At 68.0% G+C, this 56,951-nt stretch carries 52 protein-coding genes and 1 tRNA gene (1 of these 53 only partly in view); 29 read left to right on the top strand and 24 right to left on the bottom strand.

Features of this window, described 5'->3' with window-relative positions:
* Window positions 1-210, bottom strand: the 5' portion of a protein-coding gene (locus AB7V09_RS09015; protein ID WP_314919763.1) for a hypothetical protein. Its footprint begins 111 nt before the window's first position; 210 of the gene's 321 nt are visible here — the first part of the coding sequence; its start codon is at window positions 208-210; the stop codon falls past the left edge of the window.
* Window positions 211-1,979: 1,769 nt separating this feature from the next.
* Complete coding sequence (locus AB7V09_RS09010; protein WP_075414949.1) at window positions 1,980-2,279, bottom strand: hypothetical protein; 300 nt, start codon at window positions 2,277-2,279, stop codon at window positions 1,980-1,982.
* Window positions 2,280-2,520: 241 nt separating this feature from the next.
* On the opposite strand from AB7V09_RS09010, the gene AB7V09_RS09005 reads away from it, so the two are divergent.
* From AB7V09_RS09005 to AB7V09_RS08945, 13 genes are all read left to right on the top strand, one after another.
* Window positions 2,521-3,228, top strand: a complete 708-nt coding sequence (locus AB7V09_RS09005; RefSeq protein WP_419143550.1) for an SAF domain-containing protein — start codon at window positions 2,521-2,523, stop codon at window positions 3,226-3,228.
* A complete protein-coding gene (locus AB7V09_RS09000) occupies window positions 3,228-3,986 on the top strand; it encodes a hypothetical protein (protein ID WP_075414947.1) in 759 nt (252 codons plus the stop codon). Before AB7V09_RS09005 ends, AB7V09_RS09000 begins: the two co-directional genes overlap by 1 nt.
* Window positions 3,983-5,299: a CpaF family protein gene (locus AB7V09_RS08995; protein WP_009747685.1), complete on the top strand. Its 1,317-nt coding sequence runs from the start codon at window positions 3,983-3,985 to the stop codon at window positions 5,297-5,299. Before AB7V09_RS09000 ends, AB7V09_RS08995 begins: the two co-directional genes overlap by 4 nt.
* Entirely contained in the window at window positions 5,296-6,171 is an 876-nt protein-coding gene (locus AB7V09_RS08990) for a type II secretion system F family protein (RefSeq protein ID WP_009406614.1), read from the top strand. Before AB7V09_RS08995 ends, AB7V09_RS08990 begins: the two co-directional genes overlap by 4 nt.
* Entirely contained in the window at window positions 6,168-7,091 is a 924-nt protein-coding gene (locus AB7V09_RS08985; protein WP_419143549.1) for a type II secretion system F family protein, read from the top strand. The genes AB7V09_RS08990 and AB7V09_RS08985 overlap by 4 nt, the downstream gene beginning before the upstream one ends.
* Before the next feature lie 147 nt (window positions 7,092-7,238).
* Entirely contained in the window at window positions 7,239-7,478 is a 240-nt protein-coding gene (locus AB7V09_RS08980) for a hypothetical protein (protein ID WP_314156931.1), read from the top strand.
* A gap of 37 nt (window positions 7,479-7,515) precedes the next feature.
* A complete protein-coding gene (locus tag AB7V09_RS08975; RefSeq protein WP_419143548.1) occupies window positions 7,516-7,911 on the top strand; it encodes a TadE/TadG family type IV pilus assembly protein in 396 nt (131 codons plus the stop codon).
* A complete protein-coding gene (locus AB7V09_RS08970) occupies window positions 7,908-8,405 on the top strand; it encodes a TadE/TadG family type IV pilus assembly protein (protein WP_419143547.1) in 498 nt (165 codons plus the stop codon). Before AB7V09_RS08975 ends, AB7V09_RS08970 begins: the two co-directional genes overlap by 4 nt.
* Window positions 8,402-8,857, top strand: a complete 456-nt coding sequence (locus tag AB7V09_RS08965) for a TadE/TadG family type IV pilus assembly protein (RefSeq protein ID WP_009406620.1) — start codon at window positions 8,402-8,404, stop codon at window positions 8,855-8,857. Before AB7V09_RS08970 ends, AB7V09_RS08965 begins: the two co-directional genes overlap by 4 nt.
* Entirely contained in the window at window positions 8,854-11,535 is a 2,682-nt protein-coding gene (locus AB7V09_RS08960; protein WP_419143546.1) for a hypothetical protein, read from the top strand. Before AB7V09_RS08965 ends, AB7V09_RS08960 begins: the two co-directional genes overlap by 4 nt.
* A 12-nt stretch (window positions 11,536-11,547) precedes the next feature.
* Window positions 11,548-16,218 (top strand): FtsK/SpoIIIE domain-containing protein, encoded by a 4,671-nt coding sequence (locus tag AB7V09_RS08955; protein WP_419143545.1) that lies wholly within the window; start codon window positions 11,548-11,550, stop codon window positions 16,216-16,218.
* Between the two features lie 354 nt (window positions 16,219-16,572).
* Window positions 16,573-16,992 (top strand): hypothetical protein, encoded by a 420-nt coding sequence (locus tag AB7V09_RS08950; RefSeq protein WP_315533635.1) that lies wholly within the window; start codon window positions 16,573-16,575, stop codon window positions 16,990-16,992.
* A gap of 9 nt (window positions 16,993-17,001) precedes the next feature.
* Window positions 17,002-19,086, top strand: a complete 2,085-nt coding sequence (locus AB7V09_RS08945; RefSeq protein ID WP_315533637.1) for a DUF6571 family protein — start codon at window positions 17,002-17,004, stop codon at window positions 19,084-19,086.
* Between the two features lie 971 nt (window positions 19,087-20,057).
* Here the strand turns inward: AB7V09_RS08945 and AB7V09_RS08940 are convergent.
* From AB7V09_RS08940 to AB7V09_RS08930, 3 genes are all read right to left on the bottom strand, one after another.
* Window positions 20,058-20,525 carry a transposase gene (locus tag AB7V09_RS08940; protein ID WP_419143562.1) on the bottom strand — a complete coding sequence of 156 codons (468 nt, stop codon included), beginning with the start codon at window positions 20,523-20,525 and terminating at the stop codon, window positions 20,058-20,060.
* 501 nt (window positions 20,526-21,026) lie between these two features.
* On the bottom strand, window positions 21,027-21,320 hold the full coding sequence (locus tag AB7V09_RS08935; protein WP_419143561.1) for a DDE-type integrase/transposase/recombinase: 294 nt from the start codon (window positions 21,318-21,320) through the stop codon (window positions 21,027-21,029).
* Window positions 21,321-21,758: 438 nt separating this feature from the next.
* Window positions 21,759-22,022 (bottom strand): transposase, encoded by a 264-nt coding sequence (locus AB7V09_RS08930; RefSeq protein ID WP_419143544.1) that lies wholly within the window; start codon window positions 22,020-22,022, stop codon window positions 21,759-21,761.
* 199 nt (window positions 22,023-22,221) lie between these two features.
* Here AB7V09_RS08930 and AB7V09_RS08925 point away from each other — a divergent pair, with 199 nt between their 5' ends.
* From AB7V09_RS08925 to AB7V09_RS08900, 6 genes are all read left to right on the top strand, one after another.
* Complete coding sequence (locus AB7V09_RS08925; protein ID WP_419143543.1) at window positions 22,222-22,935, top strand: hypothetical protein; 714 nt, start codon at window positions 22,222-22,224, stop codon at window positions 22,933-22,935.
* Between the two features lie 608 nt (window positions 22,936-23,543).
* Window positions 23,544-24,005: a hypothetical protein gene (locus AB7V09_RS08920; RefSeq protein WP_419143542.1), complete on the top strand. Its 462-nt coding sequence runs from the start codon at window positions 23,544-23,546 to the stop codon at window positions 24,003-24,005.
* 207 nt (window positions 24,006-24,212) lie between these two features.
* Window positions 24,213-24,434: a type II toxin-antitoxin system Phd/YefM family antitoxin gene (locus AB7V09_RS08915; RefSeq protein WP_070512051.1), complete on the top strand. Its 222-nt coding sequence runs from the start codon at window positions 24,213-24,215 to the stop codon at window positions 24,432-24,434.
* Window positions 24,431-24,823, top strand: coding sequence for a type II toxin-antitoxin system VapC family toxin (locus AB7V09_RS08910; RefSeq protein ID WP_419143541.1), 393 nt, complete (start codon window positions 24,431-24,433; stop codon window positions 24,821-24,823). Before AB7V09_RS08915 ends, AB7V09_RS08910 begins: the two co-directional genes overlap by 4 nt.
* 547 nt (window positions 24,824-25,370) lie before the next feature.
* Window positions 25,371-26,075 (top strand): hypothetical protein, encoded by a 705-nt coding sequence (locus tag AB7V09_RS08905; RefSeq protein WP_419143540.1) that lies wholly within the window; start codon window positions 25,371-25,373, stop codon window positions 26,073-26,075.
* Between the two features lie 117 nt (window positions 26,076-26,192).
* Complete coding sequence (locus tag AB7V09_RS08900) at window positions 26,193-26,690, top strand: Dps family protein (RefSeq protein ID WP_175284704.1); 498 nt, start codon at window positions 26,193-26,195, stop codon at window positions 26,688-26,690.
* Window positions 26,691-26,821: 131 nt separating this feature from the next.
* On the opposite strand, the gene AB7V09_RS08895 is transcribed toward AB7V09_RS08900, so the two are convergent.
* Window positions 26,822-27,439 carry a TetR/AcrR family transcriptional regulator gene (locus AB7V09_RS08895; protein WP_419143539.1) on the bottom strand — a complete coding sequence of 206 codons (618 nt, stop codon included), beginning with the start codon at window positions 27,437-27,439 and terminating at the stop codon, window positions 26,822-26,824.
* Window positions 27,440-27,477: 38 nt separating this feature from the next.
* On the opposite strand from AB7V09_RS08895, the gene AB7V09_RS08890 reads away from it, so the two are divergent.
* Window positions 27,478-28,800, top strand: coding sequence for an alpha-amylase family protein (locus tag AB7V09_RS08890; protein ID WP_419143538.1), 1,323 nt, complete (start codon window positions 27,478-27,480; stop codon window positions 28,798-28,800).
* A gap of 257 nt (window positions 28,801-29,057) precedes the next feature.
* On the opposite strand, the gene AB7V09_RS08885 is transcribed toward AB7V09_RS08890, so the two are convergent.
* Complete coding sequence (locus tag AB7V09_RS08885) at window positions 29,058-29,459, bottom strand: PIN domain-containing protein (protein WP_043537897.1); 402 nt, start codon at window positions 29,457-29,459, stop codon at window positions 29,058-29,060.
* Window positions 29,456-29,683: a toxin-antitoxin system antitoxin subunit gene (locus AB7V09_RS08880; protein WP_009406615.1), complete on the bottom strand. Its 228-nt coding sequence runs from the start codon at window positions 29,681-29,683 to the stop codon at window positions 29,456-29,458. Before AB7V09_RS08880 ends, AB7V09_RS08885 begins: the two co-directional genes overlap by 4 nt.
* A gap of 375 nt (window positions 29,684-30,058) precedes the next feature.
* Between AB7V09_RS08880 and AB7V09_RS08875 the strand changes: the two genes are divergently transcribed.
* Complete coding sequence (locus tag AB7V09_RS08875) at window positions 30,059-30,571, top strand: VOC family protein (RefSeq protein ID WP_419143537.1); 513 nt, start codon at window positions 30,059-30,061, stop codon at window positions 30,569-30,571.
* A 199-nt stretch (window positions 30,572-30,770) separates the two neighbouring features.
* On the opposite strand, the gene AB7V09_RS08870 is transcribed toward AB7V09_RS08875, so the two are convergent.
* The 10 genes from AB7V09_RS08870 to AB7V09_RS08825 all read right to left on the bottom strand — a co-directional run bounded on the left by AB7V09_RS08870 (window position 30,771) and on the right by AB7V09_RS08825 (window position 42,244).
* Window positions 30,771-31,271, bottom strand: a complete 501-nt coding sequence (locus AB7V09_RS08870) for an NUDIX hydrolase (RefSeq protein ID WP_419143536.1) — start codon at window positions 31,269-31,271, stop codon at window positions 30,771-30,773.
* A gap of 285 nt (window positions 31,272-31,556) precedes the next feature.
* A complete protein-coding gene (gene feoB / locus AB7V09_RS08865; protein ID WP_419143535.1) occupies window positions 31,557-33,656 on the bottom strand; it encodes a ferrous iron transporter B in 2,100 nt (699 codons plus the stop codon).
* The gene (locus tag AB7V09_RS08860) at window positions 33,653-34,030 is read right to left on the bottom strand and encodes a FeoA family protein (RefSeq protein WP_009747671.1); all 378 of its coding nucleotides are present in this window, start codon (window positions 34,028-34,030) and stop codon (window positions 33,653-33,655) included. The genes feoB (AB7V09_RS08865) and AB7V09_RS08860 overlap by 4 nt, the downstream gene beginning before the upstream one ends.
* Before the next feature lie 246 nt (window positions 34,031-34,276).
* Window positions 34,277-34,813 (bottom strand): NifU family protein, encoded by a 537-nt coding sequence (locus tag AB7V09_RS08855; RefSeq protein ID WP_003788019.1) that lies wholly within the window; start codon window positions 34,811-34,813, stop codon window positions 34,277-34,279.
* Between the two features lie 82 nt (window positions 34,814-34,895).
* A complete protein-coding gene (gene feoB / locus AB7V09_RS08850) occupies window positions 34,896-37,025 on the bottom strand; it encodes a ferrous iron transporter B (protein ID WP_419143534.1) in 2,130 nt (709 codons plus the stop codon).
* Window positions 37,022-37,417 carry a FeoA family protein gene (locus tag AB7V09_RS08845; protein ID WP_003788016.1) on the bottom strand — a complete coding sequence of 132 codons (396 nt, stop codon included), beginning with the start codon at window positions 37,415-37,417 and terminating at the stop codon, window positions 37,022-37,024. The genes feoB (AB7V09_RS08850) and AB7V09_RS08845 overlap by 4 nt, the downstream gene beginning before the upstream one ends.
* A 404-nt stretch (window positions 37,418-37,821) precedes the next feature.
* Entirely contained in the window at window positions 37,822-38,022 is a 201-nt protein-coding gene (locus AB7V09_RS08840) for a PspC domain-containing protein (RefSeq protein WP_009747687.1), read from the bottom strand.
* 338 nt (window positions 38,023-38,360) lie between these two features.
* Window positions 38,361-39,116, bottom strand: a complete 756-nt coding sequence (locus tag AB7V09_RS08835) for a type 1 glutamine amidotransferase (protein WP_009747693.1) — start codon at window positions 39,114-39,116, stop codon at window positions 38,361-38,363.
* The gene (locus AB7V09_RS08830) at window positions 39,113-40,423 is read right to left on the bottom strand and encodes a Mur ligase family protein (protein WP_009747675.1); all 1,311 of its coding nucleotides are present in this window, start codon (window positions 40,421-40,423) and stop codon (window positions 39,113-39,115) included. Before AB7V09_RS08830 ends, AB7V09_RS08835 begins: the two co-directional genes overlap by 4 nt.
* 192 nt (window positions 40,424-40,615) lie before the next feature.
* The gene (locus tag AB7V09_RS08825; RefSeq protein WP_419143533.1) at window positions 40,616-42,244 is read right to left on the bottom strand and encodes a diacylglycerol kinase family protein; all 1,629 of its coding nucleotides are present in this window, start codon (window positions 42,242-42,244) and stop codon (window positions 40,616-40,618) included.
* Window positions 42,245-42,725: 481 nt separating this feature from the next.
* Here AB7V09_RS08825 and AB7V09_RS08820 point away from each other — a divergent pair, with 481 nt between their 5' ends.
* Window positions 42,726-43,259: a hypothetical protein gene (locus AB7V09_RS08820; RefSeq protein ID WP_309336993.1), complete on the top strand. Its 534-nt coding sequence runs from the start codon at window positions 42,726-42,728 to the stop codon at window positions 43,257-43,259.
* A gap of 231 nt (window positions 43,260-43,490) precedes the next feature.
* Here AB7V09_RS08820 and AB7V09_RS08815 read toward each other — a convergent pair whose 3' ends face one another.
* Entirely contained in the window at window positions 43,491-43,952 is a 462-nt protein-coding gene (locus AB7V09_RS08815) for a hypothetical protein (RefSeq protein WP_419143532.1), read from the bottom strand.
* Between the two features lie 743 nt (window positions 43,953-44,695).
* A tRNA-Pro gene (locus AB7V09_RS08810) sits at window positions 44,696-44,769 on the bottom strand.
* A 278-nt stretch (window positions 44,770-45,047) separates the two neighbouring features.
* Here AB7V09_RS08810 and AB7V09_RS08805 point away from each other — a divergent pair.
* Entirely contained in the window at window positions 45,048-45,596 is a 549-nt protein-coding gene (locus AB7V09_RS08805; RefSeq protein WP_419143531.1) for an O-acetyl-ADP-ribose deacetylase, read from the top strand.
* 284 nt (window positions 45,597-45,880) lie between these two features.
* The gene (locus AB7V09_RS08800) at window positions 45,881-46,795 is read left to right on the top strand and encodes an SDR family oxidoreductase (RefSeq protein ID WP_075415557.1); all 915 of its coding nucleotides are present in this window, start codon (window positions 45,881-45,883) and stop codon (window positions 46,793-46,795) included.
* Between the two features lie 237 nt (window positions 46,796-47,032).
* On the opposite strand, the gene AB7V09_RS08795 is transcribed toward AB7V09_RS08800, so the two are convergent.
* Both AB7V09_RS08795 and AB7V09_RS08790 read right to left on the bottom strand, forming a co-directional pair.
* Entirely contained in the window at window positions 47,033-48,019 is a 987-nt protein-coding gene (locus AB7V09_RS08795; RefSeq protein WP_419143530.1) for a metallophosphoesterase, read from the bottom strand.
* 51 nt (window positions 48,020-48,070) lie between these two features.
* Entirely contained in the window at window positions 48,071-50,146 is a 2,076-nt protein-coding gene (locus AB7V09_RS08790; protein ID WP_419143529.1) for a transglycosylase domain-containing protein, read from the bottom strand.
* A 517-nt stretch (window positions 50,147-50,663) separates the two neighbouring features.
* Here AB7V09_RS08790 and AB7V09_RS08785 point away from each other — a divergent pair.
* Both AB7V09_RS08785 and AB7V09_RS08780 read left to right on the top strand, forming a co-directional pair.
* Window positions 50,664-50,999, top strand: coding sequence for a WhiB family transcriptional regulator (locus AB7V09_RS08785; protein ID WP_020991983.1), 336 nt, complete (start codon window positions 50,664-50,666; stop codon window positions 50,997-50,999).
* A gap of 58 nt (window positions 51,000-51,057) precedes the next feature.
* The gene (locus AB7V09_RS08780) at window positions 51,058-51,249 is read left to right on the top strand and encodes a DUF4177 domain-containing protein (RefSeq protein ID WP_279012755.1); all 192 of its coding nucleotides are present in this window, start codon (window positions 51,058-51,060) and stop codon (window positions 51,247-51,249) included.
* 157 nt (window positions 51,250-51,406) lie between these two features.
* On the opposite strand, the gene AB7V09_RS08775 is transcribed toward AB7V09_RS08780, so the two are convergent.
* Window positions 51,407-52,084 (bottom strand): Crp/Fnr family transcriptional regulator, encoded by a 678-nt coding sequence (locus AB7V09_RS08775; protein ID WP_003787943.1) that lies wholly within the window; start codon window positions 52,082-52,084, stop codon window positions 51,407-51,409.
* Between the two features lie 312 nt (window positions 52,085-52,396).
* On the opposite strand from AB7V09_RS08775, the gene nth reads away from it, so the two are divergent.
* The 3 genes from nth to AB7V09_RS08760 all read left to right on the top strand — a co-directional run bounded on the left by nth (window position 52,397) and on the right by AB7V09_RS08760 (window position 55,615).
* Window positions 52,397-53,146, top strand: coding sequence for an endonuclease III (gene nth, locus AB7V09_RS08770; RefSeq protein ID WP_419143528.1), 750 nt, complete (start codon window positions 52,397-52,399; stop codon window positions 53,144-53,146).
* 206 nt (window positions 53,147-53,352) lie between these two features.
* Window positions 53,353-54,192, top strand: coding sequence for an ABC transporter ATP-binding protein (locus tag AB7V09_RS08765; protein ID WP_419143527.1), 840 nt, complete (start codon window positions 53,353-53,355; stop codon window positions 54,190-54,192).
* 34 nt (window positions 54,193-54,226) lie between these two features.
* Window positions 54,227-55,615: an FtsX-like permease family protein gene (locus AB7V09_RS08760; protein WP_419143526.1), complete on the top strand. Its 1,389-nt coding sequence runs from the start codon at window positions 54,227-54,229 to the stop codon at window positions 55,613-55,615.
* Between the two features lie 114 nt (window positions 55,616-55,729).
* Here the strand turns inward: AB7V09_RS08760 and AB7V09_RS08755 are convergent, their stop codons facing one another.
* Window positions 55,730-56,638: an alpha/beta fold hydrolase gene (locus AB7V09_RS08755; protein WP_075415561.1), complete on the bottom strand. Its 909-nt coding sequence runs from the start codon at window positions 56,636-56,638 to the stop codon at window positions 55,730-55,732.
* Between the last annotated feature and the right edge of the window lie 313 nt (window positions 56,639-56,951).

Below are 56,951 nucleotides of genomic sequence, written 5' to 3'. Positions count from 1 at the left end.
CGCCTTGTTCAGCAGCCCGACGGCGTCTTGCGGACTGGTCTTACCCTCGGTTGAGGCGGTACGGATCATGAGGATGCCCTGCTGGTCTCCGCGTCTCACAGGTGCGTAGACCATGTCCACGACGACGACACTGGCTCGTGTGGTGGCCCGCTGCCTGAAACCGAAGGCGCCCTTGGGCAGGGAGCCCGGTTCCAGCGTCGACATCGCCACGCTCACTCGCTCCCCGGGTGCAGGTGCGGGCCTGTCGGGCCAGGGGCGATTCTCAGTCGTCTCTACACCGTCGCAGGCTATGACATCTGCTTGCAGAGCACGAACACGTCCACCCTTGTCACTCTCTATGAGATTGAAGATCAGTGCCTGGGTAACGGACATCCCATCACCCTCAAGGCGTTCGACACTCAAATGAGTCTCAGGATCCGATGACAACGACAGATTGAGGTCATCATCCGCGGCGGGGCAATTACTCTGGTATCCCGAGATATTCGACCACTTCACGTCAGTGGCCCCAGGGACGTCCTCGCGGGTCAACATGACTGAACGCAATGGCGCGACCTTCTTAGGGGGCACCTCCCCGCCGCCAACCACAGAGCACGACACACTCAGAAACACCATAGCGACACTCGCAACGACAAAGCACCGAGACCGAAGCTTCATGACAACCTGACCTTAAACTTAGGTGTTGACTGTTGAGGTGATGCAAGTGGGGTGACGGTATCGCTTCGCCTGCGACAAGGCGGGCTCCTGCCGTTCGAGAACCCCAAGCGAAGGGCGCTTTCGTGTGAAGGATAGCGGATTGTCACCGACTGCGGGTGTGGGGCCCGGTCGGTTGTCATGCAGCTCGGGGATCGCGCTTCCCGATCACACTCCGCGGAATCATGACACCACCCAGAGGCCGCCTGGACTCACGTGTGCAGCGTGGATGGTCAGCGCGGGGATGAGGGGCGTCGCCGCGATCGCGGCTTCTGCATGCCCCCTACCTCATTGCATCCCGGGACTGGCCTGAGTCCCTAGTGACGTCCTCTGAGCCGTCACCTGTGGGGCGGTAGAGGGTGGTGCGGTGGGGCCGCTACAGCCCTGACTCCGATTCAGGTGCAGTTGGGGACGGTTCGCCTCCTGGCGCCTCTGGCGAGGTCGATGCCGTAGCTGTCCCGTCGGGGAACGCTGGTGTCAGGTCCGCCCCAAGGCCGGGCACCGGCTCGCCCTGACAGACCCAAGGCACCATTGACAGTGCCAGGTTGCGAAGATTGACGTCAAGGTTGTCTCCTAGTTCTTGCCACGGGTAGAAGGAGACGAGGATGAAGGAGTTACCGCATGTGATGATTGAGCTACCCCCACCGTCATCTCCGAGGAAAACCTCACCTTTAGCGCCCACGACTCCCGCGACGGGGAAGGTACTACTGGGCTGCGAGGCTCGATAGGCTTTTGACAGCTCGTGGACGTCCTTCCCCTTCAGATTCTCGCCATAGTGCGAGTAAAATACCATCAAATGCTTATCGTTATGGCCATAGCATTCAACGTTCGTCACGGCATCGGAATTGTTCTGCAGAGCCTCAGATGGCCAAAAAGACAAATTCTTCGCGACTGCGTCCACCGATGTCGTTGGGACTCCAGGGCATTCTGCTCCGACTTCGGACGGGGCGACGCTGCTGGGTGCAACTGCCGACTTCACATCGCTAGATTTCGACAACGAACAGCTGGAGACCGACAGAACCACGCAGGCAAAGCATGTCAAGAGGTGGGCTATCCGAACAGACATGACAACGACTTCATTGAACTGGCTTCTTGTATTTGAGGGTGTAATATCCATGCCTACCGAAGTAGATGGATGGGGGTGATGCTGCTTCGCGTCGGGTGGGCCTGCAGATTGATGTCAGATGTCTCGAGGCTGTATGTAGCCGAGAGAGAGCCTGAGCCTAGAGACGCTAAATGGGTCGGGAACAGCGTGTGCTGTTCCCGACCCATTCAGGCGAGAGGGTCGCTCAGGCAATCGGCTCAACAGCGGCGAGGTGCTCGACGTTCTCACCGTTGACGTCCGCGTTGTTGTTGTAGTTGTTGGCAACGTCGGTCGCGGCGGTGGCGAACGCCTGCTCGAACGTGACGAGCTTCGGCTTGAACTCGGCCCAGGCCTCGCGGAACTTCTGAGCGTTGGAGCTCTCCCAGACGGCGTTCTGAAGGGCGGTGTCGGTCAGCTTCTGAATGTCGTCGGCCCGCTGGACGTCGTCCTTGAGGGTCTGGTAGAGGGTCTTGAGGCTATCAAGGTCTGCGGAAATCTGTGCCATGCCAGCATTCTCCTTAATGGTCGGTTCATTGAGTCACTCGAAGAATACCCGAGGGCTCTTCATGTGACCGCGACTGTGACGGCCGTCGCTTCCAGTACCTTTCCATGATCTGCATCGGATCGCAAGGGGATAACGACCCATGTGACGTTCTTCCGGATCCTGGCCGTTCACCCGGCCAGGTTGGTCACGGATAGGCTACGGTGCTGTCGCTGTCCCATCCGATTCGACTTGAGGTCTCCCCATGGCACTGTCCAAGAACGGACGCTCCTCACGGCGTCGCACGAATGACGTCGGTCAGCCTCAGCCCAGCCGCCAGACCCGTGACTCCGGTGGTCACCTCCCCTCCGCGCCGCGCGAGCGCCGCCCGCTCCTGGCCGCCCTCGCCGTCCTGCTCATCGTCGGCGGCGCCCTGCTCGCGGGCCTGCTGGCCATGCGTCTGGACCAGCGCGTCCAGATGCTGGCCGCCAAGGACACCATCAAGGCGGGGCAGGTCATTGACAAAGAGGACCTGGTGAGCGCCTCGGTCTCCTCGGACCTCACCACCCTGGTACGCGCGGACCAGATCGACCAGGTCGTCGGACGCACCGCCCGCGTGGAGATCTCCAAGGGCCAGCTGCTGGACACCTCCCAGCTCGCCACCAACCCGGTGCCCGGCGGGGACCTCCAGGTCGTCGGCGTCTCCGCCAACGCCGGGCGCTTCCCGGCCGGTGGCCTGCAACCCGGCGACAAGGTCGACATCGTTGACATCGGTTCCCAGAACGTCATCGTCTCCGACGCCCAGGTGCTCGCCGCCAGGCCCTCCTCGGGTACCAGTGAGGACTGGACCTCCGGCGCCGTCATCTCCGTCCTCGTTGACAAGAAGGGCTCCGCCAAGCTCGCCAGCGCCTCGGCCAACGGAACCATCGCCGTCGTCCTGACCGCGTCCGGGCAGCCGATCAAGGAGAGCTGATGCTCATCTCGATCGCCTCCGCGAAGGGGTCGCCCGGCGCCTCGACGAGCGCCCACGTGCTCGCCGCGGTCTGGCCCCGTCCGGCCGTCCTGGCTGAGCTCGACCCTGCCGGGTCCGACCTGGTCTATCGCACCCGCTCCCGTGAGGGCCTGCCCCTGGACAGCGACCGGGGCGTCGTCTCCCTGGCCGCCGCCATCCGCCGCGACCCGGCCGCGCCCCTGCGCGATCACCTCACCCTCATCGAGGGCGACCTGCCCGTCCTCGTGGGCCTGTCGCGCCCCGACCAGGCCACAGCCATTGGGGCGGGCTGGTCCGGGCTGGCCACCAGCCTGCAACGCCAGGGGGACATCATCGCCGACGTCGGCCGCCTGTCTCCCGGCGCACCGAGCCTGGGCGTGGCCATGGCCTCCGACATCACCCTGGTCGCCGTGCGCCCCGGCGTGGAGAACTACGGCCACCTGCGTGAGCGCCTGTCCTGGATCGTCGCCGAGACCTCCCGCCGCTCCGAGCGGGTCCGCCTCGGTGTCCTCCTCATCGCGCCCTGGAAGGCCCGCCACGAGGCCGACGACCTCACCCGCCTGCTGCGCGGCAGCGGCCTGGAGGTCCCCGTCATCGGCGTCCTGGCCTTCGACCAGAGCGCCGCAGACTCCCTGGCGGGCCGTCGTGCCCGCCCCCTGGGCCGCACCCTGCTGGTGCGCTCGGCCAGAACCGTCGCCACCGCCCTCGCCGGCGCCGTCATCAATGGAGGTGCCGCATGAGCGTCGACCAGGGACTCGTCCGCGACATGCGCGAGGAGGTCGCCGACCTCCTGGCCCAGCAGCGCCGCGACGACGCCACCTCCGGCATCCCCCCGATGTCCCCGGAGGACGAGCGCCAGTTCGCCCGCGCCCTCATCGGCCGCGTGCTCGAGCAGCACGCCCGCGCCGAGATCGCCGCCGGCCGCAGCCCGCTCAACGCCCAGGAGGAGGAAGAGGTCTCCCAGGGCATCCACGCGGCGCTCTTCGGCGTCGGCCGCCTCCAGCCCCTGCTGGACAACAAGGATGTCGAGAACATCGACATCAACGGCTACGACAACGTCTTCATCCAGTACGCCGACGGCCGTGAGGAGCGCGGCGCCCCGGTGGCCGAGTCCGACGAGGAGCTCATCGAGCTCGTGCAGGTCCTCGGCTCCTACTCGGGCCTGGCCTCGCGCCCCTTCGACTCCGCCAACCCCCAGCTGGACCTGCGCCTGCCGGACGGCTCGCGCCTGTCCGCCGTCATGGAGGTCTGCTCGCGGCCCTCGATCTCGGTGCGACGCGCCCGCCTGGACCGGGTGGGCCTCGATGACCTGGTCCGGCTCGGATCCCTGACCCCGCGGCTGGCCGCCTTCTGCTCGGCGGCCGTGCGGGCCCGCAAGAACATCATGATCGCCGGCGCCACGAACGCCGGGAAGACCACCTTCCTGCGCGCCCTGGCCAACGAGATCCCGCCCGAGGAGCGCCTCATCACCGTCGAGCGCGCTCTGGAGCTGGGCCTGGGCGAGTTCGCGGACCTGCACCCCAACGTCGTCGCCTTCGAGGAGCGCCTGCCCAACTCCGAGGGCTCCGGCGCGATCTCCATGGCGGACCTGGTGCGACGCTCACTGCGCATGAACCCCTCGCGGGTCATCGTCGGTGAGGTCCTGGGCGACGAGATCGTCACCATGCTCAACGCCATGAGCCAGGGCAACGACGGCTCGCTGTCCACCATCCACGCGAACTCCTCCTCCGAGGTGTTCAACCGTATCGCCACCTACGCCATCCAGTCCGCCGAGCACCTGCCCCAGGACGCCACCAACCTCCTCATCGCCGGCGCCGTCGACTTCGTCATCTTCCTGACCCGGGAGAACCGCTTCTCCCAGGGCGGGGGGCTGCGCCGCTACGTCGCCTCCGTGCGCGAGGTCAACGGCGTCGACGGGCGGGTCCTGTCCAGTGAGGTCTTCGCCGACGACGGGACCGGGACCGCCCAGCCGGCCGCACCGATCTCCTGCGTCAACGACCTCATCAACGCCGGCTACGACCCGGCCGCCGCCTACCGGGGTGGTTACGCGTGAACCAGGCCACCGCCACTATTGCCATCCTCGCCGGCGCACTTGTCGGCGGAGGGCTCTTCCTCTTCGTCGGGTTCTTCATGGGCGTCGACATGATGCCCGACCGCCCCGGCTCCTCGGGCTCCCTGCGCGACAGCCTCAAGGGCCTGTCCGGCCGGCTCATCGCCTCCCTCGTCGTCGGCCTGGGTGTCCTGCTGCTCACCCGCTGGATCGTCCTGGCCGTCGCCGCCGGCCTGCTGGTCATCGTCTGGCCGCTGCTCTTCGGCGGAGCCAAGCAGGAGAAGCTCGCCGCCGCCAAGATCGAGGCCCTGGCCACCTGGTCGGAATCACTGCGGGACACCATTGCCGGCGCCGTGGGCCTGGAGCAGGCCATCCCCGCCACCGTCTACGCCGCCGCCCCGGTCCTGCGCGAGGACCTTGCCCTCCTGGCGGATCGCATGCGTGTGCGCGTCCCCCTGCCGACGGCGCTGCGCCAGTTCGCCGACGACCTCGACGACCCCACGGCGGACCTCATTGTCTCCGCCCTCATCATGAACGCCCGCCTGCGCGGGCCCGGTCTGCGTCAGCTCCTCAGCGCCCTGGCGGACACGGCCCGCTCCGAGCTCGACATGCGACAGCGCGTCTCCGCCTCCCGCGCCGGCACCCGGCGCTCGGCCCAGATCGTCGTCATCTTCTCCATCGTCGTCATGCTGGGGCTGGCCGTCTTCAACCGGAGCTTCGTCGCCCCCTACTCCAGCGTGCAGGGCCAGCTGGTGCTGGTCGTCGTCGTGGCGCTCTTCGCCGTCGGCATGCTCTGGATGCGGCGCCTGGCCGGCGTTCAGCTGCCGCGCCGCTTCCTGACCGTCTCCTCCCCGGCCGGGGGTGAGAACGCATGATCACCTGGATCCTCATCGGTGGTGCGCTCAGTGGAGCCGGCCTGTTCGCCCTCATCCTCATCCTGGCGCCCCCTGCCACTCAGCCCGCCGCGGCCCTGGCCGAGCTGGACACCCGCCGCGACGAGGGCCGCATGCGTGCGGACGTGCGTCGTCTCAACCCCTCCGAGGCGGACACCCCCGAGTGGGTGGACACCCTCAGCCTGCGCATCACCTCCCTCGTGCGGCGCACCGGCGTGGACCTGTCCTCCCTGACCGGGGACCTGGCCGTCGTGGGGCGCTCCCTGGAGCGCCACATGGTGACCTCGGTCTTCCTCGGGGTGGGGGGCTTCGCCGCGCCACTGCTCGTCGTCGGCCTCATGCAGGTCATGGGGGCGCCCCTGGGGTGGTCCGTGCCCCTGCTGCTGAGCGTCGCCCTGGGGGTCGTCGGTCTGCTGCTGCCCACGCTGCGCCTGCGCAACGATGCTGAGGAGGCGCGCCGGGACTTCCGCCACGTCGTCGGCTCCTACCTGGACCTCGTGGCCATGTCCCTGTCCGCGGGGCGCGGCGTCCCTGAGGCCCTCGACGCCGCCTCGAGCCTCTCCGATGATCCCGCCATGCTCCGCATCCGCGACGCCCTCGACGTGGCCCGGCTGCGCGGGGACACGCCCTGGGCGGCCCTGGGCCGGCTGGGAACCCAGCTGCGCATCGACGAGCTGCGAGACCTGTCCGCCGCTCTGGCGCTCGTGGCCGAGGACGGCGCCAAGATCCGCGAGTCCCTGGGCGCCCGGGCCTCCAGCATGCGCCGCCGCGACCTGTCCGACGCCGAGGGCAAGGCCGGGGAGAACTCCGAGTCCATGCTCGTGGCCCAGCTCATCGTCGCCATGGGCTTCATCGTCTTCCTCGTCTACCCGGCCCTGACCGGAATCATCGGATCCGTGTGAACCCCTCAGATCCGCCTGACCGCCCTGTGAACGGAGAACCTCCACGAACCAGTTGACTGCCTTTCGACCGGTCGCTTGACTGAGAGCCTGCGACGATTCACCGTCCACACCTTCACCACACAGTTTCTCTCAAGGAAAGGACAAAGCATGCTCAAGATGCTGTGCACACTCCAGATGCTCGCCGGCGACCTGCGCGAGCGGGTCGGCAACCGCCTGTCGGAGGAGAAGGGAGCCTCGACCGTCGAGTGGGTCATCATCACCGGCTTCCTCATCGTCCTGGCCGCCGTCGTCGGCAAGGCCATCTACAGCATGGTCAACAACGCCTCCTCCAACCTCCAGGTGCCGGACATCGGCAACGGAGGCGGCGGCGGCAACGGGGCCCCGTGATAAGAGGATGACGATCATGCAGTCGCTGCGGAGAGGGATGACGAGGCGCTTGCGCTCGGAGGCCGGGGCCTCCAGCGTCGAGCTGCTCGTCTTCTTCCCGCTGCTCCTGCTCATCGTGCTGCTCACTGTGCAGGTCGCACTCAGCTGGTACGGCAACGAGGTGGCGACCTCCACCGCCCGAGAAGTCGCCCGCGAGGTCCGCAACGGCTCGGCCGACTCCTCCGCCATCGCTGCCGCCAGGGCCGACGGCGAGGCCTACGCCCACCGGGTCGGCGGCAAGGCGCTCACCGACGTGTCGGTGGACGTCGTCGTGATCGGTAACCAGGTCAATGTCGAGGTGACGGGCAAGTCCATGGACATCATCGCCGGCTTCGCCCCCAAGGTGCGGGCCTCGGTCACCTCCGAACGCGAGACCTTCCGGGAGGACACGTGACCCCCACCCCGACCACCACCCGGGCCGTCACCGGCGGCAGGGCCGCCCTTGCTGCACGAGCCCTCCGCGCCCGCCTGCGCCCAGTCGCCGGCGGCGCCGATGCCGGCGAGCGGGGCAGCATGTCCGTCGAGATGATCGTCCTGGTCCCGGTGCTCCTGCTCATCGTCATGATCGCCGTCGCCGGGGGCCGCCTGGTCTCCGCCGAGGGCATGGTCCAGGCCGCCGCCCGTGACGCCGCCCGGGCCGCCTCCATCGAGCGCTCCGCAGGGGATGCCGACGCCGCCGCCCGCCGCAGCCTGGCCGCCGCGGACACCGCCAACGCCCAGTGCTCGGGAGGAGTCGACGTCGGCGGCTTCGGCCGGGGCGGCACCGTCACCGCCACCGTCAGCTGCCGCGTCGAGCTGTCCGACCTGGGCCTGGTCTTCCTGCCCGGCGCCACCACCGTCACGGCGAGCTCCACCGCACCTGTCGACACCTGGAGGGGAACCCGATGAACCGGATCGTCACCTCCGTGCGCCACCGGCTCCGCCACGACGGCGAGCGCGGGGCCGTCTCCGTCTACGCCGTCATCATCGCCGCGGTCCTCATGCTCATGGCCGGACTGTGCATCGAGGGCGGCCGAGTACTCAACGCCCGCGCCACCCTGGCCGACCAGGCCGAGCAGGCCGCCCGTGCCGGCGCCCAGCACCTGTCCACCGACGACGTGCGCGGAGGCGCCACCGTCTCGGTGGACAGCGCCGCCGCCACCTCCGCCGCCCGCACCTACCTGGCTCAGGGCGGCCTGGCCCAGAGCTCCAGCGTCGACGTCACCGCGCGGGGGGTTGCCGTCACCGTCGAGCGTGACGTCCCCACCACGATGCTGCGACTCGTCGGCGTCACGTCCATTCATGTCACCGTCACCGGCGAGGCCCGCAACGCCGTCGGTATCTTCAAGGAGGATCAGTGAGCCGCGCCGCTCAACGAGCCCAGGCCGCCGGACCCGAACGCTTCCGTTCCCCGGCGCGCAGCACGCGCCCCCCGGTGTGGAAGTCACTCCTGGCCGCCCTCCTCCTCATACTGGTCATCATCGGCCTGCCGGTCCTGCTGCTGGCCACCGTCGGCCTTCCCCCCATCCCCACCGAGCTGGGGCTGGACACCCTCACCCAGGCGATCTCCGTGGACGCCCTCCTGGGCGTCCTCACCTGGGTGATCTGGCTGGCCTGGATGCAGTTCACCTTCTGCACCCTGGTGGAGACCGTCTCCGCCATTCGCGGCCGCAGCGTCCCCGGGCACGTCCCCTTCTCCGGCGGGGTGCAGGCCGTGGCCCGCCGGCTCGTGGCCTCCGTGCTGCTGCTGGGCGCCGTCAGCGGCCCGCTGGCCGCCGCGGCCGCCCCGGTGGTCGAGGAGCCCACCCCCGCCGTCGCCGCCGCCCAGGACTCCGCCCGCGCCGCCACCCGGACCACCGACGCCTCGGGCGCCTCGATTACCTCCGGGACCGTGGCCCAGAACCCAGATGGCAGCCAGCAGATGCGCTACATGGTCGGCGGTGTCGAGATCGACCCCGCCCTCGGCTCCCAGCTCGTGGGCCAGCGCGTCTACGTGGTCCAGCCGCCCGAGGGCCGCTACCACGACAACCTCTGGGACATCGCCGAACGCAACCTTGGCGACGGGCGCGCCTACACCCGGATCTACGACCTCAACGCCGGCCGCGTCCAGCCCGACGGCGGCTCCCTGGAGCTGGCCCGGCTCATCCAGCCCGGATGGCTCATGGTCATGCCCGAGGAAGCGGCCTCCGTGCCCCGGGTCGAGGCCGTCCCGGTGGCTCCGGCGCCGGCCACCCCCGCCCCGGCCACTCCCAACCCGGAGGAGGCCCGCTCCGGCGGCGTCAGCATTGACCAGGGCCTGGCCTCCACCCTGCGCGACGTCCCGCCCGTCCAGATGCCGGCGGTCGGCGCGCTCCTGGCCGCCTCCCTCGTCTCGGTGCTCGTGCGCCGCCGGCGCCAGCTCTCAGGCGGGGCCTTCGACGAGGGCTCCGGCGAGCTCGAGCGGCTCCTGCGCGTGGGCGCCGACGAGCGCCGCGCCCAGCGCCTCAACGCCATCCTGCGCTCCCTGGACTCGATTCCCGGCAGCCCCCGCCCCTACGCCGTCGCCATCGACGACGACGCCTGCTACCTGCGCCTGGCTCAGGCCGTCCCCGAGGCCCCCGCCCCCTGGCGAGTCCAGGAGGAGGGCCTGACCTGGGTGATGCGCGCCGGCCGGGAGCCGGCCCCCACCCCGAACGGCTCCCTCCTGCCGGGCCTGGTGACCGTGGGCCGCATCGCCAGTGGCGCCGACATCCTCATCGACCTGGCCTTCGCCGACGGCGAGGTCGCCGTCACCGGTGACCCCGCCATGGCCGCGGAGGTCGTCACCGCCTTCGCCCTGGAGCTGTGCACCAACTCCTGGTCCCAGGATGCCGTCGTCGTGGGCGCCGGCCTGCCGACCGCGTTGCGCGAGGTGGCCGGTGGTCGCATCCAGACGCCGGAGGCCCTCCTGGCCAGTAACCCGCTGCCGGGCCGGGCCGACGTCATCACCGGCCGTCGCCCCGGGGCGGCCACCACCTTCGTCCTCGTGGGCAACGGCGAGGCCACGCCGAGCCTGCCGCCCGGCGGCGACTACGCCGTCGTGCGCGCCGGCGGTGACGGCCGGGCGCGCTGGACCATTGACGTCGACGCCTCCGGCACCGCCCGCATCGACCAGCTGGGCATCGCGGTGCGGGCCACGCGCGCCACCGAGAACGAGGTCCTGGGACTGGCGCACCTCTTCGGCCCGACCCAGGTGACCGACGACGGCACGCGCCCGCCGATCCCCGACCCGCCCATGCCGCCGATGATGACGGCGGCCCTGCGCACCGCCGACGTGCGCATCCAGGTGCTGGGGCAGACGCTCGTGGAGGCCGCCGGCGCGGTCGAGCCCGAGCGCCGCTCGATCCTCACCGAGGCCGCCATCTGCGTGGCCCTCCACCCCGAGGGCATCCGCCCGGCAGTGCTGGGCACCATGCTCTGGCCGCTGGGGGCCACCGCGGACGTGGTGGCCGGCACCGTGGAGCGGCTGCGCGCCTGGCTGGGCCACGACGCCCAGGGGATGCCCCACCTGCGCGAGGACGCCGAGGGGCGCCTCGTCATGGGGCCGGGGGTCGTCGTCGACTGGGACGTGCTGCGCTCGCTGCTGGCCTCGTCCCGCGGCTGCCCGCCCCAGCGCGAGGTCGAGCTGCTCATCGAGGCCCTGCGCCTGGTGCGCGGCCCCATGGTGGCCGGCGCCGAGGAGGGACGCTACTCCTGGATGGCGCGTGTGCGCGCCGCCCACCAGTACAACGCGCTCGTCGTGGACGCCGCCCACCGCGTCGTCGAGCTCACCGGGGACACCGATCCCGACGGCGCGGGGATGGCCATCGCCACCGGCCTGGCGGTCGTGGACCTGGACCAGGGGCTGTGGCGCGACCGCCTGCGCCTGGCGGCCCGGCGCGGCCGCGGCGAGCTGGAGCGGGAGGTTCACGGTCTCCTGTCGGCCGCCGGTGCCGACGACCTGGCCCAGGTCGACCCGGCCACGGCCGCCCTCGTGGAGGACCTGGCGCCGGGGCTGTCCGTGGCCCGACGCCCCGCGTAAGGAGGCCCAGGCGTGCAGCTGTTCATCAGTGTCCTGCGGCCCGGTGAGGCCGATGCGGCCGCCCGCGACCTCCTGGTCGTGGCGCCCGAGGACGCCACGGTCGGGGACATGGTGGCGGGCCTGGAGCCCGCCGTCGAGGGCAGCGCCCCCGGGGCGGCCCTGCGCCTCGTCGTCAACGCCGGCGAGCAGGTGGCCGCACCCCCCATCGGCGTGTGGGACGGTCCACGGCGCCTGGCCGCCGCGGACAACCTCGTCGACGTGGTCCGTAACGGCATGCTCCTGGGCCTGGGCGGGCCGGTGCGCGACGACGTCGAACCAGTGGGCGTCGTTGAGCTGCGCGTGGTGGCCGGCCAGGGCGCCGGCGCCGTCCACCGCCTGAGCCTGGGCGGCTACACCCTGGGTGGACCCGGCTGCGACCTGGTTCTGGAGGGCGTGGAGGGACGGATCGCCGACCTCGCCGTCGCCGTCGGGGGGCACGTGACCATCACCCCGGTGCCGGAGGTCGCCCAGCGCGAGCTGCCGCTGCCGCTGCCGAGGCGCCGCCCCCTGCCGGGCCCCCTCGTCCTGGCCGCCCCGGAGCGCGGCGAGGAGCAGGAGGCCAAGGGGCGGGCCGCCCGGCGCCGTCGACGCAAGGAGGCCCGCAAGCGCCGCCGCGCCAAGAAGAAGGGCCTGGACTCCGAGGCGATCCTCTCCAGCCGCGAGACGCTGGAGCCGGACGGGGTGCGCCACTACCTCGAGCTGGATCGCCGGCCCCTGGGCGCCGGCGCCTCCGCCTGGTCCCCGGACGCGCTGCTGACGGTGGGGGAGACGCTCCTGTCGATCGGGCCGGTGCCGGCGGCCAATGCGGTGGTCTCACCGACGGCGGGCGCCCCGACCCTGAACTTCAACCGGCCGCCGCGTCTGGCCCGGCCGGTGCGGGAGACGAAGTTCGCGCTGCCGACGAAGCCGGCCGAGCAGCGCAAACCGCCCTTCCCCTTCGCGATGCTCATCTCCCCGCTGGTCATGGGGGCCGGCATGTACTTCATGACCGGGCGCGTCTACTCGCTCATGTTCATGGTGTTCTCCCCGATCATGATGATCGCCAACCAGATCCAGGGGCGCTCGAACCAGAAGAAGGACTTCCGGGACAAGCTGCGCAAGTACGAGGAGCAGCGTGAGGCCACCGAGGAGGCGGCCTTCAAGGCTCTGACCGCTGAGCGGGGAGTGCGCCGCGGGGACCATCCGAATGCGGCCGAGCTGCTGCTGCGCGCCACGGGGCCCCGGGCCCAGCTGTGGGAGCGGCGGCCCACCGACCCGGACTGGCTGGATCTGCGGGTTGGGGTGGCGGACCTGCCCAGTGACGTGGAGATCGAGGACTCTCAGCGCGCCAAGCACGAGGAGCCGCTGCGGTGGACGGCGCCGGACGTGCCGGTACGGGTGCCGCTGGGTGAGCTGGGCGTGGTGGGCGTGTGCGGCACACGGCGCCACGACGTCGCCGACTGGCTGGCGGCCCAGGCGGCGGTGCTGCACTCGCCGGCCGAGCTGCAGATGGTGCTCCTCGTGGAGCCGGCGCGCGGGGAGAATCGCGCGGGGCGCTGGGCCTGGACAAGGTGGCTTCCCCACCTGCGCAACCTGGAGGGCATGGGCGCCCGGGCGCGCGTGGGGCTCGATGATGAGACGATCGCCCGGCGCATCAATGAGCTCTCCGAGCTGGTGGAGCGCCGGCTGGACCCGGAGAGGCGGGGGCCCGCCACGGGGCCGGTCGAGCAGATCCTCGTGGTGCTCGACGGCGCCCGGGGCCTGCGTCTACGCCCGGGCCTCATCTCCGTACTGCGCCGGGGACCGGCCGCGGGGGTGTTCCTGGTGTGCATCGACCGGGATCGCACGGCCCTGCCCGAGGAGTGCCGCGCCGTGGTCACCGCGGAGGTGGGGGCGGCGAGCGTGTCGCAGACGGATGTGGACGAGGTCGAGCGGGTGACCCTGGACCTGCTCCCGGACGGCTGGTGCGAGCGAGTGGCCCGGGCGCTGGCGCCGATCCACGACGTCTCCGCCTCGGGTGCGGACTCGACGATCCCGACCTCCTCCCGCCTCCTGGACGTGCTGCCGATGCCGGATCCGAATGCGGAGGCGGTGCTGGCGGCCTGGGACCGGTGCAGCCGGACGACGAAGGCGGTCATCGGCGAGGACGCCGAGGGACACTTCTGGCTCGATGTGCGCGCCGACGGGCCGCACGCCCTGGTGGCCGGGACCACCGGTTCGGGTAAGTCCGAGCTGCTGCAGACGCTCATCGCCTCCCTGTGCGTGGGCAACACGCCGGACTCGATGACCTTCGTGCTGGTGGACTACAAGGGTGGCGCGGCCTTCAAGGACTGTGCGCGCCTGCCACACACGGTGGGCATGGTGACGGACCTCGACGGGCACCTCACCTCCCGGGCCCTGGAGTCCCTGGGCGCCGAGCTGCGCCGCCGCGAGCACCAGCTCGCGGGGGCGGATGCGAAGGACATTGAGGACTACGTGGCCGCCATGCAGCCCGGCGATGAGCCCATGCCGCGGCTCATGATCATCATTGACGAGTTCGCGGCCCTGGTGTCCGAGCTGCCGGACTTCGTGACGGGCCTGGTGGATATCGCCCGGCGTGGGCGCTCGCTCGGGGTGCACCTGGTGCTGGCGACTCAGCGGCCGGCGGGTGTGGTCTCGGCTGAGATCAAGTCGAACACGAACCTGCGCATCGCCCTGCGCGTCACCGATGAGAACGACTCCCAGGACGTCATCGAGGCCTCCAACTCGGCCTACATCCCGCCCTCGATCCCGGGGCGCGCCTACGCGCGGCTGGGGCATGCGAGCCTGCGTCAGTTCCAGTCCTCCCGGGTGGGGGGACGGCCCCGTGGGGCGATGCCGCAGGCAGCGGTGCGGGCGGCGACGCTGACCCTGGATGAGCTCTCCCGTCCGGAGATGAAACCGCCGGAGGTGGAGGAGGACGCGACGATCCCCACCGACCTGGCCACCCTGGTCTCCGCGATGGGTGCAGCCCACACGGCGACGGGCCGGCCGGACCCGCACAGCCCGTGGCTGCCGCCGCTGCCGGAGCTCATCACCCTGGCGCAGGTTCAGGAGCGAATGGAGACGGCCCAGGCCACTGGGGGACCGAGCGGCCTGGGTGGGTCTGATCCGCGGGCGGCCGGCTTCCTGCCGGCGCTGCCGCTGGGCTTGGAGGACCTGCCCGGCGAGCAGGCGCAGCGGCCCATGACGTGGGACTACACGCGCGCCGGTCACCTGGGGATCGCCGGTGCCCCGCGTTCGGGGCGTTCCAGCGTGCTGCGAGGGATCGCGGTGGCCCTGGCGCAGACGGCCTCCGCCGCAGAGGTGCACGTCTACGGTATTGACGCGGGTAATGGGGCGCTGGCCCCGTGCGTGAACCTGCCGAACTTCGGGGCAGTGGTCACGCGTGACCAGGCGGACCGGATTCGCCGCATGCTGGCACTGCTGGGTGGCCAGGTGGCCTACCGTCAGCAGTACCTGGCCACGCACGGCTACGCTTCCGTGGCCGAGCAGCGGGCCGCTACCCCGCCGTCTGAGCGCCTGCCGTACCTGGTGCTGCTCATTGACCGGTGGGACAACTTCATGGCGACCTTTGAGAACACCGACGCCGGAGCGATCCCCGGGATGGTGGAGACGCTCATGCGTGAGGGCCCGGCGGTGGGACTGCGCGTGGTCATCGCCGGGGACCGGACCGTGTTCCGGGGGCGGTTCGGGATGATGCTGGAGGACCGCCTGGTCCTGCGCATGCCGAGCCCGGATGACTTCGACCTCATCGCCATGCGCGCTAAGGATGTTCCCCTGTCCATGCCGCAGGGGAGGGCCTTCCGTTCGGGGGAACGGCCCCGTGAGGTCCAGCTGGTGATGCTGACTGATGACTCTGCGGGAACGGCGCAGGTGGCGGCGGTTCACCAGGCGGCCGAGCAGGCCAACGCAAGGTGGGGCGTCGTTGACCGTGCCCAGCGTCCGGGGCACGTGGATGAGCTGCCTGTGGCGATCTCCGCCGAGGAGGCGCTCAAGCTTGAGCCCGCTCTGGAGCCGAATGAGATCGCCTTCGCCGTGGGCGGTGATGATCTGCGCATGCTGCCGGTGTCCCTGGAGGACATCGGTAACGCCTTCCTCGTGACGGGTCCGCGCCGCTCCGGGCGGTCGACTGCGCTGCACTTCGCCACCAACCGGCTGCTGGAGAACGGGCAGAAGATCGTGCTGGTGCTGCCGCGCAAGTCCCCGCTCATGGAATTCGCCAACAACCCGAGTGTGCTGGGGGTCCTGGGCATGGATGCAGGACCCAATGATCTGAGTGAGTTGTTGGAGGAGGATCCGGAGAACACTGTCATTGTGGTGGATGATTTCGATACACTGACAAACGACCACAACATCAATCCGAGGATTGAGGAACACATCAAGACCTGCCGCGACCACCACGGGGGCGTCCTCGTGGCCTGCGGCATCGACGAGGTTGGAGGCATGTACCGCGGCGTCGTCGCCACTGCCAGGAAGACAAGAACCGGACTCATCCTCGCTCCGCGAGGATCCGACGACGGCTCCCACTTCTTGGCCCGGCTACCGAGATCCATCGGAGGCCCTGTTCCCAAAGGCCGGGCGGTCCAGATCAGCACCACCGGCTGGACATGGGTGCAGGTTCCACGTTGCGAAGGCAATACATGATGAAAAGTAGCATCGATACTGTCCGAGTCTTACCTCGGAATCTGTGTCCAAGTAACGACAGGCTGACGCAGCAGCAGAGTTTGACATTCGACAGAAGGCGGCAGAATGACGCGCCGTCCATGATGGAAAGTCTGAATAGTTCATGTGCCATCGTGTGACATTGCCGCAAGTTTGAAAGGATAAGGTGATGGGAGATAATAGAAGTGTCGAGCAGAAAACGTCGGCACCCTCAACACCTAGCGCCACCCCGAGCGCATCTGCAGGATCGAGTAAAGGTTCGACTCCAAGCAGTTCTTTTTCAGTGAGTTCGACTTCAATATCGACTTCTTCAGTTGGGTTATCAGGAGGTTCAAAGTGAGTACTCCGACTCCACGCCCGTCTCCTGGGCCCGCACCCAAGCGTCACCCGAGTGGGGGAGGCTATGTTCCGCCTGATGAGAAGAAGAGTAAACCTGATGATGTCGAGAACAAAAAAAAGATTGCGATAGACCATGTTGTATCGACGTTCAGATCGGCACGGGCCGACATAGGGGCTGATTATGATCTTACCGGCGCCAAGCCCCCTTCGGAAAAGCACATCCTTTCAACCGGATTGGGAACCGATAGTTCTGTGTGGAAATCTACATTAGCCAATACCAAAAAAAAGGAGATTGTCGAAGTCTTGGATGCAATTACCCATGATTTCAATTGGAAATGCGAGGATTGCTATCAGCAATTTAATTCGGAACCGGATTGGGTCTCAAAAGAGGACTCGAGAGCAAAGTGGGACTGTTGAGGAGCGAAAATGGGAAACACTGAAATTCGCCTGAATCCCGACAAAGTGCAGGCTATAATTACAGATCTTACAAATTTTCGCAACCAAAAAATCGGTCCGAGCATAACGAAAGTTACTGAAGCGAACGAGGATGTCAGTAGCCCATGTGATCTAGGTGGCTTTAAACTTAATGCAGGTAGCCATAGCGAGAATCTCAAGAATAAAATTGCCGATCTCCAGACGTGCCTGGACGCAGCTAAAGCAGCCAACGAATGTGGGATAACGACGAAAAAGCCTGATGGAACCATCGCATATGTCATTGCCGACGGCCATTCGGAGACGATCGAGAATATCAAGAAAGACAATCCTGTAGAGGATTGGCGTGCCGCCAAAAAAGATGCCGCTGATCTTGTGAATGCCTCCGAGAAAGGTATAAAGCCTGAGGACTGGGATAAATTGATCCAGCGCATACAGGCGAAGCAAGACGATCCCGAGTATGCGGCTACCATGCTCAATACCATCGGCCCCGGAAGGCTCCTTGACCTTCCCATCGATATCGACGATCAATTCACAGTCACCACCGATGGGGGGACGATTAGTTATAGAGACGGTGCCGGCACTGATCTGGCGACGGCATTAGGGCATATTATAGCGACACGTTCGCAGACTTGGGGTGACGAAGAGGCCAAGAAGTATGCCGATAGGTTGGCATTCTATGCTGAGGAGAAGAATAAAGGAGCGCGAATCGATTCTCTTAACGAAATACTTTCGGCATCTCGCTGGGAAGATGTAGACGGCGACGGGAGCAAGGAAGCCGTAGGATTGAAGTATGGTGATGCGTTTCTTTCGGAGCTTGCTAAAAAGATTGAGAATTATAAGCCTAAGGGGGGGTACGACGCAAGAAAAGCGATCTCATATCCTGGAACTAACTCTCTTGAAGGTATCGTTCATGCCATGACAGGAAACCCTGAAACGGCGCGGAAATGGATAGCGCCGCAATCATCAAACGGTACGGTTGACGCGAAATCGGTCGCCGAAAGAACGCGGAAACTTATCGAGAAATCAGCGGTAGGAGACAATCCGTGGACCGATGACTGGGCGATTCTTTCGGAGGGCATCTCCGACATTGGTACTTCAGGGCATCGCAGTTCTTCAGACAAGAATGGGGAAAGTTCCGGTGCGGCCGTGTCTGGAATTTTAAACGCGATAGGAGAAAGTGACACCGAGCTTGTTTTGTCTCAAACTGCGAGAATGATGTTCTCTAAAACTCTTCAGCGATATCCTGCAGGTGTGGCATTTTCAGCCAAGACCGGAAACTCTAAACATTACACAGATAACACGAAAGACGGTGCACAGCCAATCTTGTCGGACCTCGCTTTGTCCAATTTGATTGGACAAATTGGACAGGACGACAGGTCCATGATGCCACTTGTCGCATCTCAAACTGCCTACAACAATCTACAAATTGCCCAACAGGTCGAGGCTTGTAAGGCGACTGGAGAGTACACACCGCTGGCGGCCGTACTGAATAAGCAGGCTCAAACCAATGGGTTCTTTGCGGGAGCAATCGCTCGCACTAGTAAGCAGATTGGAAAGAATGCGGATGATCGCAACAACGCATACATCGACGCGGGTGCTGCGGCGTTGCAAGCAATTCCGATTGCATCTAGTGCCGGTAAAGTGGCTCAAGCTTCATACTCGTTTCTTAAAACGCAAGCATCAAATAGCGGAAAGGTATCTCTTAAGGCCGCAGTCGCAAACGCAGAAGCTGACGCAGATGAAAAGAACCAGCAAAATTATGCGGAAGGGTATCGTGAGAACGAGGCTACCATCACGATGGCACTTCTTAAGAGCGGACTATACTCTGACGAGGAAATGAAACGTATGCGCACATCATCGGAGTTTCCAGAAACAGTGAATACCGTTGTGGGTGAGGACGGCAATCTGACTCTGTCTTCTTCCCCAAGTGACGACCAGTATGAAGGTGTCGTTAGATTGTCGGACCAACTACCTAATGGCGCTAGGCCGGGTTTGGGTCCAGTTAGTAGCGTGAGTACCGAGTATACTAAGGCTCACGATTCTGCGGCTACTGGGTCGCCTGCTCGACGCGAATAATCGTAGATATATGAACGGAAGAAGGCATGCTATGAGGCCTAGGTCGAAGGCGAGTTTGTTGCTGGCTGCGACATGTTTGATGTTATGTGCTTGCTCCGACTCTCGTGGCGTCCATGACATGCATAGCGGGAAGGTCGGTCACAGCGTAGCTGCAAGTATTTCTCCGGAAGAGACCGAGTTTACGTGCCCAGGAGTTCCAGATTCATCCGTACGTTCTATGTTTGATTCCCCTAGGTTTACTAGGAGTTACATTGGAGATAATCATTCTGTTTCGCGAATCTATTGCTCAGTAAATGGCCCCGGTACCGGTCCGGCAGGACTTGAAACAACATTTGGTAAGTGGGTTGATGGTCTCGATCCGTGGGGTGATTCGAGGTATTACGAAGGGGAGATCGTAGAACACTTTCATAACGACGGCGGATCAGGCGAGATTAGATACTCTGAAGAACAGGGAGGAGGGGCTGCGATGTTGACATGTTCCGGTGGACAGTATTACGTGATAGTGTCGGTATATCCCCGAAGTTCAATGAAAGGGGATTTGAAAAATAATCTGATTAATTTGACTGAATCCATGACGCCGTGGGTGTGTGGCGGTCAGAATGTGCCGGGGTTGTCGGTTCCTCTGGAAGGATTGTCGTGGGATTCGGTCAACCGGGCTGCACCAGCCGGGGCTGTATTTCCTGGAAGTCAGCCTTCATAGGTTTGAATTCTGATGGACAGTTGAGGCGGTCTGCTGTTGTAGACATGGTGTGTCTGGGCAGGGGGCGGCAGAGTCGGTTTTGGTGGTTAGCCTCGATCTTTCATTGGTTGGTTGAGTGGGGTGTGGGTGGCGTCGTTGCCGGTGTCGTGGTGGCGATTATGCCGGTTGGGTGTGACGGTCTGCCGCGTGTCGCCTCGCGGCGGTCGGGCCTTTCCAGGGGCCAGGGTTAATCCTTCAGGGTTGTGGTGGGCAGGAGGCAGCGGTCGGGTGCCTATGTTGCGGGTAGGGCCTGAAAGCTGCTCAGTGCGGTCAGCAGGAGGCCGGTGAAGGGGTGGTCGGCCTTGTAGCGCAGGACGGTGCGGCGGGCGTGGTGGGTGATGATGGCGGGGATGCTCATCAGGCGCAGGCGGATCGTCCTGGGCTCCCAGGTGCGGGCGGGGGTGGAGGTTAGGGCGAGCAGCTGGGAGAAGGTCAGCAGGTCACAGGCCAGGGCCACGATCAGGCACCAGATACGGTTCTGGGCGAACCCCTGCAAGGGAAAGCGGTCAAGCCCGGTGTCCTTGGCGCAGCGGATACGGTCCCCTGGCAGCGGGCTCGTAGCCGGTGGCGGACCTCGAGGTCGGCGAGCTGACCCACCCTCGTGCTGGTGGCGAAGGTGGTCAGTCGGTAGCCGCCCACGTCCTCGAAGCGCAGTTGGGCTCCCTGGTGGGGCCGCTCTCGGCGCACGGTTGACCTGCATCCCCTTGGGCCAAGCGGTCAGGTCCAGCAGGTCGGCGGGTCTCAGCGACGTCCGCACCCTGTCTGGGCTGTCCGTCAGCGTTGTAGGCCGGGGTCCAGGCGGTCTCGGGGATGGTGTCGTAGATCTGCGGCGTGTGCTCGGGAAGCGTGAACCCCACGCTGTAGGACACCCGCCGACGGGCCAGGAGCTCAATGGTCTCCTTTGGCAAGCCTCGGGTTTTGTGGTGGCTGGTTTATCTGGTTCCGGTGGTTGCCGGTCGTGATTGTTCCTGGCGGTGGTGGTCGTGGTGGGTGTCGGGCGCCCAGGCGGCTTCGTGCTCGGCGGGGGTTCGCATCCCGATGGCGGAGTGTGGCCGGGTGGTGCCCGTACCAGTGGACCCACTCGGCGGTGGCGAGCACGGGCGGCGTCGATGTCCTCCCAAGGGCCCTGGTTGCGGATCAGCTCGGCCTTGTACAAGGAGCTTGAGCGCCTCGGCCAGAGCAAAGCCGAAAGGAGTCGCCCTTAGAGCCTACAGAGGCGACTGCCTCGCAGTCGGACAGGGCCTGCCCGTAGCGGATGGACCGGTACTGCACCCCTCGGTCGCAAGTGGTGCACCAGGCCCGTCAGGTCAGTACCGGCTCGTTTCCGCTGCCAGACGGCCATCTGAAGGGCGTCCAGGGCCAGGTCGGTGTACAGGCTCGTGGAGGTCTGCCAGCCCACGATTCGCCGCGAGAAGACATCGGTGACGAAGGCGACGTAGACCCACCCGGAGAAGGCGCGTGCATAGGAGGGGGTACCTCCCGCTTGCGGGGGAATGTCGGCGACCTACAGCTCGTTCGGCCTGAACGCGTTGAAATGCCTTTTGACGAGGTCGGCCGGGCACTGCTCTCGCGGAGCGCTGCGCGTGGTGCGCGGGGACCTGGCGCGTCAGACTCCGCGCAGGCCCAGGTCGCCCATGAGGCGTTCGACGGTGCAGCGGGCCACGTGACCGGCACCGTGACGCTCGGCGCTCTCAGGGTGGCCCCGCGTCACGTGCATCGTGCGGGTCCCCAGCACCGGGGTAGCTGGTTCTTGTGGACCTTGGATATCTCCGCCTTGAGGGTCTCGTCGCGCAGGCTCCTGGCGCTAGGAGGCCGGCTACGGCGGGCGTGAGTCACGTGCTCGGGGCGATCTTGACTCCGGCGCCAGTGAGCACCTTGCAGACCGGCCAGGCCCCGAACTCCTCCTTCATGCGGGAGCGGATGTACCGGCAGATCAACGAGACAGACGCTCACACTCCGCAGCGACAGATAAGCCGACTGTGCTCTTCAGGATCGCTTTGGCTCTTCGCAGCTCTCGGACCTCTTTCTCAAGCTCCTTGATCCGCTGCGCCTCGTCGGTGGTGGTGCCGGGCCGGGTGCCCTGGTCGACCTGGGCCTTCTTGACCCAGGTGCGCACAGCCTCAAGGTGGACACCCAGCTCGTCACCGATCCTGCGGATCGCACCCCTGGCCCAAGCCGGGTCAGCCAACGCGTCCAACGCCCGTCCTCGTGGCTCGCTCGCACAGCTCATCGGGGTACTTCCTTAAGTCCCATGACAGTGATCCTTCCGTGTCATCACTGCCTCCATCAAACCCGGGACGATTCACCGTGACGTTGTTGTGATCTGGCGGGTAGAGTCATGGGGTTGCTGCTGTGCCGGGAGATTATGCCCGGCCTGATTGTGGAGGTGCTTCATCATGGCTCGTTCCCTCGCTCGCCTGTCCGGTCGCCGTCGCGCCGTCAGCGCCCTGGGGGCGGGCGTACTGGCTGCCTCGCTGGCGCTGGCTGGCTGCTCATCGAGCAGCCCGAAAGGTGGAGGCACGATCCCGCCCCTCAACACCGCGGGCGCCAGTGCTGCATCGACGACGGCACCGGCAGCCTCGGGCGGAGCGTCAACTGGTGCAAGTGGCGCTGCCAGTGCCGGTGCGGTGACTGCTGAGTCCCTGTCCGATCCCGACCTGGGCTACACGGTGGTCTCCATCCCCGACGGCCTGGACGCCACCCAGACCAAGGTCCTCCAGGACTTCATCGCCTACGACAAAGTAACCTGGCGAATCTGGTTTGGGGGAGGAAAAGACACAACGGGAATTGATAAAGTTGCCACAGGGCTGACGTTGCAGCGTGTTATCAATAATGCATCTAAAATGGAGGAAGAGGGGCAGCATGCTCAGCCACCTGTGAGGGTGTCTATATCTGACGTTGTCGTGTACGACAGCAATAATGTGGCTCAGGTTACAATGTGTGTCGATCAGAAAAAAATGAAGATGATCGACAGCAATGGAAATGACGTGACTAAGCCTGAGCATAAAATTCAAGTGCCGTCAAGTACCAGGATGACCAATCCTGACGGTACGACCTGGCTGGCCACCGAGGGACAACGCGGACAGGATGGAGAGTGTTCCGTTGAGTAGGCGAGGTCGGTGAAACAATGCGATTGACTCGAGTGAAGTTACCTGTACTGCTTGTTGGTCTGGGAATGCTTTCCTGCGTTCTGTGTGTTCCTGGCGCAAGAGCTGATGAAGCTACGGCCGGAGGGGGCGCGTCGGCAACGAGCGACGGCGGTGGTGAAATCACTGCGTCTGTGAGCGTGGAGTATGTGACTGCGGGGTCGGGTGGTGATGGTGGGGGTGTTACGTCCTCGTCATCTGAGTTAGTCACTGTAGATCCTTTCTGTCGCTACGTACCTTTCATGACCCCTGCGCAGCTGAAAGAGGCTCAGGAGAAGCGCAAAAAACAAGGGCGGAGTGATAGTGGTAACTTGGATAAAGTGTATCCGGGTTATTTGGATCATAAGAATGACAGTGAGGGGAGTTGGTACACTCGTTCATGTAAGACAGCGAAACTGGGTGCGCTCCACGGTAGTAGTACGGTTTCGCAGGAGGAAATGGATGAGTATGTCCGCGAAATGACCGAATTTTATGCGAATAATCCTGAAGATGTTATCTGGGTTGATCCCGGTGCGAGCCCGCCGGCTCCTCGTATCTCGGCCGGTCGACTCGCCCGGGCCGCGTGGAAGGTGGTGAAGATTCCCGCCCCGACGGTGGAGACCAACCCCAAGGTCGGTGACTGGGGCGCGACCCTGGTAGGCATGGACACCTGGGTGTGGGCTACTGGTGAGACTCCAACGAGTGTCAAGGCGACCGCTACGGCCGGGAGCACCTCCGTGACTGTCACTGCTGGGTCGTCTGGCCTGCAGCTGTCGGCCCCGGATGGGAAGGCTTCTTGCGCCGGGTTTGGTGTCGCGTGGCACCAGGGGATGCCTGAGGGGTCGAGTCCCTGCACGATCTCCTTCAACCGCTCCAGCGCTCACCTAGGTGGCAGCACGCCGTTGACGATTAAGGTCGCCTACTCGGCCTCCTACTCCGGTAGTGATGGGAGTAGCGGCACCCTGCCGGCCATCACCACCACCAGCACCGTCAACCTCCCCGTCGCGGAGGTTCAGACCCTGGCCACTAACGGAAAGAACCCCCGTCAGAACTGAGCCGGCCACGGCATCTAAAGCAGTCATTCCCCGTCAGCACGCCGGCGTACTGACGGGGACATCCTGCGCGTTGGGGGACAGGATTCCTGCCCCCAACGCGTGACTGGTCCCTGGCCGGAGGGGAATGTCCCCGACCATGAGGGTGGGCGGCGGCGCAACCTGACCAACCTGGTTGACCAGGTCGCTTTCTCCTGGGACCATCAATGCATGAAGACGGTGAAGGTTCAGGAGGCGAAGACGCATTTGTCGGCGCTGTTGGTGGAGGTCGAGCAGGGGACGACCATCAACATCGCCCGAGGGCGTCAGACAGTGGCGCGCTTGGTTCCAGTCGGGGGCGAGCGGGAGCTGGGCTTCGGCGGATACCAGCTGCCGGACACGTTCTTCGACGAGCTGCCGGAGGAGGAGCTGAGTGCCTGGGAGGGTGCATGAAGGGCTACCTACTCGATACGCACGCGCTCATGTGGGCGATCAATGAGCCCTCGCGTCTGGGCGGGAGGGCTGTCGAGGTGCTGCGAGACCGAGGGAATCTCGTGGTGGTCTCCGTCGCCAGCGCATGGGAGCTGCATACCAAGAACCGCATTGGGAAACTGCCTGGAGCGGGGCCGTGGCTGGATGCTCTCGAGGGGCACGTGCGACGGCTCGGAGCGGAGTTCTTGCCCATCGAGTGGTCGCACGCGCGCTTGAGCGGGCAGCTTGAGTGGTCGCATCGCGATCCCTTTGATCGGATGCTGGCGGCGCAAGCGATGTACGAGTCGCTTGCGTTGGTGACGCGCGATCCGGCCTTCGAGGAACTGTCCGGTGTGACGATCCTGTGGTGAGTGGTCGTTGCCTAGATGTATGAGGTCATGACGTTGGCGACCTGTGTTGGGGTGCGGGTGGCGGGGTGTGGGCCACTGGTGAGACTCCAGCTGTTGCCAAGGTGACCGCGACTGCCCGGGCCTGGTGTCCCGGGCTGTTGGTCAGGTTGGTCCGGTCTCGTCGCGGTGGGCGGGGAGACCTCGGTCGGCTCGCTTCCTCACGGGGATCTTCGACGCTGTCTGGCACACTTCACCGTGGCTGGGGGCACTCTGTTCCAGGCAGGGGCTGTTTGTGCGTCGGGGGACGGAAATCCTGTCCCCCAGCGCGCAGGGTGTCCCTGTCGATGACGAGCCCTTGACATCGGCCATCATCCTGGATGGCCTGACCGGCAAGCCTGCGCAGCAGGCCTGGTTCCTCCTTCTGAGGACTGTTGGCATCACGTACCCTCGCCAGAACAGGGGTGTAGCAAGGAGGGCGACGAAGGTCGAGACATGTTCGTGACCTTCGCGGTAGTGTCAACGGGTTGGTTTCCGCCGGGTCGAATCCGGCCGACAGTCAGGAGCCCCCGTGGCACATGCCGAGAACCGCCCCGTGAGTCGAGTCGGGGGGCGTCGTCGAGCCGCCGCACTGGGCTGCCTGCTGCTCGCCGCCTCGCTGGCCCTGACCGGCTGCTCCTCTAAGGACTCCAAGCCCGACGCCAAGGCGCCTGCCAGCAGAGCCACCTCCGCGGGGAAGCCGACGTCGGCTCCCTCAGCCGCCGCCACGGCGTCGAGCACCGCCGGCACCGTCACCGCGGCCTCCCTGTCCGACACCCAGCTCGGGTACACCGTCACCGCGATCCCCGCCGGCCTCGACGTCAAGCGGGTCGCGATCCTCCAGGATTTCGTGGCCTACGACCAGATGTCCTGGAAGCTGTGGGTCGGCGGCGGGCAGGACACCAGCAAGGTCCCCACCGTCACCACCGGCAACCTTCAGCAGCAGCTCATCAACGACGCCTCCACCTTGCAGAACACGGGGCAGAAGGCCAAGACCCCCGTCAAGGTGGCGATCTCCGAGGTCGCCATGAGCGCCGACGGCCAGAGCGCCACCGTCACCTACTGCGTGGACATGACGCAGGTGACCTACGTCGACGCGCAGGGCAAGGACGTCACCGAACCATCCAACAAGGCGCGGATCCCGGCAAAGAACACCATGGTCCCCGGCAGTAACGGGCACTGGCTCGCCTCCGAGGAGGAAGAAACCGGAGAGCCGAACACCTGCAAGGTCGGCTGAGTGGATCGCCAGAGAAGCTCGTCTGGGCAGGTAAGCCTTGGTTTCAGGTGAGGCATGGCTTGCCTGTGAATCATAAGTAACACCCACGGCGACTTGCGACGTAGTAAAGTGATGGCCATGAACGCAGACACCATGACAACACCGTCCATCAACCTCTCCTTCACCGCCTCCGCCGCCCTGAGCGACAACCTCCAGCGCGTCCTGACCGACCTCATCGCCCTCGAGCTGGTCGGCAAGCAGATCCACTGGAACATCGTTGGCCCGAACTTCCGCGACGTCCACCTCAACCTCGACGAGGTCGTCGACATCGCTCGCGCCGGCTCCGACGAGGTCGCCGAGCGCATGCGCGCCATCAACGCCGTCCCCGACGGCCGCCCGGCCACCGTCTCCGCCGCCACCACCCTCCCGGCCGCCCCCGAGGGCGAGATCCTCACCAGCGAGGGCGTCGCCTACATCGTCTCCGCCATCGAGGCCGTCGTCGCCACCCTGCGCGGCGTGGACGAGGACGTCGACTCCGAGGACCCCACCTCCTCCGGCATCGTCGAGGACCTCATCGGCAAGCTCGAGCAGCAGGCCTGGTTCCTCTCCGCCGAGGTCCGCAAGCCCGTCCGCTGAGCCTGAGGCTCGCGCCGACGCGCTGACTCCATCCGTGGGGCCCACCTCCTTGCGAGGCGGGCCCCACGTTTGTGTCCACGGGGCGGACTGCCGGCCCCGGGGTGGCATACCCGCCGGGGCGGTCCCAGCTCTCATGCCCGCCAGTCGCCCAGCGCCCCCTCCAGGCAGCCCAGCGCCGCGTCAACCAGGCTGTGGCGCTGGTCGTCGGGGCAGCCGGCGTGCACCCAGCGCAGGCAGGCATCGTCGAGGAATCCCAGGTAGCCCCACAGGGCGAAGTCGTCGCGGTGGCCCCGGCTGCCGCCGACAACCTCGGCCAGGGCCGCCACCGCCGCCTCGCGCGCTTGCCGCCTCACCCGGGCCGCCTCGTCGCCCGGGTCGTGCCCAGCCAGCGCCTGGTAGGTCACCCAGCCGGGGGAGCGCTCGGCGATGAAGTCCAGGTAGGTCAGCACCGATGTCCGCACCCGGTCCCGGGCTGACGACCCCTCCGGCAGGGCGTCGTCGGCCCTCCGGGTGCGCTCGGCCAGCTCGTCAGCGGCACGCCGGAGGACCTGGGCGTAAAGGCCGGCCTTGCCGGCGAAGTACTTGTGCACCAGCGCCTCGGAGGCCTGAGCCTCCGCCGCAACCTCGACCAGTGAGACCTCCTCGTACGGGCGGCTTGCGAAGGCTCGTCTCGCCACGGACAGGATCAGCTCGCGGCGCTCGGCGGGATCCATGCGCAGGCGGGGACGCTTGTCGGTACGAGACGGCACCTTGACATGCTAACGGGTGCGGCGGCACCCTTGGAGGCATGGTTAGTGAGTCACCTGGAATAAGCCGTCCCGCAACCCCCGCCTGGATCGACCATGCCATCTGGTGGCAGGTCTACCCCCTCGGCGCCACTGGCGCCCCCATCCGCCCCGAACCGGGTGCGCCCCTGACCGAGCCCGGCGCCCCCGCGCGCCTGGACCGCCTGGAGCCCTGGCTCGACTACGCCGTCGAGCTCGGCGCCAACGGCCTGTCGCTCGGCCCCATCTTCGCCTCATCCACCCACGGCTACGACACCACCGACCACCTGCGCATCGACCCCCGCCTGGGGGACGACGCCGCCTTCGACCGCCTCGCCGAGGCCTGTCGCACCCGGGGCCTGGCCCTCATGCTCGACGGCGTCCTCGGGCACGTCGGCACCGAGCACCCCCTCTTCCGGTCCGCCCGCGCCGGGGGGCAGGAGCGGAGCCTCTTCCGCTTCGACGACGCGGCCGGCGGGGAGGGTGCGGACGGCGACGGGCAGTCCGGCCCCGGCTACGCGACCTTCGAGGGGCACGAGTCGCTCGCCGCCCTCAACCACGACTCCGCCGAGGTGTGCGACCTGGCCGTGCGGGTGCTCACCCACTGGCTCGACCGCGGCGCGAGCGCCTGGCGCCTGGACGCCGCCTACGCCGTCGACCCCGCGTTCTGGGCGAGCGTCCTGCCCGCCGTGCGCGAGCGCCACCCCGATGCCTGGTTCATGGGGGAGGTCATCCACGGCGACTATGCCGGCTTCGTGGAGGCCTCCACCGTGGACACCGTCACCCAGTACGAGCTGTGGAAGGCCATCTGGAGCTCACTGGCCGACGCCAACTTCTACGAGCTCGACTGGTGCCTCAAGCGCCACAACGAGCTACTGGACCGGTTCGTCCCGGCGACCTTCGTCGGCAACCACGACGTCACCCGCATCGCCAGCAAGGTCGGGGCCGGCGGGGCGGCGCTCGCCGTCGTCCTGCTCATGACCGTGGGCGGCGTGCCCAGCGTCTACTACGGGGACGAGCAGGCCTTCCGGGGGGTGAAGACCGAGACTCTCGGCGGCGACGACGAGGTCCGCCCCGCCCTTCCGGCCACGCCGTCCGGGCTCGCGCCGCAGGGGGCTTGGATGCTGCGCCTCCACCAGGACCTCATCGGGCTGCGACGCCGCCACCCCTGGCTCGTGCGCGCCCGCACCGAGGTCACCGAGCTGGACAACCCACGACTGTCCTACGACGCCGTGGGCGAGGAGGGTCAGCGGCTGCACGTGAGCCTGGCCCTGGAACCGGCACCCCGCGCCGAGGTGCACGCCCCCGGCGAGGCGCCGCTCGTCGTCGAGCCGCCTGCGGAGTGAGGGGGCTCGCGCGGGCGGGTGCGTCGGCCGCGCTTGCGTTCCAATGGTCGAGGACTGGGGCCCGTGCGCTGACGGGGGCATTCGACGCCGTCGGGGACACTTTGCCGCCGGCGGGTGCCATCGACGCGTACGGGGACAGGAAACTCGTCCCCGCACGCGTGGGCTGTCCCTGCCCGGAAGAGGCCGCACCCCGCCGCGCGGAATGTCCCCGTCGATGTCGCCGGCAGGGGTTTGCAGCCGGGGTTTGCGGCGTTCGTCTACACCGTGATGAGTGGGAGACCGGGGTGGATCACGCTCAGGTCTTCAGGGTCGGAGGTCACCGCGGTGTGCCCCTGCTCCTCCGCCAGCAGGGCGACGTGAACGTCAACGATGTCCCGGTGTCCGCTGCGTCCGCACAGCAGGCCGACGGCTCGCGCCGTCATGTCATCCAGAGGCGCCACGTGCACGCTGGGATCCGCCAGTAGTCGCGCGACGCGGGCTTGCCGAGGGCCTCCCCGCCAGGCCTGTGCCACGACGCCGGCTGGCACGCTCAGGGGCAGTCCCCTCTCTAGTGCCCGGCGAAGGAGTGCGCGGACCCGCGAGTCCCCGCGCTCGAGTGCGAGCAGCGCGCCGGTGTCGAGAGTCAGGCCCTTAACGCTCTTCTTGCTGGTGGTGGTCACGCCAGTCCCAGTGCCTTGTCCGCCCAGGCCAGGTCGGCGTCGTCGACGGGGCCGAGCTCGCGATCAAGGTCGTCCAGCAGCTGGGCGAGGTCGTCCTCCCGTTGTGCGCGAGCGACCGCTGCGCTGATGAAGCCCGACACCGACGGCGCCCGGCCCTGCTCGACCGCGCGACGAATTGAGACGACCTGCTCGTCCGGGAGGCTCACCGCGATCTTCTGAGTCATACCCGAATCATACCGCGGGTGGCGCAGGCGCCTCGCGCCGAGGTGTGTGCCCCCGGCGAGGCGTCGCTCGTCGTCGAGCCGCCCGCGGAGTGAGGGGCTCGCGCGCGGCCGGAGATCGGTGGCGTCGGCGTCCTGGTCGATCGAGGCGCGGGCGGCCCCGCGCGCTGATGGGGACATTCGACGCCGTCGGGGACACTTTGCCGCCGACGGGTGCCATCGACGCGTACGGGGACGGGAATCTTGTCCCCGCACGCGCAGGTTGTCCCCGTCCGGAAGAGACCGCACCCCGCCGCGCGGAATGTCCCCAACTGCGGGGCCAGCAGTAACGCGGATCACCTTGACCCTCACGTAGCGTGAGGGATGAGGCTGCCCCACATGAGCACCTTCAACGCATTCGAGATGAGCCCCGTGCCCGCGCCCAGCGAGGACGCCCAACCGCCCGAGCCCTTCCACGGCATCTACGGCATGCCGATGTTCGTCACCGTCCCGACGTCGGACCTGGACGCCTCGGTCGACTTCTGGACCGAGGCACTGGGCTTCTTCACTCTGTTCAGCATCCCCGGCCAGCTGGTGCACCTGCGCCGCTGGGCCTTCCAGGACGTCCTCCTGGCGCCGACGCCGCAGGCACCCGCCCCGGCCGATGGCCCCTCGATGAGCGTCAGCTTCTCCTGCGTCCTGTCCCAGATCGACGAGATCGCCGCGGCCTGCGAGCAGCGCCGGCCGGGCAGCGTCACCGGTCCGCGCATCACGCCGTGGAACTCCCGCGAGGTCGAGGTCGTCACCCCTGAGGGTGTGCGCGTCATCCTCACCGCCGCCAGGCCCCTGGATTCGAACAGCGCGCAGGCCGATGGCCTCCGGCGCATCGGCATCGAGGTTCCCAAGGCCTGACTGCAGCCGCTGTGCGCCCTCGTGCGCCGGGGGCATTCGACGCCGTCGGGGACCTTTTGCCGCCGTCGGGTGCCATCGACGCGTACGGGGACGGAATTCCTGTCCCCGTACGCGCACACTGTCCCCGTCCGGAAGAGGCGGCGCCCCGCCGCGCGGAATGTCCCCGTCGGCGTCCCCGGCTGAGCGAAGGCAGCCGGTCTCAGGACGCCGGGTGGAAGCGTGCGCCCGACGTTGGGTCGGCCAGCCAGGCCAGGGCCGCCTCAATGCGTCCGGGGGTCGAGCTCAGCAGCGGCTCGGGCAGCGCGTCCGGTGCGAACCAGCCCACCTGTGTGGACTCGTCGTCGGCCACGTGGGCGCGATCCGCGCTGCCGGGCCTCGCCCGCCCCACGAAGTTGATGTCCATGAACACGCAGTTGTCCCCGTTGGGAAAGGCGAAGGGCTCGCCCGCGGTCACGCCTGTGAGCGCCAGCACCTCCACGTCCACGCCGGTCTCCTCCAGGCATTCGCGCCGGATCGCCACCGCCGGCTGCTCGCCGGGCTCGGGGATGCCGGAGACCACCGCCCAGCGCCCGTTGTCGGCGCGCCGACCCAGCAGGAGCCGGCCGTCATCTTCGACGACGACGATGCTCACCCCCGGCAGCCACAGCATGTCGTGCCCGATCTTCTGTCGCAGGGAGACGATGAACTCCGGAGTCGCCATGCCGCGAGCCTAGACGATCACCCGCTGAGCGGGTGGAGCGGGAGACGACCGCGGGGGCTGGCGGCTGCCAAGTGCCGGCACTCGCTCGCACTTAACACTTCGACCGAATCTTCAAAAAAGACCCGGAGCCGCGTCGATTATGAAGATTCGGTCGAAGTGTGTGGGGGTGCGGGGGTAGGTGGTGTGTGGGGCGGGGGTAGGCGGTGTGTGGGGGAGGTGCGGGGGTAGGCGGTGTGTGCCGAGGCGGCGGGCGCACCCCGTGCAGGCACGCCTCACCGGCCCCGCCTACATGAGCATGGCGACGACGACCCTCGTGAGGGCCGCCATGACCCATGCCGTGACGAACATGTAGGTGTAGGCGATGATCGGCCACTTCCAGGTGCCGGTCTCGCGGCGCATCGCCGCAGCCGTGGCCATGCACTGCAGGGCGTAGACGAAGAACACCAGGATCGCCGCGATCGTGGCTGGGTTGAACAGCTGGTCGCCGGCCTTGTTGGTGAGCGTGTCCCTCTGGTACGTCATCGTGGACAGGTGGGCGCCCGGGTCCTCGGGGTCCTCGGCGGCGGCGATCTGCCCGAGGGTGGCCACGAAGGTCTCGCGCGCCGCCAGCGAGGACAGGATCGATACGTTGATGCGCCACTCGAAGCCCAGTGGCTCGAACACCGGCTGCACCGTCCTGCCGATGGCGGCCGCCCAGGAGTTGTCCATCGTGTAGGAGGTCTTCTGCGCATCCAGCAGCTTGCCGAGCTCCTCGGGGTCGGTGATGACCTGCCCGTCATCGCCCTTGACGGTCGATGACGCCGGGTCCTCCACCGCCGCGGACACGGCCGCGCACTCGGCGCTGGCGGAGCAGTGGGCGTTGAACTGCTCATCGGAGCGCATCGGTACGTTGAGCAGCACCCACAGGATGAGCGTGGTCAGGGCGATGACGGTCCCGGCCTTCTTCACGAAGCCCTTGCAGGCGTCCCACACCATGATGAGGACGGTGCGCGGCCGCGGCAGCCGGTAGGGCGGCATCTCCATGTAGAAGGGCAGCAGCACCCCGCCGCGGTCGGTGAGGCGCTTGACCACCCAGGCGGCCACCATCGCGGAGACCGCCCCCAGCAGGTAGAGGGCGAACATGACGGTGCCGCGCGCGCTCAGCGGCCCGATCTTCGCGTCGGCGGGCACCATGATGGAGGTGAGCAGGACGTAGACGGGCAACCGCGCCGAGCAGGTCATGAGCGGGGCGGCCAGCATCGTGGCCACCCGGTCCTTGGCGCTGGGCAGCGTGCGAGTCGCCATGATCCCGGGGATCGCGCAGGCGAAGGAGGACAGCAGCGCCACGAAGGCCCGCCCCTCCAGTCCGGCCCGGCTCATGATCCGGTCCATGAGGAAGGCGGCGCGCGACATGTACCCCACGCCTTCGAGGAAGGCGATGATGAGGAACATGATGATGATCTGGGGAACGAAGGTGAGCACCGCGCCCACGCCCCCGATGAGACCGTCCCCCAGGAGCCCGGCCAGCAGCGGGTGGGACTCGTCGAGCCAGCCGTGCACCAGCTCCCCCAGGGCGCTGAACCCGCCCTCGACGGCGTCCTGGAAAGGTGCCGCCCAGGTGAAGATCGCCTGGAAGAAGATGTACATGATGGCGAAGAACACCAGGGATCCCAGAACGGGGTTGAGCAGGACCTTATCGACGGCGGTCGTGATGCGGTCCTGCTGGGGCGCCTGGTAGTCGGCGGCCTCCAGGATGGAGTCGGCCCAGGAGGCCACCTCGGTGGGCTCCGTCGGCGCGGGCAGCGGTGGGCGCTGCCAGGAGGAGAGGTCGGTGAGCTGCTCGCGCAGCTCGGGGATGCCGATGCTGCGGTTGCCGACCACCCGCACGGCCGGGATCCCCAGGGCCTGCCCGAGGGCCGCCACGTCCAGGCGCCCGGCGCGCCGCGTGAGCTCGTCGGTCATGGTGACCACCAGGCAGGTGGGCAGCTCCAGGGACAGGGCCTCGGCGACGAAGTTCAGCCCGCGCCGTAGCGTCGTGGCGTCGACGACGACCACGAGGGCGTCGGGCACGGTGATGCTCTGTGAGGCGTCGGTGAGGACGTCACGCACCACCTGCTCGTCGGGGCTGATCGGGTTCAGGGAGTAGGCGCCCGGCAGGTCCTCGATGGTCAGGCTGGTCTCGCCGATCCGGCAGGTCCCCAGCGACCGCGCCACGGTGACGCCGGGGTAGTTGCCGGTCTTGGCGTGCAGACCGGTCAGGGCGTTGTAGATGGAGGTCTTGCCGGCGTTGGGGGCGCCGGCCAGGGCGACCCTCAGGGCGCCGGACACCAGGGTCTTGGAGCTGGAGGACCCGCAGTGGCAGTCGGGGGCGCCGGGGACCTCGGAGGCTGCGCAGTGGTCACTCATGGGCGCTGCTCCTCACGGTCGGTAGTGTCGGCCCGCTGCCCGGTGAGGGGCTCGACGACGTCGGCCTCGGTGAGGACCTCGACGTGAACCATGCGGGCCTCGTGGCGGCGCAGGCACAGCTCGTAGTCGGCGACGCGGTAGACCACTGGGTCGCCCAGCGGGGCGCGGCGCAGGGGCGTCACGGTTCGGCCGGGCACGAAGCCCAGGTTGCTCAGTCGCTGGGAGATGGGGTCCTCGGCCGTGTCCTCCTGCAGGGCGATGACCCGGGCGCTGGTCCCCAGACGCAGATCGGACAGGCACGTGTGCGTCGACGGCGGGGCGGCTCCTGCGCCGGCCGGTGTCGTTGTGCTGTGAGGTGAGACTGCAGTCGCCATGTTGCTCTCAGAGCTCCTCGGATCCTAAGTCTGTGATTGGTCATGATGCGGGAGTACACATCGACCATGACATTCTAAGGTGAGGCTTAACTATCGTCACGACTTTGGGACGGCACCGACACAGATCAGGGGTGGGCCCACGTCCCGCAACACGTCGAGCCGGGCACTTCTCGCGCAGCCGGGCGGAAAAATGGCGGGGCTGTGCGAAAAGTGCCCGGCTCGGTGGCGGGCTGCTCGGGGGAGGGTCTACTCGTCGATCCGGCGGACCTCGACCAGCCAGGGGCACCGGCGCCGCAGCAGGTGCTCGAAGCGCGCGTGCATCGTGATCTCCGCGGCCGGGCAGTGGTCGCAGGCGCCCTCCATGGCGATCTCGACGACGCCGTCGCGCACCGAGTGCACCACGAGCGCGCCCCCGTGGCTGTTGACGAAGGTTCCCAGGGAACCGTCGGCGATCTGCCGGGCGGCGGCCTCCAGGGCGTCGTCGGGGCCGGAGGCGTGGGCGGTGGCGGCGCCCTTCCACGACTTCGGGGCGCCCAGGGCGTCCACCAGGGCGGATCGCACCCGGGCCCCCTCCGTGCGCCAGTCGTGGCCGGTGCCCAGCAGGGTGAGCACCCCGCCGCCGTCGACCCTCACCGAGCGCAGGGTGCCGTCGTCCAGGAGCTGCTGGAGAAGCGCCGGGGCGTGGGCCACCTCCCCGGTGAAGGCCAGCAGGCCGTCGGGAATGACCCACCGCAGCACGTCCGGGTCCGGCGTGGTTGTCGGGTGCGTGGGAACGACGGGCACGGCTGCCTCACTCCTCCTGATGTCCGGGGTGCCCCCGCCGTCGCGGGGGCACCGTCCTGGTCACTGCTTCGTTGTGCTCCAGCTACATGAACGCTGCCACGAGTGCGCGGCTGAGGGCCGCCATGACCCAGGCCATGACGAACATGTAGGTGAAGGCGATGATCGGCCACTTCCAGGTGCCGGTCTCGCGGCGCATCGCACCGGCCGTGGCCATGCACTGCAGGGCGTAGACGAAGAACACCAGGATCGCGATGACGGTGGCCGGGTTGAACAGCTGGTCGCCGGCCTTGTTGGTCAGGGTGTCCTTCTGGTAGGTCATCGTGGCCAGGTGGGCGCCGGGGTCCTCGGGGTCCTCGGCGGCGGCGATCTGGCCGAGGGTGGCCACGAAGGTCTCGCGGGCCGCCAGTGAGGACAGGGTGGCGACGTTGATGCGCCAGTCGAAGCCCAGGGGCTCGAAGACCGGCTGGACCGCCTTGCCTCCCTTGGCCGCCCAGGAGTTGTCCATCGTGTAGGAGGTCTTCTGGGCATCCAGCAGCTTGCCGAGCTCCTCGGCGTCAGTGATGACCTGCCCGTCATCGCCCTTGACGGTGGAGGACTCCGGCTTGTCCACGGCCGCCGCGATGGCGGCGCACTGCTTGTCGGAGGCGCAGAAGGCCTCGAACTGGGCGTCCGAGCGCATCGGAACGTTGAGCAGCACCCACAGGATGACGGTGGTCATGGTGATGATCGTGCCGGCCTTCTTCAAGAAGCCCTTGCAGGCGTCCCACACCATGATGAGGACGGTGCGCAGGCGGGGCATGCGGTAGGGCGGCATCTCCATGTAGAAGGGCAGCAGCACCCCGCCGCGGTCGGTGAGCTGCTTGACCACCCAGGCGGCCGCCATCGCGGAGACCGCGCCCAGCAGGTAGAGGGCGAACATGACCACGCCGCGTGTCCCGAAGGGGCCGACCTTGGCGTCGCCGTCGACCGTCAAGGAGATCATGATGACGTAGACGGGCAGGCGGGCCGAGCAGGTCATGAGGGGGGCGGCCAGCATCGTGGCCACCCGGTCCTTCGTGGAGGGCAGCGTGCGAGTTGCCATGATCCCGGGGATCGCGCAGGCCAGCGAGGACAGGAGCGCCACGAAGGCCCGCCCCTCCAGGCCGGCGATGCTCATGACCTTGTCCATGAGGAAGGCGGCTCGGGACATGTACCCCACGCCCTCCAGGACGGCGATGATGAGGAACATGATGATGATCTGGGGGATGAAGGTGAGCACCGCGCCCACACCCCCGATGAGACCGTCCCCCAGGAGTCCGGCGATGAGCGGATGGGACTCATCGAGCCAGTTGTGCACCAGTCCGCCCAGGGCGTTGAACCCGCCCTCGACGGCGTCCTGGAAGGGCGCAGCCCAGGTGAAGATCGCCTGGAAGAAGAGGAACATGATCGTGAAGAACACGATGGTGCCGGGGATGGGGCGCAGCAGGACCTTGTCGACCGCGGAGGTGATCTGGTCGTTCTGGGGCGCCTGGTAGTCCGCCGCGGCCAGCACCGAGTCGGCCCAGGAGGTGATCTCGTCGGGGTCGGTGGGCGGCGGCAGCGGGGTGCGCTGCCAGTTCTCGACCTGGGCGAGCTGGGCGCGCAGGTCGGGCATGCCGACGCCGCGGTGCCCAATGACGCGCACCGCCGGGATCCCCAGGGCCTGCCCGAGGGCCGCGACGTTGAGTCGCCCCGTGCGGCGGCTGAGTTCGTCGGTCATGGTGACCACCAGGCAGGTGGGCAGCTCCAGGGCGAGGGCCTCGGCGATGAAGTTCATGCCGCGCTGCAGGGTCGTGGCGTCGACGACGATGACCAGGGCGTCCGGGGCGCTGACCGTGGTCGAGGTCCCGGTGAGGACGTCGTGGACGATCTGCTCGTCGGGGCTGATCGGGTCCAGGGAGTAGGCGCCCGGCAGGTCCTCGATGGTCAGGGTCTTGCCGCCGACCTTGCAGGTTCCCATCGATCGCTGGACGGTGACGCCGGGGTAGTTGCCGGTCTTGGCGTGCAGGCCGGTCAGGGCGTTGTAGATGGAGGTCTTGCCGGCGTTGGGGGCGCCGGCCAGGGCAATGCGGGGAGCGCCGGCCACCAGGGTCTTGGAGCTTCCTGAGCCGCAGTGGCAGTCGGCGCCGTCATAGGGCTGCTCGCAGTGCTGCGACTGCCCGGTGGCGTGCCGCGTGGTGTTGTGGGTGCTCACAGAGTCTCTCCCGTGTTCGGTGCTTCGGGGTCGTCGGCCGCGTGCCGTCCGGCAGGCCGGGGTTGGAGGATGATGCGGTTCTCGGCCTCCACAGTGGTGACCTGGATGAGCCTGGCCTCCTGACGGCGCAGGCACAGCTCGTAGTCGGAGACGCGGTAGACCACCGGGTCCCCCATCGGGGCACGGCGCAGCGGCGTGGCGATCCGGCCGGGGACGAAGCCCAGGTTGCGCAGGCGCTTGACCAGGACGCCGCCGACGCCGTCGTCGGCCAGGCCGGTGATACGTCCGCTGGTGCCGGGGCTCAGGTCCGATAGTGCGAAAGTGGTCGCACCCGGTTCGGGAAGGTATGAGGTGCCTTCGGTGGCACGGTGTCGTGGAACAGCAAAATCCATGGTGTCCTCAGATCGACATGAAGAGGGCTTCGTCGATATGAGTCTAAGGCAATGCTTCTCAACCTCGCAGCAGGTCAGGAGGCCTTCTGCTGTGTTGAGACGCATCTGCGCGGAGGGATGGTGACAAGGAGATCCGATTTCTTAGTGAAACCTGGGAGTGGAAACTAAGGTTGCCCTGAGCTGAGTGGGGCCCGACGGCGGGGTCGTCCCTTAAAATATATGCTGAGACCACTTCCTGCCTCCGAAGATAGATATTCTTGCGGAAGCAGGAAGTGGTTGGTCGATAAGATGCCGGGATGGTTGGTTGGGGATATTTCTACCTGAAGTCGAGAGCTGTTTCCCTGCGCTCTGCGGCCTCGGGAATCATTGAGTGGGATCGAGGTTTCCGGTGAGGTGAGGGCGGGTCAGCGGGCGGAAGGGGCGGGCATGTTCTGGGCGCCCAGGTAGTAGACGTAGCCGAGCGGCACCACGAAGAGGAAGAAGGTGATGCGGACCAGCCAGGCATTAACGTTCCATTTGTTGGCCAGGCCTCCGCAGACGCCGAGCCAGATCTTGTCAGCGGAACGGGCGGGCCAATCGAAACCAGTAGAATTCTGTGCTGTCATGGCGCATATTCTGCAATGCCTGATGCACTGATGTCACGCCGGGATCACGGCCTGAATAAATGAGTGTCCAACAGGGGGTGACCGGGCGGTGAATATATCTGGTGTGAGGCTTGCGCGCACTGAGGGGGCAAGATGTGGGCAGGTTTCCTCCCACTTCCATGGGACGAACCTTGGAAAATACTTGATGTCCAATAAGAGTGACGTGAATCTCTCCACGAGCCTCTCTTATTTGGTCCGATATCTCTTGTGAAAATAAGGGAGGTGTGACGACGGGCCTGTGCCCGGGGAGCTTCTACTTCCCGGGCACAGGCCCGTCGTCACACCTTGGTGCTGAGCGCTCAGCGGGGCCGGTTCATGGCCACGGCTCGGGCGCGCTCGGCCCAGGAGTCGTCGAGCGGCTCGGGCTCCCAGGTGGTGCCGGCGTGCTCGGCGGCGCGGGCCAGCAGCCAGTCGGCCACGGCCGGGTTCTTGGGCAGCAGGGAGCCGTGCAGGTAGGTACCGATGACGTGGTGGACGCGCCCGCCCTCGGTGGAGTCCTTGCCGTTGTTGCCGTCGCCCATCTTCACGGTGCCGAAGGGGCGTGCGCCCGACCCCAGGGTGGTCAGGCCGGAGTGGTTCTCGTAGCCGACCACCGCGCCGAAGTCCTCGGTGTCCAGGGTGATGTTGCCGATGAGGCGGGTGTCTCCGGCCACCGTATGGGCGTCCATGAGACTGATGCCGGGGATCTCCTGGCCCTTGGCAGTGGTGAAGCCGTGCCCGAAGAGCTGGTAGAGGCCGCAGATCGCCAGCATCGGGACGCCGTCGGCCGCCCAGGCCTTGAGGGTGGGGCCGACCTTGACCAGGTCCTCCTTGATGCGGTCCTGACCGGAGTCCTGGCCGCCGCCGCCCACGAGGATGTCGATGTCGCCGGGCAGCTCGTCGCCCGGGTCGTAGGAGAGCAGCTCGACGTCGTAGCCCTGCCACTGGGCGCGCCGCGCCAGCACGAGCGTATTGCCCCAGTCGCCGTAGATGTTCATGTCCCTCGGGTAGAGCTGGAGCAGGCGCAGATGTCCGCGGGCGGGGCCGTCAGTGGTGTGCTCGTAGCGCGTGGTCATGACATGACCTCCTCAACGTCCGTCATCTCGCCCAGGATCGAGCGCAGGGCCAGCATCGCGGTATAGGTGGTGAAGATCCGCATGGGACGGTCGGCGTCGGCGGCCACCCGGCGCATGAGGGCCACGGCCCGGCGCAGGTCGGGCTCGACCTTGGCGACCTCGACCTCGTCGTAGCGCAGTCGCAGGGCCATGTCCCAGGCCCGCACCCCGGTGACGACGGCGACCCCGCCGGCGCGCAGGGCCGAGAAGTCCACGTCCCACAGCCAGGACATGTCCCGGCCGTCGGCGTACTCGTCGTTGATGGCCACGACCACCACCTCGCCGTCCTGCGCCTGGGAGGCCGCCGAGAGCAGTCCCATCCGGAAGCCGGCCGGGTTCTTGACCAGGGAGAGCTGGACGGGGCGGCCATCCAGGGTCAGCACCTCGCCGCGGCCGAAGGCGGCCTGCACGTTCCCCAGGGTGGTCAGCAGCCCGGGCAGGTCGGCGTCCTCGCCCAGCACCTCCAGGACCACCCCGAGGGCGGCGCAGGCATTGAGCAGGTTGTGGACGCCGGGGATGGCGAAGTCGACCTCGTGGGAGACCCCGTCCACGCGCACGGTGGCGCGCTGGCCGTCGATGGACTCCAGGGTGACGCGCGGTCCGGGGGCCTGGCCGGCCTGACGGGGACTGACGGTGCCGGTGCGCAGGTCGTCGTCGGACAGGAACAGGGAGCGCAGATCCTCCCCGGCGCCGAAGGAGACGACGCGGGCGCTGACGCCCTCCAGGAAGGCGGGGGCGGCCAGGCGCGGGTCGTCGCCGTTGAGGACGACGACGTCGCTGGTGGCCTGGGCGATCGAGTGCAGCAGGGAGGCGGTGTAGTCGATCTCGCCGAAGCGGTCGAGCTGGTCGCGCATGACGTTGAGCAGGAGGCAGGCGCGCGGGCGGACCCGGGCCACGAAGTGCACGGCGTGGGCCTCGTCGAGCTCGAGGACGGCGATGTCGGCGTCCAGGTTGCCGGCGGCGTCGACCTCGGTGAGCAGGGAGGCGAGCACGCCGCGCACGAAGTTCGAGCCGGTCCGGTTGGTGAAGACCTTCAGGCCCTGCTCGCGCAGGAGCTGGACGACCATCTTGGTGGTCGTGGTCTTGCCGTTGGTGCCCGAGACCACGATGACGCCGCGGGGCAGACGGCCGAGGGTGCGCTCCAGGAAACCGGGGTCGGTGCGCTCCATGACCAGGCCGGGGAAGGCGGTGCCGCCGCTGCCGCCGCCGCGCACGCGGGCGGCCAGGCGCGCTGTGCGGCCGAGGGCGACCGTAAGACGAGAACGCATGGAACTCCTGCTGGCTGAAGAGGGGCGCGCCGACGATGTGATCGGGGCGCGGGTGCCCGGATGGGGGCTGTAGTCACCCATACGGGGAACAACTGGGCGTCAGTCTAGGGCAGCGGGGCCGGTCACGGATGCGTCACGATGCTCACGTGGTCGGCCCGGTTCGCGGGGGACGGGAGTGCTCGCCGGGGCGACTTACTGGGGGACGACGACGTGCAGGGCGCCGTCCTCGACCTCGGCGCGCAGGGTGCGGGTGGAGCCGACCGTGTCGCCGTCGAGCTCGAAGGGGACGGGGCGGTCGGCTTCGATGAGGACCTTCCGGGCGCGGGTGAGGGTGAAGCCCTCCATCTCCTGGCGGGTGAGGATCTGCGCCCCCAGGCGGGCCCAGTCCACGACCTTGCCGGGGCTGGCCAGGAGCAGGTCGACCAGGCCGTCGGAGGGAGTGGCTCGCGGGAAGAGCGTCATACCGCCGGTGATGGTGCCGACGTTGCCCATGAGGGCCATGACCATCTGGCGGCGCACCGGGGGTGCGTCGTCGAGGGTGATGGTGGCGGTGAAGGGGTCGGGGACCGCGTTCTGGACGGCGGCCACCGCGTAGGCGCCCGAGCGGATGACCTTCTTCAGGCCCGAGTCGGTGGACTCCATGATCTGGGCGTCCAGGCCCATACCGGCCATGACGACGAAGCGCTCCTGGCCGTCGTCGAAGGCGCAGGTGACCATGTCGATGGCCTGGAGGCGGCCGTGCAGGGCCAGGCGGATGGCGGCGTCGGTGTCCAAGGGGACGGAGAGGTTGCGGGCCAGCAGGTTGCCGGTGCCGGCGGGGATGAGAGCCATGGGCATCTCGGTGCCGGCCAGCTCGGAGGAGACGGCGCGCACGGTGCCGTCGCCGCCGGCCACCATGACCAGGTCGACGCCGGCCTCCAGGGCGCGGCGGGCCATGGAGCGGCCGGGGTCGTCGGGGGTGGTCTCCAGCCAGACGGTGGGCAGCCAGCCGGCGGCGCGCACCTCGGCGGCGACCCGACGGCGCAGGAGCGAGAGGTCGTCGAACTTGGTGGGGTTGTAGATGACGGCGGCACGCTTCTCGCTGCTGGCGCGCGACAGGCGACGGTTGACCCAGCTGGTGAGGATCGCGTCGATGCCGCCGACCCGCAGGGCCAGGTTCGCGAAGGCGGCACCCAGGAGGAAGCCGCCGACGAGGTCGCTGAGCGCAGCCAGGCCCATGTACCACTGGCTGACGGCGGTCACGGCGACGGCCGCGTAGCCCAGGACGGTGCCGGCGGCGACCATGGTGCTGCGGTGGTGGGCGCGCGCGAGGGTCACCAGGACCCAGGAGGCCAGGGTCATCGCCGTGATGTGCCCGTTGGGGTAGGAGTACTCGAAGGCGGCGATGGAGTCGGAGAAGGTGGAGCCCGGGGCGGGGCGGGCCAGGTACAGGGCGATGAGGTACTGCGTGGGGATGCCGGCGGCGGCGATGGCCAGCGAGACGCTCAGGCGGCGCATGCGGGCCGTGTAGGCGTAGGCGACCCCGGCCACGATGAGCCCGAGGATGAGGAAGGGGTGGGTGAGGGTCGCGAAGGCCTCGGCGAGCTGGCCGGCGGCTGACCGCAGCTGGGCGTCGGGGGTCGGCAGGAGGGCGTCGATGGCGGGGGAGCGATGTGTGGCGCCGGGGGTGAGCGGTCCCGGGGCGCTCAGGTAGGTCCACACGAGGAAGGCCAGGGCGAAGCCGATGCACAGGACGGCCTCGACGTACTTCAGGCGTCGGGGGGCTCGGGGGGAGGGGGAGGCGGCGGTGGGGGTGGCGGAGTCGCATGGAGGCTCGGTCACGCTCGCTCGTCCTTTCCCCGGGGTGAATATCCGGGAGTCAGCCTAGCCGGTGCGCCTGTGGACGGCGTATGTCCCGGCTGTGGGTGGCGAAGTGGCTGGGGTGGTGGAGGGTGAGGGGGGGCGGTTCCGACGGCGGAGCCGGACGACGGCCGGCTGTGCGGGGTGCGTGGAGCGGTCGCGCCCTGGGGGCTGCGGCGGGGGTGTGATGACGGCAGGAGGGGTGAGGGACGAGAAAGGGGGTTGCGGATGCGTCGTGGATTCCTGATTTTGGCGAGCAGGGGTGGCGCGATGTGAGCGGAGCGAGAATGTTTCCGTCAGCTTCGCGTGTTGTCTGATGAATTCGGTGACGTGCGCGTGCACGTGAATGGCTGCGTTGGCCTTAATCGCCTGCGAGGGAGGTGGGAAATGGGTACATTGAGCCGGTCAGTCCTGGGTGCCTCATAGTGCCCGTTCCCCCGACTCACCTCGAAGAACGCATGTCATGCGACAGCAGATTCGGTTCCTCACTCACGCCCTTGGTCGTCGCGAGACCCTCAAGTACCTGTCGATCGCGGCCGTCGGTGCGGCTGTCGCCCCGCTGACCGGCTGCTCCGGATCCACCTTGGCCTTCAAGAAGTTCGCCACCGGGACCTGGGAGGTCACCATGGACGGCCTGGAGAAGGCCCCTGACGTCACGGTGACGGTGGCGGACGGAAAATGGACCTTCGTCCCTAAGAGTGGAGACCAGGATCGTCAGACGGAGGGGACCTGGAGCTTGTCGGGTACGTCCTTGACGCTCAAAGAAACCGGGGATGCTGAGTGGTTCTTCAATGAGGGATCTCAGGGGGTTGGTGTGGGTATTCCGGAAGAGGTGAATACCGAGGAGATTCCGAAGTCATTCAAGTGGCGGTATGAGAGCGCTGACGAGATGGATATCCCGTTGTCGTGGGACAAGAAGACCAAGACCTTGACTCTCACGGGCACCGACTCCGGCGGCGGGCCGTTTACGATCAACGCTAAGAAGCAGGAGAAGTAGCGATCTTCGGCCGGGTTGCCACGTTGTGGCATGACGTTGTAGCTGGTCCTGTCTGCCTTCGTGAGCAGGCAGGACCCGCGTCACGTTGTGTGAGCGTGAGGGACGGATGATCCGGCCCCTCCGGTTCGTCACTGCGCGGCCCCTGCTCGGCGGGGTCGTCGACGCGGCTCGGATGTATCGCTGATGCGCGAGCACCGGCGTCGAACGGTTCGGCCATGCGGGGCAACACGGCTACGTGTCTCGGGGTGGGATGTCTGAGCAGCCGGTGAGTGCCTGGTGGCCTTCGAGTCCCAGGCCGCGGGCGCGGTGGGCCTCGAGTGCCTGCTTGCCGAGACGTTCACTACCCAGCACCTCGCCGACGACGCGGACCGCCTCGTCGCCGTCGATCGGTTCGGGTAGGTAGACCTCGGCCAGTGCGGGGTAGTCCGGCAGAAGCTCGTCGCGAGCACCAGGGCCGAGGGGAAGAACCTCGCCCTGGGCCCGAGAGAGCACTCCGGCGATAGCTGTTATCAGGGCGATCCGCCGTCGGCCGGCGATGCCGTGCTCCGCCAGGAAGGCCAGGTAGGGCTCCTCCTGCCGGTACTGGACCGCGATCGACAGTGTGTGGAGGGCGTCCTGGAGCTCATCGATTCGCTGGGACTGCTCCTCGACCCTGCGACGCAGCTCCTCAAGCTCGGTGCTGGGATCCGGCATGTGTGGCCTCCTTCCCGGTGGTGTCCTCACCTCAGGGTAGAGCGTTCGGTCGGCGGCCTCGTCTCGGGCTCCCACTGCCCGAGGGGCGGGAGGAACTGGCCGTGGGTTGTGCGCACTGCACGAACCCCCGACCCCCATGGAGTACGCCCGATGCTCGTGCAGTGCAGGCGGTCGGGCGTGACTGTGAAGCGAGAAGTCGCGCCCGACCGAACACCCGCGACGTGGGGAGGCTTGACGGTTGGGCAGAGGACGGCATCGAGGGACTGCGGGGTGTCGGTGTCCATGGTGCTGACATCAGCCCCGAATCGGCGCTGCGCGCCCGGGCGAAACTGCGGCATTCCAACGATCTCAGCCGGGTGCAGGGGCGTCGGGGCCGTTGATGTCAGCGCTGTGGACACTGAGCCATAGGGCTGGTCGACTCCGGCGGGGCTGAGCCGGTCAGGTTGGGGCTCTGTGGCCCTGGTACGGCAGAAGGCCCGCGAGCGAACTCGCAGGCCTTCTCATCGTCGGGGTGCTCAGGCCTTCGGCCTTTCGACCCCTACGCGTCGGAAACCTCATGAGCAAGCTCATGGGTTTCCTCCTTGGTCGGGGTATTCGGCCTGGCGGCCTCTTACCCCCTCCTCTTCGAAGACCTCATGAGCAAGCTCATGGGTCTTCTCATCGTCGGGGTGCTTAGGCCCTTCGGCCTGTCGACCCCTTCCTCCTCGGACGTCTCACGAGCAAGCTCGCGGACGTCCTCGTCGTCGGGGTGGCGGGATTTGAACCCACGACCTCTTCGTCCCGAACGAAGCGCGCTACCAAACTGCGCCACACCCCGTGTGCAGCAGGCGACAGCATAGCCTCCACCCACCGTGGGGAGGAAATCGGATCGGCTGAGTCCTCCGTCACGTCGGTGTTCGCTCCCTGTGGGAACCCGGTTGGTTCGAGGTGCCCACCGTGCCAGGCTGCTCACGGCGGGTCCACCTGCTGGTCCGTGCCCAGGAGCGCCCTGAGCGGCCGGGGCCCTCGTCATCGGGCCCCATTCCGCCCGAAAGGCGCAAGGACTGACAAGACGTGAGGACGCCCCCGAGCACCCGTCGCAGACAAGGAGCTCCCATGCGCATTGAGGCCGTCGTCGGCGATATCACCACCGAGAAGGTCGACGCCATCGTCAACGCCGCCAACAGCACCCTCCTGGGCGGAGGGGGCGTCGACGGCGCCATCCACCGCGCCGCAGGCCCCGGCCTGCTCGATGCCTGCCAGAAGGTGCGCGACACCGAGCTGCCCGACGGACTGCCGGTCGGCTGCGCCGTGGCCACCCCCGGCTTCGACCTACCCGCCGCCTGGGTCATCCACACCGTGGGCCCCAACCTTCACGCCGGTGAGGACAACCCCGCCCTGCTGCACGCCTGCTTCGACAGCTCCCTGGAGCTCGCCATCCAGCTCGGCTGCGCCGGCATCGCCCTGCCGGCCGTCTCCGCCGGTGTCTACGGATGGCCCATCGCCCAGGTCGCCGAGCTCGCCGTAGCTGCGGCCCGCGCCGTCGAGCAGCGCTCCCACACCGATCCCGACGCCGTCGGCAGCCTGAAACTCATCCGCTTCGTCCTGTCCTCGCCAGACAACCACGAGGCCTTCGCCCGCGAGCTCGCGCGCACCGAGCACTAAGACGCCGACCCGCCAGGGTCTTCCCTCCGCCCTCTCCTCTGTACCGTCTTCCCATCCCCTCTCCTCGAACTGACGGGGACAAACGACGCCGTCGGGGACATCCCATAATGTTCGGGGACCACCCAGGACGGCCAGGGACGTCCGACGCGTCGGGGGACTGGAACCCTGTCCCCGGACGCGCGCACTGTCCCCGCCCGGAGGCAACGGCACCCGCCCGCGTGGACTGTCCCCGGACGGAAGAAAAACTCCCCAGACGCGTGGACCGTCCTCCTACACTCGCCTGCATGACCACCGACGCTCATCACGGACACCCCTCCACCACTCCGTGCGGCCCCAGCGGTCCCGGCGGCGCTACAAGACCTATCGGCCCGGCCGGCCGCGACCCCCTGCCCCTGGCGGGGCGCACCGTCCTGGTGACGGGAGTCAGCCGCCGCGTGGGCATCGGCCACGCCATCGCCTGCCGCGCCGCCGACTACGGGGCGAGCATCGTCGCCCACCACTACCGCCCGCACGACGCCTCCCAGCCCTGGGGCGCCGACAACATCGACGCCGTTATGGACTCCATCCGCACCCACTTGGTCGGCCCCGCCCGGCTCATCGACATCCCTGCCGACCTGGCCGCCTCCGGGGAGCCGGCCCGCGTCGTCGAGCAGGCCGCTGCCGCCGCCGGCCACCTCGACGCCCTCGTGTGCAACCAGACCATGAGCAGTCCCGACGGGTCGCTCAGCGAGATGACCGAGGCCGTCCTGGATGCCCACTGGGCCGTCGACGCCCGCGCCTCCATCCTCCTGGCGCAGGCCTTCGCCGCTCAGGAGGGCTTCTCCTCGCCCGCTCCGTCCGGCTCCGCGCGCCGCAGTGGGTCGATCGTCTTCCTCACCTCGGGCCAGGGCCTGGGTCCCCTGCCCGGGGAGATCGCCTACGCCGCCGCCAAGGCTGCCATCGCCGGCCTCACCCCGACGATCTCCGATGAGCTCATCGACGCCGGCATCACCGTCAACACGGTCAACCCCGGCCCCGTCGACACCGGCTACGTCACCGAGGCGGACCGCGAGGCGACTGCCGTCATGTTCCCCCAGGGGCGCTGGGGTGAGCCCGACGACGCGGCCCGCCTCATCACCTGGCTGCTCACCGACGAGGCCCGCTGGATCACCGGGCAGGTCATCAACTCCGAGGGCGGCTTCGCCCGCTGGCGCCGCTGACTGCCGCGCCCAGGCGCCGGCTTACCTGTGCGCTCTGCCTGCCCCGTCCCACTGCGCGCGTCCCGCGACCCCCACACACTTCGACCGAAACTTCATAGAAGACGCGGCTCCGGGTCGTTTCTGAAGATTCTGTCGAAGTGTTAGCGGGGTACGGGTCGAAGTGTTGCGTGGGAAGGGTGTCGGGGGAGGTGCGGCTTGGTCGAAGTGTTGGCGGGGGGAGCGCTGGGGCGCGGCGCCTCAGGCCGGCAGCAGGCGCAGCAGCGTGGCCTCGGGCCGGCAGGCCAGGCGCACGGGCGTGTAGGGGCTCGTGCCGAGTCCGGCGGAGACGTGCAGGTACATGTGGTCGGCGGCCCGCGGGTCCCCGAGCCGGCCCGGCCACTGCGACAGCCCCGAGGCGCGCCCCCGGTCCAGGTCGCAGTTCGTCACCAGTGCCCCCACCCCGGGCACGCACAGCTGCCCGCCGTGGGTGTGCCCGGCCAGGACCAGGTCGACGTCGTCGGCCGACATCGCCTCCAGGACCCGCCGGTAGGGGGCGTGCGTGAGCCCCAGCCGCAGAGCCCGGCCCTCATGGTCACGGATCGCCGGCAGGGAGGTGGCCGACTCCGCTGAGCCGGCGGCCTCGGGGACGGGCAGGACATCGCGGTTGGCGTGCGGGTCGTCGACGCCGACCAGCTCGATGCGCCGCCCGCGCACGGTCAGCGAGCCACGCCGGTTGGTCAGGTCCACCCAGCCGCCTGCGGCCTGCAGGTCACGGACCTCCTCCCAGGGCAGGGCCTCGATGTCCTCGTCGCGCACGCGACTGGAGGCCTTGCGCGGGTCCCGGTGCAGGTAGCGCGTCGGCAGGCGGAAGACGGTGGAGCGGTAGTCGTGGTCGCCCATGACGAAGGCCCCGGGCAGGCCCGTCAGCGGTTCGAGTGCCCGCCGCAGCGGCTCCAGCCCGGATGCCAGTGAGAGGTTGTCGCCGGTGTTGACGACGACGTCGGGCTGCAGCTGCGCCAGCTGCCGCACCCAGGCGACCCGCGCCTCGGTGTGGCCCGTCAGGTGAAGATCGGCCAGGTGCAGCACCGTGAGAGGCTCCTCGTCGGCGGCGAGCACCGGCACGTCGATGCGCCGCAGCACGGGGCACCTGGCCTCAATGAGGCTGTAGGCCAGCGTGGCCGCCCCCAGGGCAGCGGTGGTGCCGATGACGGACAGGGCGGCGCGGCCGGCAGGGCAGGGCGTCATGGGGAGTCGGGTCCTGTTCTGTGCAGTTGTCGTTCTCGCGGGGAGAGTCGTTCACCCGTGGGAGGGAATGGGCAGGGCAGGATCGTTCGCCACGGCCTGGGACATGTAGTCGCGCCACATCGGCACGGCCAGGTCACTACCGTAAATCTTCGGGAAGTACACCCCTCCGATCGTCCTGCCGACAAGGCTCCTGCCGCTCTCCGTGGCGTCACCGATCCAGACCGCGGTGGACAGCTGCGGGGTGAATCCCACGAACCAGGTGTTCTCAGCCTCATCCGTGGTTCCGGTCTTGCCCGCGATCGGTCGGCCGAAGACGGCGTCCTTAGCGGTACCTCCTGGTTCGGATGTGGCCCGGAGCGTTTTTGCGGTCTCGTCCGCGGCGCCCTGGTCCATGGCCTGGGTGCAGTCAGCGCTGGGTACGGCCATCGAGGTGCCGCTGGCATCCAGGATCTGGTCGATGGCGATGGGCTTGCAGTACTTGCCACCGGAGGCGAAGGTTGCGTAGGCGTTGGCCATGCTGAGCGGTGGGACGGGTGTGCTTCCCAGGGCGATGGAGGGGTCAGGATCCAGCTGGCTCCCGTCCGCCTTGGTGATGCCCATGGAGGCGGCGAGCTTCGTGACCTCACAGACATCGAGGTCCCTGAGCATCTCGGTGAAGCCCGTGTTGATGGACTGCTTCGTGGCTTCTCTGACGGTCATCATGCCGGCGTTGGTTCCGGCGACGTTGTTGACGGGCCAGGAGCCGGCCGCACGGTCGGGATCGCAGGAAACTGTGAACGTATTGGGCCCGTAGTTCTTCGGCGCGGAGGCGTTCAGCATCTGGTAGGGCGTGTGGCCGGTTTTGAGCCATTCGGCCAGGATGATTGCCTTGAAGGTCGACCCCGGCTGGAAGCCGACGTTTCCGTCGGGGAGCTCGATCCCACCGTGCTTGGCGTCCGCTGCGAAGACGAGCTGGGAGTCCTCGTAGTTGGTGTTCTGGGCCAGAGCCTGGATTCGTCCTGTGCCGGGCTCGATCGAGACGATGGTGGAGTTGGCTCCGTCGGAGCCCCCGATCGGAGTCCTGGCCTGAATGACGGAATCGGCGGCACTCTGACGCTCGAGGTTCAAGGTGGTGGTGATCTTCAGACCACCGCGCGTCAGGAGCTGACGGCGGGCGGCGACATTGGGTCCGAAGTTCTCCGAGCCGAGGATCTCATTGACCACATAGGTGCAGAAGTAGGCGTAGCTGCCCGCGGCCCCACAGCCCGCGGGCGAGTCCTGAATATCGAGCTTGATCTCGGAGTTGACGGCCTCGTCGTACTGCTGCTTGGTAATGAACTTCTCTTCCAGCATCTTGGCCAGCACCCAGTCCCGACGATTCTTGGCCAGTTCCGGCTGGGACTTGGGGTCGTAGGCGCTGGGAGCGTTGGTGGTTCCGGCCAGCAGGGCGGCCTCGGCCACCGTCAGATCCTTGGCGTGCTTATTGAAGTAGTGCAGCGAGGAGGCCTCCACCCCGTAGGTGGAGGGACTGAAGGCGGCGATGTTGAGGTAGCCCTCGAGGATCTGCTGCTTGGAGTACTTCTGCTCCAGGCTGAGGGCGAACTTCATCTCCCGCAGCTTGCGGGCCACGGTGCTCTCCGTGGCGTCCCGGATGAGCTTGTGGTCGTCGTTCTTCAGACCGGTCTCGATGAGGGTGTTGCGCACGTACTGCTGGGTCAGCGTGGAGGCGCCCTGACGCGAGCCGCCGGCGTTGTTGGACACCAGGGCCCGCACCATGCCGGTGGGGTCGACGCCCTGGTGCTGGTAGAAGCGCTGGTCCTCGACGGCGACGATCGCGTTCTGCATGTTGACCGAGATCGAGCTCAGGGGCACCACGATGCGGTTCTCCGCGTAGAACTTGGTGATCTCGGAGCCATCGGAGGCCAGGAGGGTGGAGATCTGGCTGGGCGGCTGAACGTTGAAGTCGCTGGGGAGCTCCTCGAAGAGCTCGGCGGATGCCTTGGTCAGCGCTGCCGTGGCGCCCACGAAGGGGGCGGCGAAGCCCGCGGACAGGACCCCGCCGACGCACGAGAGAGTCAGGAAGACCACGAGCATCGAGACGACCTGGGGTGGTGTCAGGGAGCGCCCGCGCGCAGAGGATTTCGCCATGGCGTCAGCCTACGTGGAATCGCTTGGAGGATGCAGTGGCGTAGACCCTCTTCGGGCTGGGAAGACCCTTGGAGGCCGGCTCTGCGCCCTCTGTTCGGCGGGACTGTGGGGTGACTCGACGGCGTGGCGGGCGCCCGACGACGGGGCGGCTCGATCACATAGCGAGACGGCTCCGGCACACAGATAATTCTTAGTAATTCACCAGGTAGGAGTCACGGTGACGTCACGATCTTTTGAGGAGAGGTGTGGTTCGGAGGTGGGCTGTCGTCCGTGAGAACCGGAATCCTCAGCCGTGGGAAAGGCTCGGGGCGCAGCGGGCTCGATGTCCGGCAATCGGCTCGCTATCAGAGAACTCTCCTCGTCGGTACTGATCTTCGGCGCACTGTCGGGGATCTGCGCCGATCGGATTGCCCAGGTCTCGAGGGGAGGATTTGGTGAGAGACACTCGATTGCCATACGGTAACGACTGTGACGTGACCGACAACGGCGTCGGCCGTTGAATGGATCGGGAGTGAGCATGATTCAAGACGACCAGACCTGGGCGGCCCAAGCGGCCTGCGCCACCGTCGAGCCTGACCAGCTCTTCGGCAAGGGCGCTGAGCAGCGCGACGCACGATCCCTGTGCTTCGCATGTCCGGTTCGTATGGAGTGCCTGGCCGAGGCGCTCAACTCCGAGTCCAGCTTCGGCGTCTGGGGCGGGCTGACCGAGCGGGAGAGGCGGGCCCTGCTGCGGCGCTTCCCCGAGGTCGACGACTGGGGCCTGTGGCTCGAGCGTGAGGATGACGAGCTCGTCGCCGAGATCCACGCCCGCCGTGCCCCTCGCATCCTGGCCCGGGTGCGCTGCGCCTCCTGAGGGCCTTCCCCGCGTTGCCGGCTTCCGGCGCCTGGCGGTGGGCTCTAGGCTGAGGCCCATGACTGCATCATCTGAGCCCGTATCCTCTGCGCCGACCACCTGGGAGTACGTCACCGTCCCCCTCATCACTCACGCCACCAAGCAGATCCTCGACCAGTGGGGTGCTGACGGCTGGGAGCTCGTCCAGGTCGTGCCCGGCCCCTCCGGCACGGACAACCTCATCGCCTACCTCAAGCGCCCCCGGTCCTGACGGGCCGCCCGGCGAGGCCGGTGCGCACGACGCCGCGCCTGCGGTCCGGTACCTTCCGGCTGCAGGCGCGGCGTCGTCTCTGCGGTTGATGCGGGTGTCAGCGCCCGGCGGCTTCTCCGGTGCGCTGCGCTGAGGGCTCGCGACCCGAGACGGGACCTCAGCGGGCGCGACGGCGCAGGCGGTCGACGTCGAGCAGCGTGACGGCCCGGCCCTCCAGGCGGATCCAGCCGCGGGAGACGAACTCGGCCAGCGACTTGTTGACCGTCTCACGCGAGGCGCCCACCAGCTGGGCGAGCTCCTCCTGGGTGAGGTCGTGGGGGACGTGGACGCCGTCGTCGGTGGGTGAGCCGAAGCGGTCGGCCAGGTCCAGCAGGGCCTTGGCCACGCGGCCGGGCACGTCGGAGAAGACGAGGTCCGCCAGCGCGGTGTTCGTGCGGCGCAGGCGCTGGGCCAGGGCGCGCAGCATGTCCTTGGCCAGCTGCGGGTGGGACTCCACGAAGGTCATGAGCTGGTTGTGGTCCAGCGTCAGGAGCTCGGTGGGGGCCACGGCGGTGGCGGTGGTGGAGCGCGGGCCCGGGTCGAACAGGGTCAGCTCGCCGACGATCTCGCCGGGGCCGAGCACCGCGAGCAGGTTCTCGCGGCCGTCGGCACTGGCGTGGCCGAGCTTCACCTTCCCGGAGAGGAGAATGTAGAGGCGGTCGCCTGAGTCGCCCTCGTTGAAGAGGGTCTCGCCACGGCGCAGAGTCGTCTGCGTCATCATGGCGCGCAGTTCCTCCTGCTCCTCCGGGCTCAGGCCCTCGAAGAGCGGGATCCTGGAGATAATGCTGTCTTCCACGGAGATCCTCCTGGTGGTTAGGGGGCTGGCATCCCGCATGCGGGAGCCCTCGGGTCTATCCTGCCACGGCTTGTGACCTGTGGCACGCCGTCGAGCATTGTAGCCCCCGTGTGTTGCAGGTCAAAGGGGAGTGAGCAACATCGGGTGCGTCGTGCGACACGGTCCCAGCCGTGAGCTTGCGGGCCGGCGGCGGGATCGACTGCAATGGCGGTTTGCGGAGGAAGACCCGCTCAGAGGCGGACCGGGGCTCGCAGGAGGACCCCTCCGGTGTGGGCGGCACTGATGGTGTCGGTGGTGCTGACGCCGCCGCCGATGAGATCGCGGAGAGAGGACACAGTGCGTAGGGCAGCGAGTAGCGAGACCGCTGGGGCCGAGGCGGCGGGGGAGGTCGGGACCGGACCCGAGGTTGCTGAGGCGGCGCTGACGACCGAGCCGGCCCGGCGCGCGGGCGCCGTCGACGACGAGCTCATGACCCTCTACCCCGACGCCGCCTGCGCCCTGGACCACGACGGCCCCTTCCAGCTGCTCGTGGCCACCGTCCTGTCGGCCCAGACCACTGACGCGCGCGTCAACACCGTCACCCCCGAGCTCTTCGAGCGCTACCCCGACGCCGCCGCCCTGGGAGCCGCCCGGCGCGAGGACCTCGAGGCGATCCTGCGGCCGCTCGGCTTCCAGCGCGCCAAGGCCGGCCACCTGCTCGGCATCGGTCAGGCACTCACCGAGCGCTTCGAGGGGCGGGTCCCGCGCAGCCGCGAGGAGCTCGTGGCCCTGCCGGGAGTGGGGCGCAAGACCGCTAATGTCGTGCTCGGCAACGCCTTCGGCCAGCCCGCCATCACCGTGGACACCCACGTGGGCAGGCTCTCGCGCCGCCTGGGGTGGACGACGTCGAAGGACCCGCTGCGCGTGGAGAAGGACATCGCGGCCCTGTGGGAGCCGTGGCGCTGGACAGACGGCTGCCACCGGCTCATCGAGCACGGGCGCCAGGTGTGCTCGGCCCGCTCGCCCCGCTGCGGCCAGTGCACACTGCTCGAGGCCGGGCTGTGCCCGCAGGTGGGGGTCTGAGGGCCGAGCCCGTGCAGGCCGGCGCCGAGCTGACGCCGAGCCGGGCGGACGCTGCGTCGTCCTACCGTTTCTGCAGGGATACGCGAAGAATGCGCTTCTCGGGGACGTCAGGTGGAGGTGTCCGGGACCGGTGTCGGGCTAGCCCCACCTTCGATTCGCCAGATGGCCGGATGGGCTGGGAGAGACGGCGCCGTCAGGCTGGAGGCATGACTGCTCACTCGCCCCTGGCCTCCTCCGACCCGACCGCCGCCCCCGCCTCATCCCTGCCGCCGACCACGCCGCCTGCCGGGCCGGGCCCGACGTCGCCGGTCGCCATCCGGCTGCGCGGCCTGACCCGCGTCTACGAGGTCCCCGGACGCCAGGACGCCCGCGTCACCGCCCTGGACCACGTCGACGCCGACCTGCCCGAGGGCAGCTTCACCGCCGTCGTCGGGGCCTCCGGGTCGGGCAAGTCCACGCTGCTGCACTGCATGGCCGGCCTCGATGAGCCCACCAGCGGACAGGTGACCATGCTCGGCGCCCTCACCTCCGGGATGCGGGCCGCCGAGCGGGCCCGGTTCCGCGCCCGCCACGTCGGCTTCGTCTTCCAGGAGTACAACCTCATCGCCTCCCTGAGTGCCGCCGACAACGTCTCCATGCCCACGCGCCTGGCCGGGCGTCCCCTGAACAGCGCCCAGACCCGGGAGGCCCTCGACGCCGTCGGGCTCGCTCACCGCGCCGGCCTCAAGCCCCACCAGCTCTCCGGCGGGGAGCGCCAGCGCGTGGCCATCGCCCGCGTCATGGCCAGCCGCCCCCGGATCGTCTTCGCCGACGAGCCCACCGGCGCCCTCGACCTGGACTCCGCCGCCCTCGTCCTGGACTGGCTGCGCCGGCTCACCGAGCAGGGCACCACCGTGGTCATGGTGACCCACGACGTCGAGGCCGCCGCCCGTGCCGACGCGGTCGCCGTCATGAGTCAGGGGCACCTGGTGCAGTGGACCGGCTGCCGTGACGCCCGCCAGATCGCTGAGCTCGTCCACTCGGCGCGAGCCACGCGCGCCGCCTGACCGGGGCCGGATCAGGAGAGGATCGGAGAAGATCATGGTCACACTCATCTGGAACGACCTGCGCCACCACGCCCGCCAGTGGCTGTGGTCACTGCTCGTCGCCACGGTCGGCGGCGCCATCATCGGCGTCATCATCACCGCCTGGTACAGCGCCCTGAACTGGGCCCAGGCCCAGGGCTCGGCCGAGCTCATCAACGCCGCCCACATCATCGGCTCCAGCCTTGTCTCCTACGCGGGGCTGGCCACCGCCGTCATCCTGTCCACGACGCTGGGCCTGACCGTCTCAGCCCAGCAGTGCTCCCACGCGCTGTGGAAGGTCCTGGGCATCCCCGGCAGCCGCATCCGGCGCATCATCCTGGCGCAGGTCGGGGTGATCGGGCTGCTCGGAGGCGTCATGGGGGCGGTGACCAGCCTGCCGCTGGTCCGCGTCTACCTGCTCACCTGGCGGGAGTTCGACGTGTTTCCCCAGAATCTGCCCATCATCATGCCGGGCTTCGTGGTGCCGTTGACCATCGCCGTGACGATGCTGTTCTGCGTCCTGGGCGCGATGGGGCCGGCCCGACGGGCGGCGTCGGTCCCCGAGATGCAGGCGCTGCGGGAGGCCACGGCTCCGCAGACCCGGACCCGGTGGTGGCAGTGGGTGGTCGTCGGCATCATGCTCCTGGGGCTGGTCATGACCCCCTTTGAGAGCTCTCTACCCATGAGTGACGCGGAGAGGGCGGAGATGGCCACGTCCGGTATGAACCTCAACGACCCGGGGGATCGCGCGATGGCCGGCGCCTCCATGGGGCTCCTCGCCGCGATCGCTGCCCTGAGCGTGCCCAGCTGGACGCTGCGGCCACTGCTGACCTGGTGGACCGCCCTCATCCCGGGCCGCAGCCCCGCCTGGTTCGCCGCCCGCGCCAACGCCCGCCACCGCGCCTCCCTGTCGATGACGACGATCGTCCCCTTCGCCATCGCCGTGGCCCTGACCGGCACCGTCTACGCCGCCGTCGGGGCTGGGCAGGCCATGGGCGCGCAGGGCTCGGTCAGCGGGTTCCTCTCTGTCGGGGTTCCAACCTTCTTCATTTCCGGCGTCGGCGGGATCGCCAATATCGCCATGGTGGGGCGGGCCCGACGCCAAGAAGGGGCGCTGCTGGGGGTCATCGGGGCGCGCACCCGCACGGTTCTGGCCTCCACGGCGCTGGAGGGTGTCATCTACGCCGTCACCGGCATCCTCTTCGGGCTGGCGGCCACCGCCGTCAGCGCCGTCTACGCCGCGCTGTACTCCGGGGGCGGGACGGCGGTCCTGGTCGCCTCGGTCCCGGTGGGGCTGCTGGTCCTCGTCAGTGGGATCTCGCTGGCGCTCGCGGTGGCAACCACCTGGCTGCCCGCCCAGCTCGACCGGCGCTCCCTCATGGACAACCTGCGCCAGCCGGTGTGAGACGGTGTGAGCCGGCGCCGGGTTGACCGCGCTGCACCCGTCGAGGTTGGGCACTTCATGTGCAGACCTACCGAAGAACAACGGGGCTGCGCGATAAGTGTCCGGCTCGCGGCCTCAGGCGGAAGCGGGCGGGGCGACGTCGGCCAGGAAGGGCAGCAGGGCCCGGACGAACCCCGCAGGGGTCTCCTCCTGGGGGAAGTGGCCGGAGCGGTGGACTGTTACCTGACGCAGGTTGCCGGCCACGTGATGGGTGTCGCGCGCGTAGGCCTGGGCGGGCTGGACCGGGTCGAGCTCGCCCTGCACCGACAGGACGGGCACCGCCACCGGCTTGTCCAGGGCCGCCGTCTCCGCCCGGGACAGCACGAGGTTGCGCAGCGGCTCCAGGGCGCTGCGGGCGGCGCCGGGTCGGGACAGGAGCTCGGCGTAGTAGGGGGCCTCCTCGGCCAGTGCCTCGCGCGTGTGCGGCCCGGCCCAGGAACGCAGCAGGCCCTCCAGGGCGCTGCGGCTGCGCAGGCGGCGCTCGGCCAGGCCCGGGATCCGCAGGCTCGCGTACTGCAGCGCCGGCCCGGACAGGGCCCGGGTCCGCAGCGAGCGCAGCGCGAGCGGGTGGGGGGCGCCGACCGGGACGATCGCCGTCGTCAGGTCCGGGGCCAGGTGCGGCAGCGCCCAGGCGACCTGACCGCCGAGCCCCGCGCCGACGACCACGGCGCGCTCGTGCCCCAGGGAGCGGACCACGGCGGCCAGGTCCTGGGCGAGCGTCACCAGGTCGTAGCCCGACGGCGGCCGGTCCGAGCCGCCGAAGCCGCGCAGGTCGAGGGCCGCCACGCGGTGCCCGGCCTGCGCGAGGGCGGGGATGACGTGATGCCAGGTCCACCAGCACTCGGGGAAGCCGTGCACCAGGAGGGTGAGGGGGCCGGCTCCGGCCGGGGCCTCGGGGCCCGCCAGCGCGACATGGAAACGAGTGCCGCGGGCGGTGAGGTTGCGGTGGGTCCAGGGGCCGGGGCGATTGACGTCAACAGGCACGCCCGCAGCCTACTGGTCGGCGCCCCGTACCGGCGACGGGGCCGCCCAGTACCGCCCACGTCGTCCTGCACCGCCTCAGGGCCGCCCGCCGGGGACATTCCACGCGGCTGGGTGCGTGTCGTCTCGGGCGGGGACAAGATGCGCGTTGGGGGACAGGAATTCGGTCCCCGACGGCGTCGATTGTCCCCGGTGGTACTGGAATGCCCCCGTCGGTACTGGAGTGTCCCCGCTGGTGCGGGGTGTCTCCTGGTGGGGGCGTCCTCGAGTGGCCGGGGACATTCTGCGCGGCTGGGTGCGTGTTGTCTCGGGCGGG

This window comes from Actinomyces sp. SKVG-SVH-4(1) (assembly GCF_048514265.1).
Classification (GTDB): Bacteria; Actinomycetota; Actinomycetes; order Actinomycetales; family Actinomycetaceae; genus Actinomyces; species Actinomyces oris.
Note: the sequence above shows the minus strand (reverse complement) of the source record. Positions and strands in the feature narration are given on the sequence as shown.

Coding starts and splice junctions, on each gene's coding strand:
- AB7V09_RS09010 (WP_075414949.1), bottom strand. CDS start 2,279: ATGGCACAGATTTCCGCAGACCTTGATAGCCTCAAGACCCTCTACCAG.
- AB7V09_RS09005 (WP_419143550.1), top strand. CDS start 2,521: ATGGCACTGTCCAAGAACGGACGCTCCTCACGGCGTCGCACGAATGAC.
- AB7V09_RS09000 (WP_075414947.1), top strand. CDS start 3,228: ATGCTCATCTCGATCGCCTCCGCGAAGGGGTCGCCCGGCGCCTCGACG.
- AB7V09_RS08995 (WP_009747685.1), top strand. CDS start 3,983: ATGAGCGTCGACCAGGGACTCGTCCGCGACATGCGCGAGGAGGTCGCC.
- AB7V09_RS08985 (WP_419143549.1), top strand. CDS start 6,168: ATGATCACCTGGATCCTCATCGGTGGTGCGCTCAGTGGAGCCGGCCTG.
- AB7V09_RS08980 (WP_314156931.1), top strand. CDS start 7,239: ATGCTCAAGATGCTGTGCACACTCCAGATGCTCGCCGGCGACCTGCGC.
- AB7V09_RS08975 (WP_419143548.1), top strand. CDS start 7,516: ATGACGAGGCGCTTGCGCTCGGAGGCCGGGGCCTCCAGCGTCGAGCTG.
- AB7V09_RS08965 (WP_009406620.1), top strand. CDS start 8,402: ATGAACCGGATCGTCACCTCCGTGCGCCACCGGCTCCGCCACGACGGC.
- AB7V09_RS08945 (WP_315533637.1), top strand. CDS start 17,002: ATGGGAAACACTGAAATTCGCCTGAATCCCGACAAAGTGCAGGCTATA.
- AB7V09_RS08940 (WP_419143562.1), bottom strand. CDS start 20,525: ATGCAGGTCAACCGTGCGCCGAGAGCGGCCCCACCAGGGAGCCCAACT.
- AB7V09_RS08925 (WP_419143543.1), top strand. CDS start 22,222: ATGGCTCGTTCCCTCGCTCGCCTGTCCGGTCGCCGTCGCGCCGTCAGC.
- AB7V09_RS08915 (WP_070512051.1), top strand. CDS start 24,213: ATGAAGACGGTGAAGGTTCAGGAGGCGAAGACGCATTTGTCGGCGCTG.
- AB7V09_RS08910 (WP_419143541.1), top strand. CDS start 24,431: ATGAAGGGCTACCTACTCGATACGCACGCGCTCATGTGGGCGATCAAT.
- AB7V09_RS08900 (WP_175284704.1), top strand. CDS start 26,193: ATGAACGCAGACACCATGACAACACCGTCCATCAACCTCTCCTTCACC.
- AB7V09_RS08890 (WP_419143538.1), top strand. CDS start 27,478: ATGGTTAGTGAGTCACCTGGAATAAGCCGTCCCGCAACCCCCGCCTGG.
- AB7V09_RS08880 (WP_009406615.1), bottom strand. CDS start 29,683: ATGACTCAGAAGATCGCGGTGAGCCTCCCGGACGAGCAGGTCGTCTCA.
- AB7V09_RS08875 (WP_419143537.1), top strand. CDS start 30,059: ATGAGCACCTTCAACGCATTCGAGATGAGCCCCGTGCCCGCGCCCAGC.
- AB7V09_RS08870 (WP_419143536.1), bottom strand. CDS start 31,271: ATGGCGACTCCGGAGTTCATCGTCTCCCTGCGACAGAAGATCGGGCAC.
- feoB (WP_419143535.1), bottom strand. CDS start 33,656: ATGAGTGACCACTGCGCAGCCTCCGAGGTCCCCGGCGCCCCCGACTGC.
- AB7V09_RS08860 (WP_009747671.1), bottom strand. CDS start 34,030: ATGGCGACTGCAGTCTCACCTCACAGCACAACGACACCGGCCGGCGCA.
- AB7V09_RS08845 (WP_003788016.1), bottom strand. CDS start 37,417: ATGGATTTTGCTGTTCCACGACACCGTGCCACCGAAGGCACCTCATAC.
- AB7V09_RS08840 (WP_009747687.1), bottom strand. CDS start 38,022: ATGACAGCACAGAATTCTACTGGTTTCGATTGGCCCGCCCGTTCCGCT.
- AB7V09_RS08835 (WP_009747693.1), bottom strand. CDS start 39,116: ATGACCACGCGCTACGAGCACACCACTGACGGCCCCGCCCGCGGACAT.
- AB7V09_RS08830 (WP_009747675.1), bottom strand. CDS start 40,423: ATGCGTTCTCGTCTTACGGTCGCCCTCGGCCGCACAGCGCGCCTGGCC.
- AB7V09_RS08820 (WP_309336993.1), top strand. CDS start 42,726: ATGCGACAGCAGATTCGGTTCCTCACTCACGCCCTTGGTCGTCGCGAG.
- AB7V09_RS08815 (WP_419143532.1), bottom strand. CDS start 43,952: ATGCCGGATCCCAGCACCGAGCTTGAGGAGCTGCGTCGCAGGGTCGAG.
- AB7V09_RS08805 (WP_419143531.1), top strand. CDS start 45,048: ATGCGCATTGAGGCCGTCGTCGGCGATATCACCACCGAGAAGGTCGAC.
- AB7V09_RS08800 (WP_075415557.1), top strand. CDS start 45,881: ATGACCACCGACGCTCATCACGGACACCCCTCCACCACTCCGTGCGGC.
- AB7V09_RS08795 (WP_419143530.1), bottom strand. CDS start 48,019: ATGACGCCCTGCCCTGCCGGCCGCGCCGCCCTGTCCGTCATCGGCACC.
- AB7V09_RS08790 (WP_419143529.1), bottom strand. CDS start 50,146: ATGGCGAAATCCTCTGCGCGCGGGCGCTCCCTGACACCACCCCAGGTC.
- AB7V09_RS08785 (WP_020991983.1), top strand. CDS start 50,664: ATGATTCAAGACGACCAGACCTGGGCGGCCCAAGCGGCCTGCGCCACC.
- AB7V09_RS08780 (WP_279012755.1), top strand. CDS start 51,058: ATGACTGCATCATCTGAGCCCGTATCCTCTGCGCCGACCACCTGGGAG.
- nth (WP_419143528.1), top strand. CDS start 52,397: ATGAGATCGCGGAGAGAGGACACAGTGCGTAGGGCAGCGAGTAGCGAG.
- AB7V09_RS08765 (WP_419143527.1), top strand. CDS start 53,353: ATGACTGCTCACTCGCCCCTGGCCTCCTCCGACCCGACCGCCGCCCCC.
- AB7V09_RS08760 (WP_419143526.1), top strand. CDS start 54,227: ATGGTCACACTCATCTGGAACGACCTGCGCCACCACGCCCGCCAGTGG.